The sequence below is a fragment of the Streptomyces sp. NPDC055815 genome (genome assembly GCF_053616475.1).
Map to the genome: position 1 here is coordinate 1 of NZ_JBSHDU010000071.1, position 42,661 is coordinate 42,661.

The following is a 42,661-nucleotide window of genomic DNA, read 5'->3' on the forward strand; positions in this document are numbered from 1 at the left end:
GCCGGGTACCGACCCGCCCGGGCGCGGGCGCACGCGGGGCGGGCTGAGCCCCGGGCGGGGGGCGCCGTCCGGCGCGGGCGCGGCGTCACACGGCGGCGGGGCGCCGCACGGCGCGGGCGCGGCGTCGCACGGGCGCCGGGCCCGCCGGTCAGGCTTCCGTGGACGTCACCGCGTCCGTCTGCCACGGCGCCCCCGGTACCACCAGCGGTGACCCCGTCACCGGGTCCGGGACCACCACCGACGACAGCCCGAAGACGTCCCGTACGAGATCGGACGTGACGATCTCCGACGGCGCGCCGGCCGCCACCACCCGCCCCGCCTTCATGGCGACGAGGTGGTCGGCGTACCGGGCGGCCTGGTTCAGGTCGTGGAGGACGAGGACGACGGTCCGGCCGCGGAGCCGGTTCAGGCGGCGGACCAGGTCGAGGACCTCCACCTGGTGGGAGATGTCCAGGTAGGTGGTGGGCTCGTCGAGGAGGAGCAGGTCCGTCTCCTGCGCGAGGGCCATCGCGATCCACACCCGCTGCCGCTGCCCGCCGGAGAGCGCGTCGACGGACCGGTCGGCGAGCGCGGCGACGTCCGTGCGGTCCATGGCGTCGGCGACGGCCCGCTCGTCCTCCTCGGACCACTGCTTCCACCAGGCCTGGTGCGGCTGGCGGCCGCGGGAGACGAGGTCGGCGACGGTGATGGCCTCGGGCGCGACGGGCGTCTGCGGCAGCAGCCCGATGGAGCGGGCGATCCGCTTCGTGGGGAGCTTGGCGAGCGACTCCCCGTCGAGGAGGACCGCGCCGCCCGCCGGCTTCAGCAGCCGCCCGAGCGCCCGCAGCGTCGTGGACTTGCCGCAGGCGTTGGGGCCGACGATCACGGTCACCTTGCCGTCGGGGATCGCGAGGTCGAGCTCTTCGACGACGGTGCGGTCCTCGTAGGCGAGGGTGAGCTCGCGGGCCTGCAGTCTGCTCACGACTTTCCTCCAACGGCTCGGCTCCGGACGATGAGCCAGATCAGGTACGGGGCGCCGACCGCCGCCGTGAGCACACCCACGGGCAGTTCGACGGGGGAGAAGAGCCGTCGGCCGAGCAGGTCGGCGACGACCACGATCACCGCGCCGGTGAGCGCGGAGCAGAGCAGCGGGATCTGCGCCGTCCGGGTCATGCGGCGGGCGATCTGCGGCGCGAGGAGGGCGACGAAGTCGACCGGCCCTGCGACGCCGGTCGCCACGGACGCGAGGACGACGCCGAGGGCGACGAGCCCGAGCCGGACCCCGCCGAGCCGGGCGCCGAGCGCGGTCGCCGTGTCGTCGTCGAGGGAGACGGTCCGCTGGGCGCGGGCCGCCCACAGCACGGCGGGCAGCAGCAGGAGCAGCGTCCAGCGGATCGGCGCGGACTCGTCCCAGCCGCGTCCGTTGAGGGAGCCGGTCATCCAGATCTGGGCCTGCTGGGCGACGAGGTAGTCGCCCTTCGTCATGAAGAGCGTGATGAGGGACCGCAGCGCGATCGCGATGCCGATGCCGATGAGGACGAAGCGGGTCGCGTGCAGTCCGCCGCGCCAGGCGAAGGCGTAGACGAGGGCGGCGGCGAGGATGCCGCCGGCGATGGAGACGTACGGCAGGACGGTGTACGAGGTGAGGCCGAAGGTCATCGCGGCGACGGTGACGGCCCCGGCGCCCTGGCTGATGCCGATGATGTCGGGGCTGGCGAGCGGGTTGCGGGCGACGGTCTGGATGAGGCCGCCCGCGATGCCGAAGGCGGCGCCGACGGCGAGGGCGGCGACGAGCCGGGGCTCGCGGAGCTCCGTGACGACGAACGTGGACGGCGACGACTGCCCGAGGAGGATCCGTACGACCTCACCTGGTGCCACGAACTTCTCGCCGACGCAGAGGTACGCGACGCAGGCCGCGGCCAGGAGCAGCAGGAGGCCCGCGGCGACGAGGGCCGAGCGCCGGTGGACGAGGAAGGACCCCCGCCGGGCGCGCACGAGCCCGTACCCGGCGGGCCGAACCTTCCCAGCGCCGCTCGAGGTCCGGACGCCGGTCAGCGGCGCCGTCATGCCGGCACCGCCTTCCGGCGTACCAGCGTGACCAGGAACGGCACGCCGATCAGCGCCGTCATCACCCCGGCCGGGATCTCGCCCGGTGGGAACACGATCCGTCCGGCGACATCGGCGACGAGCAGCATCACCGGTCCGATGACCGCGGCCATCGGCAGGACCCAGCGGTGGTCGGAGCCGACGACGGCGCGGGCGATGTGGGGGACGGCGAGGCCCACGAAGGCGACCGGACCGGCGGCGGCCACGGCCACGCCCGTCAGGACGGTCGCGCCGAGCCCGCCCACGATCCGTACGGTCGCGACCCGCTGCCCGAGGCCCTTGGCGACGTCCTCGCCGAGCGCGAGCGCGTCGAGGCCGCGTGCCACGGAGAGCACGAGGACCGCGCCGAGCAGCAGGAAGGGCCAGGTCTGGCCGACGATCTCGGTGTCGCGGCCGTCGAGGGAGCCGATCTGCCAGAACCGGAACTCGTCGAGCGCCGAGGCCCTGGTCGTGAGCACGCCGGTGGTGACGGACAGCAGCAGCGCGTTGATCGCGGCGCCGCCGAGCGCCAGCTTCACGGGCGTGGCGCCGCCGCGCCCGGCGGCGGCGATCGCGTAGACGGCGACCGAGGCGAGGGCGGCGCCGGCGAAGGCGAACCACACGTACCCGCTGAGCTCGTGCACGCCGAGGAAGGCGATGGCGAGGACGACGGCGACCGAGGAGCCCTGGCTGATGCCGAGGATGCCGGGGTCGGCGATCGGGTTGCGGGTGATGCCCTGGAGGGCGGTGCCGGCGAGCGCGAGGGCGGCGCCGACCATCAGCCCGATGAGGGTCCGGGGGACGCGGAGCTGCCGGACGACCTCGGCGTCGTCGCCGGTCGCGCCGTGCAGGAGGGCGTCGAGGACGGTGGAGGGCGCGATGGGGCGGGCGCCCACGGCGAGGCTGAGGAGGACGGCGAGGAGCAGGGCGACGAGGGCCGCCGAGGTCGCGAGGACCCGTCTGGTTCGGAAAGCGGCTGGCATCGGGACCCATCGGGAAGTACAGGTTTGGTTAGGCTCGCCTCAGTTTAAGCAGCGCCCCTGTGCGAACAGACGTGCCCCCGAGCCCCCGACAATGGGGTCCATGACGACCACACCGCCCCCGCACGCGCCCACCGTCGGCTTCGACCTCGACCTGACCCTGCTCGACACCCGCCCGGGCATCAGGGCGGCCTTCGTCGCCTTCTCCGCCGAGGTCGGCGTCCCGATCGACGCCGACCTCGTCGTCAGCCGCCTGGGGCCGCCCCTGGAGCAGGAGATGGCGCACTGGTTCCCGGCGGAGCACGTCACCGAGATGACCGCCCGCTACCGCGCGCTCTACCCCTCGTACGCGATCGAGCCCACCGTCCCGATGCCGGGCGCCCAGGACGCCATCGAGGCCGTCCGCGAGGCGGGCGGCCGCACGATCGTCGTCACCGCGAAGAACGGCCCGCACGCCGAGCTGCACCTGGCCCACCTGGGCATCGAGCCCGACGCGGTCGCCGGCGGCCTGTGGGCCGAGGGCAAGGCGGAGGCGCTGCGCGCGCACGCCGCCGGGGTGTACGTCGGGGACCACGTCGGCGACGTCAGGGGCGCCGCCACCGCGGGCGCCTACTCCGTGGCCGTCGCGACCGGCCCCTGCCCGGCCGAGGAGCTCCGGGCGGCCGGCGCGGACGTGGTCCTGCCGGACCTGACGGACTTCCGCGCCTGGTGGGAGGGGTACCTGGCCTGAGCCTCAGGCCGTCCGGCCGGAACGGGCCTGCCGCCGCTGGGCCGCGACCGAACGCAGCACCCCGGCGGCGGCCACCAGGAATCCGACCCCCATCAGCATCGACACGAGGTACGCCACGGTGGGGAACGGGTCCGTCCCCAGGAACAGCGGGGCCACCGTGACCAGCGTCGCGAGCGCGCCGACCGCGAACAGGATCACACCGGCCTTGACGAGTCCGTCACCCGGGGCACTGTCGTCCACCGGCACGGCGGGGGTTTCACTACGCATCCGGCCAGGGTAGTTCCCAGGCCGGAGGAACACATCGGCGGCGTCTTGTCACCGGCCTCCTGCCCATTAGCCTGGTGCCGGCGGGTCAGCCGACGACCCGCCGTTTGCCATCCCCATCGACGAGGACGAGGACGAGGACAGACGTGCCTACCGGCAAGGTCAAATGGTTCAACAGCGAGAAGGGCTTCGGCTTTCTCTCCCGTGACGACGGCGGCGACGTCTTCGTCCACTCGTCGGTGCTCCCTGCCGGAGTCGACGCACTGAAGCCTGGTCAGCGGGTGGAGTTCGGGGTCGTCGCCGGTCAGCGCGGCGACCAGGCGCTGTCCGTCACGATCCTCGACCCGACCCCGTCCGTCGCCGCGGCGCAGCGCCGTAAGCCCGACGAACTGGCGTCCATCGTCCAGGACCTGACGACGCTCCTGGAGAACATCACGCCGATGCTGGAGCGCGGCCGCTACCCGGAGAAGGCGGCCGGCAAGAAGATCGCGGGCCTGCTGCGCGCGGTCGCCGACCAGCTCGACGTGTAACCGCCGCTCAGGGAAAAGCCAGCGCGTCCGGGCCGAGGGGCGGTACGAGTCCCTCGGCCGCGGCGCGCGTGAGCAGCCCGCGGACCGCCGCGTAGCCGTGCTCGCCGAGGTCGGCCGTGAACTCGTTCACGTAGAGACCGATGTGCTGGTCGGCCACCTTCGGGTCCATCTCCTGGGCGTGCTCCAGGACGTACGGCCGGGAGGCCGCCGGATCGTCCCAGGCCATCCGCACCGACGCCCGCGCGGAGGCGGCGAGCAGCTCCAGCGTCTCGGCGCCCAGCGAGCGGCGGGCGACGATCGCGCCCAGCGGGATCGGGAGCCCGGTCGTGGACTCCCAGTGCTCGCCCATGTCGGCGAGGCAGTGCAGCCCGTAGTTCTTGTACGTGAAGCGGGCCTCGTGGATGACGAGCCCCGCGTCGACCTTCCCGTCCCGTACGGCGGGCATGATCTCGTGGAACGGCATCACGACGACCTCGCCGACGCCCCCGGGCACCTTCTCCGCCGCCCACAGCCGGAACAGCAGGTACGCGGTCGAGCGCTCGCTCGGCACCGCGACCGTCTTCCCCGCCAGGCCCTCGCCGCCGACCGGCTCGCGCGTCAGGACGAGCGGCCCGCAGCCGCGGCCCAGGGCGCCGCCGCAGGGCAGCAGGGCGTACTCGTCGAGGATCCACGGCAGCACCGCGTACGACACCTTCAGGACGTCGTGGGAGTCGGTGCCGCTCTCCGCCCAGCCGTTGGTGACGTCGATGTCCGCGAACGTCACGTCGAGCCGGGGCGCGCCCGGCACCCGGCCGTGCGCCCAGGCGTCGAAGACGAAGGTGTCGTTGGGGCAGGGCGAGTAGGCGATCTTGAGCTTGGTCACGACGGCTCCCACGACTCCACGAAGACGGTTCTGCTGAGCGGCTCGAAGGCCTGCCGGAGGGCGCCCAGGGCCTCGCCGATGCGCCAGGCGGCGCGGTCTCGGGGGCCGACGGCGTTCGACACGGCACGGATCTCGACGACGGGCACGCCGTACGCGGCGGCGGCCTCGGCGACGCCGAAGCCCTCCATCGCCTCGGCGGCGGCCGTCGGGTGCCGCTCCGCGAGCTCGGCGGCGCGGCGGGCGGTGCCGGTGACGGTGGAGACGGTGAGGACGGGCGCGAGGGTGCATGCCCCGGCGAGCGCGGCGCTGATCCGCCGGGTCAGCGCCTCGGGCACGGGGTGGACGGAGCGGCCGAAGCCCAGCTCGTCGACGGCGAGGTACCCGTCCGGGGTCTCGGCCCCGAGGTCGGCGGCGACGATCGCCGAGGACACGACGAGGGACCCGACCGGTGCGGCCGGCTGGAAGCCGCCGGCGATCCCGGCGGAGACGACGAGGTCGTAGCCGTCGCCGGTCAGCGCGCCGTGCGCGAGAGCCGTCCCGGTCGCGGCGGCGACGGCGGCGGGTCCGACCCCGCCCACGAGCACGTCGACCCGGCCGTCGTGACGGCTGTCGAGCCGGCCGTCGTGACCGCCGGCATGGCGGCGCAGGGTGAAGCCCCCCGGCAGCGGGAGGAGCTCGGGGCCGCCGAGGTCGAGGCCGAGGCCGGCGGAGACGGAATCCGCCTCCGCCGCCACGGCCGTCACGATCAGGATCCGGTGGACCACCGGCGGATCAGGAATCCTTCTTCAGCTGGAAGTGCCAGATGCCGGTCAGCTTCTTGCCGGTGTTCTCGACGATGGTCACCTGGGTCTTGTCGGTGACCTCGCCGGTCGGGGACTGGGAGAAGAAGGCGCTGGCCGGGATGGTCCGGTACGTCTTCTTGTACGGCTCGGGCTCGGCCTGCTGGCCGCCGAGGAAGATCGTCCAGCCGTGGTCCGCGATCTCCGGGTCCACGCCGAAGCGGATCTTGTCGTCCGTGGAGACCGTGATGGTCTTCTCGGCCTTCTTGTTGAGGCACTGCTGGATCTGCGACTCCTTGATGGCCTCGCCATCGTTGTAGCAGGCGGCCTCGGAGTGCACCGAGTCGGTCCCGACCGTCAGGGTCGCGAGCGGAGTCGGCTTGTCGCAGGCGGAGAGTACGAGGAGCCCGGCGGAGACGGCCCCGAGGGCGACGGCGGCCCGGCGGCGCGAGCCGGAGAAGAACGCAACGGTCATGAGCCGAAGGCTATCGGGCCGCCGCGCCCGCGCCACGCGGGGGTACGGCGTGCCGCCACGGCGTACCGCTTCGTACGGGTGTCTCCCCGCGTGCCTAGGCCACGGTCGCCTTGGGCCGGCCGCCCTTCGGGCCCGGGCGGCGGCGGGCCGCCGACAGCAGGCCGCGGACCGAGAGGAGCGCGCCCACGGCGAGGATCCCGGCGGCGACGGACATGCCGACGGTGCCGTTCAGGGGCAGCGAGATGCCGATCCCGCCGCCCACCACCCACGCCATCTGCAGCGCCGTCTCCGAGCGGGCGAACGCCGAGGTCCGCACCAGCTCCGGCACGTCCCGCTGGATCAGCGCGTCCAGGGACAGCTTCGACAGGGCCTGGGTGAGCCCCGCGACCGCGCCGAGGACGGCGACCATCAGGCCCCCGAAGAAGATGGCCGTGCAGATCGCCGTACCGCAGACCACGCTGATCATCGTGGCGATGATCACCTCCGGCCCGTGGCCGCGGTCCCGCAGCAGCGAGCCGACGGCCGTACCGCAGGCGTTCCCCGTGCCCGCCGCCACACCCACGATCCCCAGGGACACGGCGGCGCTCTGCCCGGACAGCGGATGCTCGCGCAGCAGGAACGCCAGGAAGAAGATCAGGAAACCCGACAGCATGCGCTGCGCCGCGTTCGCCTGGAGCCCGTGCAGCACCGACGGGCCCACTGTCCGCAGGCTCGGCTTCTTCTCGCCGTGCGTCAGCAGGTGCGCCCGCCGCTCGCCCTTCGCCGAGTCCACCTTGTGCGGCATCCGCAGCGCCCAGAACGTACCGAGCAGGAACAGCGCGCACGCCCCGTACAACGGGTAGCGCGGCCCGATCAGCTGGAGCCCCGCACCGATCGGCGCGGCGATGCCGGTGGCGAGCAGACCGGCCAGGGTGACCCGGGAGTTCGCCTTCACGAGCGAGAAGTTCGGCGGGAGGAGCCGGGGCACGACGGCACTGCGGACGACCCCGTACGCCTTCGAGGCCACGAGCACGCCGAGCGCGGCGGGATACAGCTCGAGACCGCCCGTCGCCACGGCCCCCGACATCATGATCGCGAGGACGGCCCGGGTCAGCATCGCACCCGCCATCGCCGCGCGCCGCCCGTGCGGGATGCGGTCCAGGAGCGGGCCGATCACGGGGGCGAGGAGGGTGAAGGGCGCCATCGTGACGGCGAGGTAGAGCGCGACGCGGCCGCGGGCCTCGTCGGTCGGCACGGAGAAGAACACGGTCGAGGCGAGGGCGACGGTGATCATGACGTCGCCGGCGCCGTTCACCGCGTGCAGCTCGATCAGCTTCCCGAGCCCCGACTCGCCCGCACCGTGCGCGTGCGTGGCCTTGCGGATGCCCTTCGCGGTCCCGGTGAACGGCAGGTGCAGGGCACGCCCGACCTTCCGGCCCGCTCGGCGGAGCGGCCCGGCGGGATCATGCGATCGTACGGGGGACCGTGCGGCTGCCACTCCGTCATAGTGCCCCACGCGGGGGCCGGACGAACCGGGGCGCGACGGGGGACCCCCGTGATCGCGCGGTCGTGGTGCAGGGCGCGGGCCCGCCCGGGGACGGGCTCCGGGGGGCTTCCGGGGATCCGCGATCCGGTCACTTGGGACGGGCAGGTGGGCGGAGGCCCGCGAACGGGGTAGCGTGCGTAGCGCGTCACCGGCGGAATCTCTCGGCCGCGCGCCTCTTCGGCATCCCGCAGAATGGATGGCGTTAGGTGTGCCCGAGACGCGCGAGACAAGTCGGGTGCGGACGTCGATGCGGCCCTCTGGTCCGCTCCGCCCGCCGCCCGTGGCTTCGCTCCCGCCCCTCGGCCGGCGCACCCGTGAGACGGCGTAGGAGAGAAGCGAGACCTGTGAGTGCTGCGACGACGCGAAGCGGTACCCCGCGTACCCCGCGAGCCACGCGTACCCCCGACCGCCTGTGCGCCGAGGCCGTAGACCTCGCGCGGGAGGCCGCCGAGGAGGCGGCCGCGCCCGGGATCGTCGGCGCGCACGTCGAGGTGGTCGCGGAGGGCGACCGCGTCGTCACGCACTACTTCGAGTCCAAGGAGCCCGGCTACCGGGGCTGGCGCTGGGCGGTGACCGTCACGCGCGCCTCCCGCGCCAAGAACGTCACGCTTGACGAAACCGTCCTGCTGCCGGGTACGGACGCGCTCATGGCCCCCGAGTGGGTGCCGTGGAGCGAGCGGCTGCGGCCGGGCGACATGGGGCCCGGGGACCTCCTCCCCACGGAACAGGACGACCTGCGCCTGGAGCCCGGCTACTCCGGTGAGGACACGCCGCCGCCGAACTCCGCCGTGTCGGAGGAGATGTCGGAGCACCTCGACGAGGAGGACGCGGAACTCACCTCGCGCACCCCGTCGCGCGGCGCGATCGCCGCGGTCGCCGAGGAACTCGGCATGCGCCGGGCCCGGGTCCTGTCCCGCTACGGCCTGCACGTCGCCGCGGACCGCTGGGACGAGGCGTTCGGCGCGAAGACCCCGATGGCACAGGCGGCGCCCGCGTCGTGCGAGTCCTGCGCGTTCCTGGTGCCGCTCGCGGGCTCGCTGAAGCAGGCCTTCGGCATCTGCGCGAACGAGTTCTCCCCGGCGGACGGCCGGGTCGTGTCCCTCGCGTACGGCTGCGGGGGGCACTCGGAGGCGGCCGTCATGCCGAAGCCGCCGCGGCCGGCGCCGCCGGTCCTGGACTCGATGGCCGCGGACGCGTTCCCGCTCCGCCCGGCAAAGGACTCCGGCTCCACAACGGAACCGGACGCCTCCTCGGAGGACCTGGGCCACTCGTAGGTCCTCCCGGCTTCCGTGGGGGAACCCGAGCCCGGCAGGGTGGCCACCTGTAGACGCCCAGGCCCGGCAAGGCGATGGCCGTCCGGGACGTCGAGCGCGGTACCTTCGGGCCCCGAGCCCTCACCGGTCCGGGTTTCGAGGAACACATCGGCATCGGCAGAGTGGAGTCAGACTTGTCGTCCTCCCCTCCTCGGAGGGAGGGGATTCCTGGCTCAGGCTGCCTCCGGGAGCGGCGCTCCCGGAGGTCTTGTGCCCTCGGCACCAGCCGGGTCGAGACCAGCCCGGACGAGCATCACGCGGGCGGAATTCTTGTCCCTCGGGGACACGGCTCCGCACGAGGTGCAGGCGTAGGTACGTTCCGAAAGAGGAAGTGCGTGCTTGGTTCTCGCTCCGCACGATGCGCAGTCCATGGTGGTGTGCGCGGGGTGTACGAGGCGGATGTCCCGCCCGTGCTTGCGGCCCATCTCGATCAGGGCTTTCTTGGTCGCACCGATCGCCGCGTCCGCCGCTTTGCGCGCCATGGTGGTCTTCGCGAGGAACTTCGGGCGGAAGTCCTCGACGGCGATGGCGTCGTGGTCGCGGACGACGCGCTTGGCCCATTTGCGGGCGGTGTCCTGCCGTTGCCGGGCGATCTTCTTGTGGAGTTTGGCGGCCTGCCGCTGAGCTGTGCGGTGGCCCTTCGACCGCGGCGTGCCCTTCGGGCGTGCACGGCGGGCCATCTGCCGCTGGTAGCGGGTCAGCTTGGCCTGGGCCTTCCTGCCGTACTGCGGATGAGGGAGGTCGTGAGCGTCGCTCGTGGTGGTGGCGGTTTCCTTGACGCCCCAGTCGACACCGAGGACGGCGCTGGTCGTGGGGAGTGGCTGGATCTCGGTCACGACGACGAACGAGGCGTACCAGTGGCCGATGTCGTCCTGGTACACGCGCACGCTCGACGGCGTGGCAGGCAGCTGGCGGGACCACACCACACTCAGCGTGATGCCGCCCGCGAGGTGGAGGCGTCCCTCTTTCAGGCGGAAGCCCCGGGTGGTGTAGTTCAGCGTCGGCAGAGCCTCGCGCTTCTTCTTGTGGCGCGGCATCCCGGCGCGTTGCCGCATGGGCAACCGCTTCTCGATGTCCTTCATTGCCTTGGAGCGGGACGTGGCGAAGTCCCGGATGATCTGTTGCTGCGGGACGCTCGCCCCTTTGCGCAGCCACGATGTGCGGGCGCGGGCATCGGTCAGCATCTTGTCGAGCTGCGCCGGGCCGCACGTCTGTCTGTCGCCGGAGTGTCCACGGTTATAGGCGTGTACGGCGAGGGACTTGGCCACGCACTCGTTCCACACCCACCGGCATCGGTCCCACTCGGCAAGAAGCTCCGTGCGGGCGGTCGACGACACGCGCAGCCGGTAGGTGTACCGGGCGTGCCCAGTATCCTGCCTCGACCGGGATGGTGTCGCCATGGTGTCAAGCTACCACTGATCAGCAGTCAAAGAACCACTAATCTAGGGTCATGGATGAAGAGAAGCGCATCACGCTCCGCCTGCCCGCCGAGCTGCACGAGTGGCTGGTCGATCAGGCCCGTTCCGCCCGCAGATCTCTCAACTCCGAGATTGTCCACCGCCTGGAGAGCGAGCGCCGCGCTGCCGCGGAGGACATTCCGTCACCCTGACGGTGGTTCAGTTTTCCCTGCCCAGTTCCGCAAGAGCCCGAATCCTTCCCGGCCTGAAGGCCGGGGCATCCTCGGAGGCACCTGGTGAGCGTCAGCGTCCGGACGACGACCGACGGAACCGATCCCTTCGGCACCGCACGTCTGCGGCGGGGCGTGCTCGACGCCTGGGGCGCGAGTCCGGCCCGCTTCCGGGAGGACGCCAACGCCGAGGAGGACCTGGCGCTCGGCGGCTACCGCGACCGCCTCGTCGTCGAGCTGGCGCAGAACGCCGCCGACGCCGCCCACCGCGCCGGCGTCACCGGCCGTCTCCGCCTGACCCTGCACCCGGCGGACCACGAGGGCCCCGCGGTCCTCGCCGCGGCGAACACCGGCGCGCCGCTGGACGCCGCCGGCGCCGAGTCGCTGTCGACGCTCCGCGCCTCCGCCAAGCGCGAGCAGACGCACGGCGCCGTGGGCCGGTTCGGCGTCGGGTTCGCCGCCGTCCTGGCGGTGAGCGACGAGCCCGCCGTGCTCGGCCGGCACGGCGGCGTCCGCTGGTCCCTCGCCGAGGCCCGCGAGCTGGCCGCCGAGGCCGCCCGGTACAGCCCGGGCCTCGGCGACGAACTGCGCCGCCGCGACGGCCACGTACCCCTCCTCCGGCTCCCGCTGCCCGCCGAGGGCACCGCGCCCGAGGGCTACGACACCGTCGTCGTCCTGCCGCTGCGGGACACGGCGGCCGAGGACCTGGCGGAGCGGCTGCTCACGTCCGTCGACGACGCGCTGCTCCTCACCCTCCCGGGTCTCGCGGAGATCGTCGTGGAGACGGCCGAGGGCGTGCGGACGATCCGCCGCTCCGAGGACGACGGCTACGTCCGCATCGACGACTCGGCCACGGGCACCCACCGCTGGCGGACCGTCAGTCACGGCGGCCCCCTCGACGCGGACCTCCTCAAGGACCGCCCGGTCGAGGAGCGGCTCCGCCCGCACTGGTCGGTCACCTGGGCCGTACCGGTGGACGCGGAGGGCGCCCCGCGCTACCCGCGTACGACCCCGGTCGTGCACGCGCCGACGCCCACCGACGAGCCCCTCGGCATCCCCGCCCTGCTCATCGCGTCGCTCCCGCTGGACACCGCCCGGCGGCACCCGGCGCCCGGGCCGCTGACCGACTTCCTGGTGCAGCGGGCGGCCGACGCGTACGCCGAACTCCTCGCCGACTGGCACCCGGTGACCACCTCGACCCTCGACCTGGTCCCCGGCCCGCTGGGCAAGGGCCACGTCGACGGGGCGCTGCGCGAGGCGATCCTGGACCGGCTGCCGAGGGTCGCGTTCCTGGCGCCGGCCGCGCCGTCCGAGGAGCTGCCGGCGCTCCGGCCGATCGAGGCGGAGGTCGTGGAGGGCGCGGGCGCGGAGACCGTCGACGTGCTCGCCGAGGTGTTCCCGACGCTGCTGCCCGCCGGCCTGGAGCGGCGCCCCGAGCTCCGTACCCTCGGCGTCGGCCGTGTCCCCCTCACCGAGGCGATCGACCGCCTGGCGGGGGTCGACAGGGCGCCGACGTGGTGGTGGCGGCTCTACGACTCCCTCGCGGGCGTCGACCCGGACCGTCTGACGGGCCTGCCGGTGCCGCTTGCGGAAACGGAGGAGGGTGCCAGGGTCCGTACGACGATCGGCCCTCGGCAGGTCCTCCTTCCGCAGGAACGGACTCCCGCGGAGTTGACGCGGCTCGGCCTGAAGGTGGCGCACCCGGAGGCGGCCCATCCGCTCCTGGAGAAGCTGGGCGCGCTGCCGGCCACGCCCCGCGCGGTCCTGACGACCCCGCAGGTGCGGGCGGCGGTCGCCGCGTCGCTCGACGCGGGGGAGATCTGGGACGAGGACGCGGACGCGCCGGACGCGGAGGAGCTGGCCGACACGGTCCTCGCGCTGGTCCGCGACGCGGAGCTCGGCCCCGGCGAGGAGCCGTGGCTCGGGGCGCTGGCCCTCCCCGACGAGGACGGCGAACTGTCCCCGGCGGGTGAACTGGTGCTTCCCGGCTCGGCGTTCGCGGCCGTGATGCGCGAGGACGAACTGGCCTTCGTGGACGCCGAGCTGGCGTCCCGCTGGGGCGAGCAGCCCCTCGCCGCGTGCGGGGTCCTGGCGAACTTCGCCCTGGTCCGCGCGACCGACCTGGTCCTCGACCCGGACGAGGTGGAGCCCCGCGAGGGCGACTACCCGGAGCCGGACGACGCCGGGCTGCTCGACGCGGTCGACGTGTGGTGCGAGGACGTCCTCGACCGCCTCCCGATGACCGCCGTACCCCCCGTGGCGACGGAGATCGTGGCCGTACGGGACCTGGACCTGGTCGACGACGACGCCTGGCCGCAGGCGCTCGCACTCCTCGCGCAGCCGCCGCTGCGGGACGCCCTGACCCAGCCCGTACGGATCCTCCTCCCGGACGGCACGACGGAGACCGTCCGCTCGTACACGGCCTGGTGGCTGCGTGACCACCCCGTCCTCGACGGCCGCCGCCCGGCGGGCCTCCGCGCCGAGGGCTCGGACCCGCTGCTCTCCGGCCTGTACGACTCCGCCGACGCGACCGGCTTCGAGGACGAGCAGGTCCTGCGCGCCCTGGGCGTCCGCACCTCGGTCGCGGCGCTCCTCGACGAACCGGGCGGCGCGGCCGAGCTGCTGGCCCGCCTGGCCGACCCGACGCGGGAGGTGACGGCGCCGCAGCTGCACGCCCTGTACACGGCGCTGGCGGACCTGGACCCCGAGCAGGTGACGCTCCCCGACGACCTGCGCGCGGTCGTGGACGGCAGCCTGGTCGTCGTCGAGGCCTCGGAGGCCCTGGTGGCGGACGCCCCCGACCTCCTCCCGCTGGCCGGCGACCTGCCGCTCCTCCCGGTCTCCCCGACCCGCGCGGACGACCTGGCGGACCTCTTCCAGGTCCGGCGCCTGAGCGAGGCGGTGGAGGCCGAGGTCACGACGGTCGGCGAGGAGCACGAGGTGCCCCCGTCGGTCCACGCCCTCCTCGGCCCGGCCACCCCCACCTCGTACATCGAGCACGAGGAACTCCACGCGGGCGGCGTCGAACTCGACTGGCGCCGCACTCCCGACGGCGTCGTCCACGCCGCCACCCTGGAGGGCGTCGCGGCGGGCCTCGCCTGGGCGGCCGGCCAGTGGCCCCGCCGCTTCGAGGTGGCGGCCCTCCTGGAGGACCCGTCGAGGACGGCAGAACTGGCGAGGGACCGCTGGTTCGACTGACCGGGGGCGGTGGCGCCTCTGCATCGACTGAGGGTCCCGGGGCGGCCGTGCCGGCGAACCGGGGGGGAGGGTGGTGAAGGCCCCCGAACGGCCGCGCCCTAGGATCTGCGCCTCAGACGCTTCTTTGGGGGGAGCATGTCCAGTTCTTCACGCGCGCGTCGGTACGGCCGGCGCGCCCGTCTCATCGCCGCCTGTACGGGCCTCGCGTCCCTGGCCGGCATGCTGCTGTCGCAGCCCGCGGCGGCCGACACCGTTCCGCCGAGCCCGGCCAGGGCCCTGCCCCGGCTGGACTTCGCGGGCGACGGCACGGGCGAGATCATGTACCGGCCGTTCTCCGGACCGCTGAGGCTGCACAGTCCGATGCCGGACGATCCGGGCGGGTACGAGTTCCACCTCGAGGAGGACCTTCCGGGGGACGTCACCTTCAAGGACTACATCCCGGTCGGCGATCAGGACGGCAACGGTGCTCCGGACTTCCTGGTGCTCTCCACCGACGGGACGCTCACCATGGTGCGCACCAACGGGGGCGGCACGTGGAACCAGGACTACGCCACGGAGCGGGACCGGGTCGGGCGCGGCTGGCAGATCTACAACAAGGTGCTGTCGCCGGGCGACCTGAACGGGGACAGGCGCCCCGATCTGCTGGGCCGCACACCGGCCGGTGACGTGTATTTCTACCCGTCCACGGGGGACACGACCGGGCCGTTCGGCGCGCGGGTCAGGATCGCCACGGGCTGGCAGACGTACGACCAGCTGGTCGGCGTCACCGATGACGATTCCGACGGTGTCGGCGACGTCGTCACCCGCACCCTTTCGGGCGAGCTGTTCTTCCACGCCGGCGTCGCGGGCGCGTCCCCGACGTTCAAGGCGCCCGTCCGCATCGGGTCCGGCTGGGGTGTCTACAACCAGCTCGCCGGCGGCGACGACATGGACGGCGACGGCCACGGTGACATCGTGGGCCGGACGGTCGAGGGGCAGCTCTACGTCTACAAGGGGCTCGGCCAGGGCGGGTTCGCGCAGCGGACCCTGGGCTGGTGGGGCTACTCGTGGCGGGAGGCCGACGTCATCGCCGGTGCGGGTGGGATCCCGGCCTACGGAAAGTCCCGGATCCAGGGCCTCGGCACGGACGGCAGGCTCTACTCGTACCAGACGCTCGGAAACGGCCTGCTGGCTCAGCGCCGCTCGGCGCCCTCCCCGTACCAGTGCGGCAACGGCTACCCCGCCGGTACGAGGCTGATCACCCTCGCCTCCGACGTCGCCCTCGACGACCGCGCCGACATGTTCGCGATCTGCAACGACGGGGGGCTGGCAGGGGGCTCCGAGGGCCAGTACGACGTCGGCAGCTACACGTGGGGCGCCTTCAACCTGCTGGCCGGCCCCGGTGACCTCACGGGTGACGGCAAGGGCGACCTGCTCGCCCGTGACACGTCCGGCAACCTCTACGTCTACCGAAGCGCCACCACGGATTACTACCCGCTCTTCGACACCCGGGTCAGGATCGGCAGCGGCTGGAACGCGTACGACCGGATCGTCGGCGCCGGTGACTACACCGGTGACGGGCGTGCCGACATCGTCGCCCGGACGCCGTCCGGTGACCTGTACCTGTACGCCGGGACCGGCACCATGACCGCCCCGTTCAAGGCCCGCGTCAAGGTGGGCAGCGGCTGGCAGGCCTACAGCAAGCTCGCCGCGATCGGGGACGTCGACGGCGACGGCCGGGGCGATCTGCTGGCGGCCGACCGCGCCGGCGACCTCTACCGCTACTCGTCCACGGGCGGCACGCCGGGGCCGGCCAGTTTCCGGGCCAGGGTCCGGATCGGCACGGGCTGGAACATGTACCGGGAGCTCCACTGACGGAGGCCACCCGGGCGGGATGACGACGGCGCCGTCGGCGCCGACCGAGGGCCTGCCGTCGCCGTCGCGGCGCGGCAGCGCGCGCGACACCGAAAGGTGCTGGTAGAGACCTGTAGGGCGGCGCTCGGGAACCGTCGCCTCACCCGCCCCGAGGAGGCCCGCATGCCCCAGGTACGCGCCAACGACGTGAATCTCGCCTACGAGACCGTGGGCGAGGGCGAACCGCTCGTCCTCGTCCACGGTTCGTGGAGCGACCGCACGAGCTGGCAGGCGGCGATCGACGCGGACATCCGCGCGTCGTTCACCGTGGTCGCGTACGACCGGCGCGGCCACGGCGACAGCGAGGCGGTGCCGGGGCAGGGCACGCGGAGGCAGGACGAGGACGACCTCGCCGCGCTGATCGAGGGGCTCGGCCACGCCCCCGCGCACGTCGCCGGAAGTTCCTTCGGCGCGTCGATCGTCCTCGGCCTGGCGGCGCGGCGGCCGGAGCTGTTCCGCACCCTCACGGTCCACGAGCCGCCGCTGGTGGGGGTCGTGGCCGACGACCCGGAGGCCATGAAGGAGCTGCAGCAGACGTTCGTCTCCTTCGACAACGTCCTCGACCACCTCCGCAAGGGCGAGGACGAGCAGGGCGCGCACGCCTTCGTGGAGGAGGTGGCCCTGGGCCCCGGCATGTGGGACAAGCTCCCGCCCGCGATGCGCGAGACGTTCGTGCGCCACGGCCAGACGTGGCTGGACGAGCAGAACGACCCGACCTGGCCCGAACTGGACCTCGAAGGCCTCTCCGCCTGCACGGTCCCGGTCCAGCTGAGCCGCGGCACCGAGAGCCCCGCCTGGTTCACGACGGTCCTCGACCGCCTGGCCGCGGTCCTGCCGCACTCCCGGCGCCACACCTTCGAGGGCGCGGGGCACATCCCGCACATCACCCATCCGCAGGAGTACGCGACGGCCGTCAGGGACTTCATCCGTGGGGCGGCGGCGGGGGGATGAGCGTCGCCTGAGCGATGCGTCGGAAACTTTTGACGCGTCGGAAAACTCCGACGTATCGTGGAGGCATGCCGACCGACGTGTTCGGCGTGCTGGCCAACCCGGTACGCCGCAAACTGCTCGAAACGCTCCGTGAAGGGCCTCGCTCCACCGGCGAACTGGCCGGGATGTTCGAGCTCGGCAGGCCCGCGGTCTCCGAGCACCTGGCAGTGCTCCGTACCGCCGGCCTCGTGCGCGAGGAGCCCCGCGGGCGGCACCGCTTCTACCACCTGGAACCGGCCCGGCTGGCCGAGGTGGGCGAGTGGCTGCACCCGTTCGAGCACTACTGGAAGCAGCGTCTGGACGCGCTGGCCCACCTCCTGGACGAGGAAGACGAGACATGACCGAGAACAACACGATCACCTGCGAGAAGTTCCTGCCCCACCCGCCCGCCGCGGTGTGGAAGGCCCTGACCGACCCCGAGCTGCACGCCCGCTGGTGGGCCGCCGGCGACGTCAAGCCCCTCGTCGGACACCGCTTCACCCTCGACATGGGCCAGTTCGGGCAGCAGCCCTGCGAGGTGACCGCCGTCGACGACGAGCGGCTGCTCGCCTACCGCTTCGCCGAGGGCACCCTCGACACCACCATCACCTGGACGCTCCACCCGGAGGCCGAGGGCACCCGCCTCGTCCTCACCCACGCGGGCTTCGACCTCGACTCACCCCTGGGCAAGCAGGCATACGAGGGCATGGGCCACGGCTGGCCCCACGTACTGGACAGCCTGGCGACCACGCTCGCCTGAGGGCGGAAGGGGTGCGGGTCGTGAGGCCCTCGGCGTGATCCGGCTTCGAGGCTGCGGCCGCCCGGCCCGGGATCTCACTCCACCTGGCGTTTCGCTGTGGGGGGTTGAGGGCTGAGCGGCCGTCACTGACTCGGAACGGCGATGCCGGCTGCGCGCAGGTTCGCCTCGACCAGCATGTTCAACCGGGCGATGGACGGTGACTGGTCCTCCCGGTGGCGGTTGACCATTCCGTACCGGGAGGCCGCGTCGGACTGGTTCCGAAACTCGGTCGGCATCGCCAGCAGCGCGCGGTTGGTCAGCAGCTTGTCGGCCAGCGTGGTCGCCAACTCCTCGATCCGCGGGTCGTCCGGATCCCAGGTCCTCGCATCCCAACCGCGCTTGGTCAGCTCGACGGATTCGGGATCGTCCAGCGCATGTTCAAGCCGGGTCAGGAAGATGTCGAAGATCTCAGGGACCAGCGCACGGGCCAGCACCAGAGCCTCCCGTTGACCAGCCACGTAGTCGGTACTGAAGCCGAGTTCGGCCAGTCGGTCCAGGACCGCGCAGGCGCGGTCGGGCAGCAGGGCCCGGTCGCCGTGGTCGAGACGGTGCAGCCTGTCGCGGCGCGCGATCAGGTCTTCGATCCGTTCGTCGAGCCGGCGATGGACGTCGTCCAGGGTGGCGGCGAACGTTTCGGGATCGGCGTCGAGCAGGTCGCCGATCTCGGCCAGCGGCACGCCGGCCGCGGCCAGGGTCCGGACCTGGACCAGCCGGAACAGCTCGCCCGATCGGTAGCGGCGGTAGCCGGAACCGTCGCGTTCCGGCTCGGCGACCAGGCCGAGCCGGTGGTAGTGCCGCACGGTCTTGATCGTGACACCGACGAACGCCGCCGCCTGACCGATCGTGAGTCCGTCCGCCATCGGCTCGGCGCACCTCCAGGTCGTGGGCGGCTGCGGTCTCGCGAACCGCGTAGGCGACGGCCGGGAAGTCCGGACGATCACAGGGGCGAGGATACCGGGACGCCTGCGATCGGTGCCGGTCACCCGTTGATCGCGATACGGGGTTGACCTTGACCTTGGGTCAAGGGCACAGGCTCTTCACATGGCCGCTCGAAAGGGCCAGGCAGCCACTGGGGCCGCCGTGAAATGAGCGTTGTGAACAGGAGATTGGCCATGGGAACGAGCAACAGCGGTTTCTCCGAGGCAGGGCTGCGCCGCGTGCGCGAGGTGCTGGCACGGCACGTCGAGTCCAAGAAGATTCCCGGCCTTGTCGCGCTGGTCAGCCGCGGCGGCCAGACGCACGTCGAAGCGATCGGGACGATGCGTCATGACGGTGGCGCGCCGATGCGCCGGGACACGATCTTCCGGATGGCGTCCACGTCCAAGCCGGTCACGATGGCGGCGGCGATGATCCTGCTCGACGAGTGTCGGCTGCGGCTGGACGACCCGGTGGATCAGTGGCTCCCCGAACTCGCCGACCGGCAGGTGTTGAAGCGGCCCGACGGACCGCTGGACGAGACCGTGCCGGCGCAGCGACCGATCACCGTACGGGACCTGCTGACCTCCACGTTCGGACTCGGAGTGGACTTCGAGTCCATGGCTTCCCCGATCAGGGCCGCGACCTTCGAGCGTCTCGACTACAGCGTGGCATCCGGGCCGGCGCCCGAGCCGGACGAATGGATGCGCCGCCTCGGCGAGCTGCCGCTGCAGTACCAGCCCGGCGTTCGGTGGCAGTACGACCTCAGCAACGAGGTGGTCGGCGTGCTTGTCTCCAGGGTCACGGGGCAGTCGTTGGAGGCGTTCCTGCGCGAACGCATCCTCGATCCGCTGGGGATGAAGGACACCGCCTTCCACGTGCCCGCCGACAAGATCGACCGACTGCCGCCCCTGTACGGGCCCGACCCGCAGACCGGCGAGTTCGTGGTGTGGGACGAGGCGGCAGGGGGAAGGTCCAGCACGCCTCCCGCGTTCCAGGGCGCCGGCGGCGGGCTGGTCTCCACCGTCGACGACTACCACGCCTACTTCCAGATGCTGCTGAACGACGGTATGCACGGAAGGGAACGAATCCTGTCCCGGGCCGCCGTCGAGCTGATGACCACCAACCGTCTCTCGCCCGCGCAACGTGCGGCCCGGGAAGCCATGTTCAGCAGCGTCGCGCACTTTTCGTCCGGCCAGGGCTCGCACGGCGGCTGGGGATTCGGGATGGCGGTGCGCACGCATCGCGGCGACTACGCGCCCGTCGGCCAGTTCGGCTGGTTCGGTGGTAGCGGCACCACCGCCTACGCGGACAGGGCCAACCAGCTCACCGGAGTCCTGCTCACCCAGGTCGGACTGTCCACCCCGGATTCGCCGCGTGCCATGAACGACTTCTGGACCACGCTCTACCAGGCCATCGACTGACAACGGGCTCGTCCGTCACTGACGGGTCACCTCCGGGCGGCTTCCAGTCCTTCCCTGATGGTGGCGACCCTGGTGTGGACCTGGGCGGCAGGGAGGTGGGTGCGGGGGCGGGGGACGGGTTCGCCGCGGCAGGGGCCGCAGTCGCCGCCTTCGAGGGTGTCGGCGTATCCCGGGGCGCCGCAGGTGCCGCATTCGAGGATGCGGGGCGGGGCGGGGGTGCGCCGGACGGGGAGGGGCGGGAGTTTGTCGGTGAGGCGGCGGCGGACGAGGCCGGCGGGGTGGTGGACGGGCTGCGGGAGGCCGGAGGTGAGGGCCCGGAGGATGTGGTCCTCGGCGGCGTCCCGGTCGAACCACTCCTCGACCAGCGGGGCGAGGGCGTGGCACTCGGCATGCGACAGGGACAGCGCGGAGTTGGCGCGGCCCAGGGCGGCGAGGAGGACGTAGGCGCGTGAGCGGGTGTTCCGCTTCGACTCGCGGGGGACGTCGCCCTGCTGGAACGCCGCCCACCACGCGCTGTCACGTGGCGTTCGTGTGAACCACGTTCGAGTGATCCATTTTCCGTTCGGGCACTCGCGTCCGCGCCGCAGGTGTCCGGCCCGCTGGATGCGGTTGAGCGAGGTGCTCAGGGCGGTCTGTCCGTACGGCAGCTGCTTGGCCAGCGTCTTCACCGAGATGTCGCTGCCCTCGGGCAGTCGGTCGATGTACGCGGCGACGGCGGCCTCGCGGGCCGGGAGGTGGGCGAAGTCCTGCGGGCCCCGGGGAAGCTGGTGCGGCGCGGAACGCTTCCCGTATCCCGGGTTGGCCAGGGGGTGGGGGGCAGCACTAAAGTCGGTGTTAACCATGGTGATCGGTCCGATCTCTCGATCTCGGTGGTGAGACCCCCTCCAGGTGTTCCCGCACCTTGTGGGGGTCGCTTGTTTCCCAAGCTCGCCGGTCACGCTAGAGGCATATGACACTGCGTGGCAAGTCGGCCACCCTCCGTCAACTCGCGGGGTGGGTGGGTGGGTTGAATCCCAGGCCCGATCCCATTCCCTCAAACACCGCTCGAAGCTCGGCGCTTGAGCTTCGGGGCCGGCCGCGCCCCACGTCGGGCCTCGGCTACGCCGGGAACCTCCGGTCCACCCACCGCCACGCGAGTTCCAGCAGTGCCGCGCCCGCCGCTGCGATCGCCACCGCCGTCCACGGCATCGTCACGCCCACCAGTTTCAGGGCGAAGAACTCCTGGAGCCACGGGACAGCGAGGACCAGGAGGAAGGCGGCTCCCATCGAGGCGACCAGGGTGATGCGCCACCAGGTGTAGGGGCGGGCGATGATCGCGAGGACCCACATCGAGACCAGGAAGAGGGTGAGGGTGGCCGCGCTGGTCTCCGCGCCCAGGGCGTCCTCGCCCGTGTAGTAGTGGCGCGCCAGGAGGTACGTCGTGAAGGTGGCCGCCGCCGCGACGACGCCGCCGGGGATCGCGTACCGCATCACCCGCCGTACGAAGTTCGGCTTCGCGCGTTCCTTGTTGGGCGCGAGGGCGAGGAAGAACGCCGGGACGCCGATCGTGAGGGTGGACAGCAGGGTCAGGTGGCGGGGGAGGAAGGGGTACTCCACCTGGGAGCAGACCACCAGGACCGCCAGGAGGACCGAGTAGACCGTCTTCGTGAGGAAGAGGGTGGCCACCCGGGTGATGTTGCCGATGACCCGGCGGCCTTCCGCCACCACCGACGGGAGCGTCGCGAAGCTGTTGTTCAGCAGGACGATCTGCGCCACCGCCCGGGTCGCCTCCGAGCCCGAGCCCATCGAGACGCCGATGTCCGCGTCCTTGAGGGCCAGGACGTCGTTGACGCCGTCGCCGGTCATGGCGACCGTGTGGCCGTGGGACTGGAGCGCCGCCACCATGTCCCGCTTCTGCTGCGGGGTGACCCGGCCGAAGACGGCGTTCTCGTCGAGGACCTTCGCCATGTCCTCCCGCTCGGTGGGCAGGTGGCGGGCGTCCACCGTGTTCTCCGCGCCCGGCATGTTCAGCTTTCCGGCGACCGCTCCCACCGAGACCGCGTTGTCGCCCGAGATGACCTTCGTGGAGACCTTCTGGTCGGCGAAGTACGCGAGCGTGTCGGAGGCGTCCGGGCGCAGGCGCTGTTCCAGGACGACCAGGGCGGTGGGGTGGGTGTCCGCCGCCACCTCGGGGGAGTCGAGTTCCTGGCTCGTACGGGCGAGGAGGAGGACCCGCAGGCCCTGTTGGTTGAGGTGGTCGATCTCCGGGAGCGTCGGGTCCTTCGGTTTCAGGAGGACGTCCGGGGCTCCCAGGAGCCAGGTCGAGTTCTCCCCGTCCCCCTCGCTGAACGACGCCCCGCTGTACTTGCGGGCCGAGGAGAACGGGAGCGATTCGGTGCAGCGCCACTCCACCGTGTCCGGGTAGGCGTCGATGATGGCCTGGAGGGAGGCGTTCGGGCGCGGGTCCGATTCGCCCAGCGCGCCCAGGACTTTCCGTACGTACGTCTCGTCCGATCCGTTCAGCGCGCGCAGCTCCGTGACGTCCATGCCTCCCTCGGTGAGCGTGCCCGTCTTGTCCAGGCACACCACGTCCACCCGGGCCAGGCCCTCGATCGCCGGCAGCTCCTGTACGAGGCACTGCTTGCGGCCGAGGCGGATCACGCCGATCGCGAAGGCGACGGAGGTGAGGAGGACGAGGCCCTCGGGGATCATCGGGACGATGCCGCCGACCGTGCGGGCGACGGCGTCCTTGAAGTTGTTGTCCTTCACGACGAGCTGGCTGATGACGAGCCCGATCGCGGTCGGGACCATCATCCACGTCACGTACTTGAGGATCGTGGAGATGCCGGTACGCAGCTCGGAGTGGACCAGGGTGAAGCGGGAGGCCTCCTCGGCGAGCTGGGCGGCGTACGCCTCGCGGCCGACCTTGGTGGCGGTGAACGCGCCGCCGCCGGCGACCACGAACGAGCCGGACATCATGGGGTCGCCCGGTTTCTTCACCACCGGGTCCGCCTCGCCGGTGAGGAGCGACTCGTCGATCTCCAGGCTTTCGGCCTCCGCGACCTCGCCGTCCACGACGACCTTGTCGCCCGGGCCCAGCTCGATCAGGTCGCCCAGGACGATCTCCGAGGTGGACAGCCCGGCCGCCACTCCGTCGCGCCGGACGGTGGGTTTCGCCTCGCCGATGACCGCCAGACCGTCGAGGGTCTTCTTGGCGCGGAGCTCCTGGATGATGCCGATGCCGGTGTTGGCGATGATCACGAAGCCGAAGAGGCTGTCCTGGATCGGCGCGACGAAGAGCATGATCACCCACAGCACGCCGATGATCGCGTTGAAGCGGGTGAAGACGTTCGCGCGGACGATCTCCGTGGTCGAGCGGGAGCTCCGTACGGGTACGTCGTTGACCTCGCCGCGCGCGACGCGTTCGGCGACCTCGGCCGAGGTCAGTCCTCCGGGGCGGTGCACGACGGGCGGCCCGGTCGTCGCCGTCCCGGCTTCGGACCGGCTGCCGTCCGTGTCGATCTTCGCCCGCTGAGTCATGTTTTCGACGGTACGACCGGATTCGGTCGTTCACCTGCCGAGGAGGGCGAAGATCAGACCGGGGGAGGAGGGGAATCGTTCCCCGGTGTTACGCGGTCGTACCGGGGTGGGACTCGGGGGACTCGGGGGTCTGCCCCGTCGCCTGACCTGCCTGACCCGCCTGTGCCGCCGCGTGGCGCTTGATCGCCGCGTCCCGCTTCCGTACGTACCAGATGCCGATCAGGCCGAGCCCGGCCCCGGCCAGGCAGGTCCACACCCACCAGGTGAGGTCCCGGTCGTCGAACCAGCCGTAGAACGGGACCTGGACGAGGAAGAGGACGAACCAGAGGATCGTTCCGCCGGTGATCGTGGCGACGACCGGCCCTTCGAGGGGCTCGGGTGCCTCGTGCTTCGGTGTCCACTTCGCCATGGGGCTCAGTTTAGGCCGGTCATTTCTGTGTCTACGCGCGGAGATGGACTGGCGCTCGTTCATGTGTTCATACTGAAACGGTTTGCCTCTGGCGGGTTCCCTTCGTATGAACCGCCAAAAAAGGACTTCTGAACCTCCGAAGAGGAACCCCCATGAGCTCGACGGCCACCGCCAAGGCCACGTCCCCGTCGCCGGAAGACCAGATACCCGCGGGTCCCGTCTCCGGCCTCGACCGCTACTTCAAGATCTCCGAGCGCGGCTCGACCGTCGCCCGCGAGATCCGCGGCGGCTTCGCCACCTTCTTCGCGATGGCGTACATCATCGTGCTGAACCCGATCATCCTCGGCAGCGCCAAGGACATGTACGGGCACCAGCTCGACGGCGGTCAGCTCGTCACCGCCACCGTCCTCACGGCGGCGTTCTCGACGCTCCTCATGGGCGTCATCGGCAACGTCCCGATCGCCCTCGCCGCCGGCCTCGGCGTCAACACGGTCGTCGCCCTCCAGCTCGCGCCGAAGATGTCCTGGCCGGACGCCATGGGCATGGTCGTCCTCGCCGGCATCGTCGTCATGCTGCTCGTCGCCACCGGTCTCCGCGAGCGCGTCATGAACGCCGTCCCGGTCGGCCTCCGCAAGGGCATCGCGATCGGCATCGGCCTCTTCATCATGCTGATCGGCCTCGTCGACTCGGGCTTCGTCTCCCGCATCCCCGACGCCGCGCACACCACCGTCCCGCTCCAGCTCGGCGGCGACGGTCACCTCACCGGCTGGCCGGTCCTCGTCTTCATCCTGGGCACGCTGCTCACCCTCGCGCTGATCATCCGCAAGGTCTCCGGCGCGATCCTCATCTCGATCGTCGTCATGACGATCGTCGCCATGGTGATCAACGCGGTCGCGACCGTCCCCTCGTGGGGCCTCACCACCCCCGAGTGGCCCGGCAACCCCGTCGCCTCGCCCGACTTCGGCCTGGTCGGCCAGGTCAGCCTCTTCGGCGGCTTCGAGAAGGTCGGCTTCCTCACCGGCGTCCTCTTCGTCTTCACTGTGCTGCTGTCCTGCTTCTTCGACGCCATGGGCACGATCCTCGGCGTCGGCGACGAGGCCAAGCTGATCGACCGGGACGGCAACTTCCCCGGCATCAACAAGGTGCTCCTCGTCGACGGCCTCGCCGTCGCCTCCGGCGGCGCGACCTCCTCGTCGGCCACCACCTGCTTCGTGGAGTCCACGGCCGGCGTCGGCGAGGGTGCCCGCACCGGTCTCGCCTCGGTCGTGACCGGCGGTCTGTTCTCCGTGGCGCTGTTCCTCACGCCGCTCGCGACCATGGTGCCGTCGCAGGCCGCGACCCCCGCGCTGCTCGCGGTGGGCTTCCTGATCCTGGCCGGGTCGGTCAAGGACATCGACTGGAGCGACTTCACCATCGCGGTGCCGGCGTTCCTGGCCATGGTGATGATGCCGTTCACCTACTCGATCACGAACGGCATCGGCATCGGCTTCATCGCCTTCACCGTGCTGCGTCTCGCGGCCGGCCGGGGCCGTGAGGTCCCGGTGGCGATGTACATCGTGTCGGCGGTCTTCGTCTTCTACTACGCGATGCCGGCGCTGGGCCTGACCTGATCACCGGGCGCGTCGGACGCCCCGTAGAACTTCTCCGTCTCGTCGACCGCGGTCTTGAACCGCTCGTCGAAATCCTCGCGAATGAGCGTCCGGGCCACATAGTCCTGGACGCTCATTCCTCTTTTCGCGGCGTGACTCCTGAGCCGGTCGAGCAGCTCACCGTCGATGCGCAGGCTGAGCACTGTCGATCCCATGCCGTTCAGGGTCGGGGCAGCCGGGGCCTCTTTGCGTCACTTTCCGGATCCGACTCACTCATTTGGGTGATACATGGATGCCGAAGCGTGATCTGCCGTGTGCCGTGCTGCCACTTCGGGCCGGAGGTGTGGGTGTGATGCGTGTGACGTCCGACCGTTCCCGTTGGTAATTAGACAGAGTAATGAGTTAGGCTAACGAACATGCCAGATCTGTCCCACGGCACCGCCGACGACGCCGCGGCCGTGAACGCGCTCCGCTCCTCCGTCATGCGACTGGGCCGACGCCTCAAGCACCAGCGCGTCGACGAGTCGCTGAGCCCCACCGAGATGTCGGTGCTCGGCACCCTGTCGCTCTGCGGCTCCGCCACCCCCGGTGAGCTGGCGCGCAAGGAGCACGTCCAGCCGCCGTCGATGACCCGCATCGTCGCGCTGCTCGAAGCCAAGGGACTGGTCCGGCTTGAGCCGCACCCCGACGACCGCCGGCAGAAGGTGGTCAGCCAGACCGAGCAGGCCGAAGCCATGCTCGAAGAGTCCCGCCGCAAGCGGAACGCCTGGCTGGCCTCCCTCGCCGAAGGCCTGGACGAGGACGAATGGGCGAAGCTGCGCGCGGCCGCCCCGGTCCTGGAGAAGCTCGCCCACCTGTAACCGAGGCGCCAAGGAGGCGACGCACTTTGAGTACGGGACCCGGAGCAGACTCCGCACCCGTCCATCAACCCACCCTCGACACCCGCGGGCGGGGAGGAACCCTCTTCGGGGACACCTTCTCCTCGCTCCGCATCCGCAACTACCGGCTGTTCTTCACCGGAGCCATCGTCTCCAACACCGGTACCTGGATGGCGCGGATCACCCAGGACTGGCTGGTCCTGAGCCTCACCGGCTCGGCCGCCGCCGTCGGCATCACGACGGCCCTGCAGTTCCTGCCGATGCTGCTCTTCGGGCTGTACGGCGGTGTCATCGCCGACCGCTACCCGAAGCGGCGCCTGCTGCTCGTCAGCCAGGCGGCCCTCGGCCTGTGCGGGCTCGCGCTCGCCGCCCTCACCCTGTCCGGATCCATCCAGGTCTGGCACGTGTACCTGATCGCCTTCCTCCTCGGGATGGTGACCGTCGTCGACAACCCGGCCCGGCAGACCTTCGTCTCCGAGATGGTCGGCCGCAAGCAGCTCCGCAACGCCGTCTCCCTGAACTCCGCGAACTTCCAGTCCGCGCGGCTCATCGGACCCGCCGTCGCCGGTGTCCTCATCGCCGGGGTCGGCAGCGGCTGGGCCTTCCTCCTCAACGGGCTGTTCTTCCTCGGGCCCATCGCCGGCCTGCTCCTCATGCGGCCCGCCGAGTTCCACCCGGTGGAGCGCGTCCCGCGCGGCAAGGGGCAGCTGCGGGAAGGACTGCGGTACGTGGCGGGGCGGCCGGACCTGATCTGGCCGATCGTGCTGGTCGGCTTCGTCGGGACCTTCGGGTTCAACTTCCCGATCTGGCTCACCGCTTTCTCCGGCGACGTCTTCCACGTCGGCGCCGGTTCGTACGGCCTCCTCAACACCCTCATGGCCGCCGGCTCCCTCGTGGGCGCCCTCGCCGCCGCCCGCCGCGGTTCCACGCGGCTGCGGATGCTGGTGATCGCGGCGGCCGTCTTCGGCGTCCTGGAGATCGCCGCGGCCCTGTCGCCGGCCTTCTGGGTGTTCGCGCTGCTGCTCGTGCCGATCGGCATGATCGGCCTCACGGTGAACATCACCGCGAACTCGGCCGTCCAGATGGCCACCGACCCCGCCATGCGGGGCCGGGTCATGAGCCTCTACATGATGGTCTTCGCCGGCGGTACGCCGATCGGGGCCCCGCTGCTCGGCTGGGTCACCGACACGTACGGCGCGCGCGTCGGCTTCGCCACGGGCGGCGTCATCTCGCTCGCGGCGGCGGTCGTGGTGGGCCTGGTGCTCGCCCGGGTCGGCGGCCTCAAGGTCGCGATGGGCTGGCACCACGGGCACCCGCAGGTCCGGTTCGTCGCCCGGGAGCGGCTGGCGACGGCCGCCTGACGGTAGGTACGGGGTACGGGGCCGCGGTCGGCGCCCCGTACCCCGTCGTCCGTCAGAACCGCCGTTCCAGCACCTGGCCCGGCCAGTCGCCCACCTGGAACGGTTCCGTGCGGGTGAAGCCCTGGCCCTCGTAGTACGCGATCAGACGGCCCTCGCTGCCCGCGAAGCAGTCCACGCGCAGCAGCGACACGCCCTGGCGGCGGGTCTCCGCCTCCGCGTGGGCCAGGAGCGCCGCCCCCACCCCGTGGCCGTGGAAGCGGGCGTCCGTCGCCAGGAGGCGGACGTACACCTCGGGCTCGTCCGCCGGCGCGATGTACTGGCCGGGGTGCGGGGTCAGCGTCATCGTGCCCGCCGGCACGCCGTCGATCTCCACGATCCACGGATCACCCTCGGACATCGTCCGCTCGACCTGCTCCACCGCCTTCGCCCGCCCGGAGAACGACTCCGTGCCCCACTGGGCGGTGATCCCCTTGCCGTTGAGCCACACCACGGCGCTGTCGAGTATCGCGAGTATCGCGGGGAGGTCCTCCGCCCCGCCCTTCCTGATCTTCATGCCGGAGACGTTAGTCGGTGCCAGACTTCTGTCATGAGGCTCTTCGCCGCCGTCGTGCCCCCGCCGGAGCGGCTCGACGAGCTCGGACACGTGGTCGGCCGGCTCCGCCGGCTGCCCGGGGCGGACCGGCTCCGCTGGACCTCGCGGCCCGGCTGGCACCTCACCCTCGCCTTCATGGGAGAGGTCGAGGAGGAGCTGCTGCCCGAGCTGCGGGTGCGGCTCGAACGGGCCGCGCACCGGACGCCGCCGTTCTCGCTGCGGCTGCACGGCGGCGGGCACTTCGGACGGCGGGCGCTGTGGGTCGGGGTCGCCGGGGATCTGGACCTGCTGCGGCTCCTCGCCGAGCGGTCCGACGCCGCCGCGCGCCGGGCCGGGGTCGCGATGGACGAGCACCGCCGCTACCAGGCGCACCTGACCGTCGGCCGGGCGCGGGGGGACGGGGTGGCGCTGGGTCCGTTCGTGGACGAGCTCGGCGGGTTCGAGGGCGCGCGGTGGCAGGTCGGCGAGCTGGCGCTCGTACGGTCGAACCTGCCGGGTGGCGGGGTGCCGGGCGCGCAGCCCCGGTACGAGACGGTCGGGGCCTGGCCCCTTGAGGGGCGCGAGGGGCACTCGGGTTAACCTCGTCGGGTGGACCCGAAGACCCGTAACCGGATCATGGCCGGCGTGCTCGTACTGATGTTCGCGATCATCGCGGTGGCCTCGTTGGCCGGCCAGTAGTACCCGCAACCCATCTCGTGGGAAGTCCCTTGCTTCGAGTGCGCTCGAAGCAGTTGGCTTGACGCCCATGGAGTACACGCAGCTCGGACGCACCGGACTCAAGGTCAGCCGACTCGTCCTCGGGACGATGAACTTCGGACCGCAGACGGACGAGGCCACCAGTCACGCCATCATGGACACCGCCCTCGACGCGGGGCTCAACTTCTTCGACACCGCCAATGTGTACGGGTGGGCGGAGAACAAGGGGCGTACGGAGTCGATCATCGGCTCCTGGTTCGCCCAGGGCGACGGACGCCGCGACCGCACGGTCCTCGCCACCAAGGTGTACGGGAACATGGGCGCCGACGGCGAGGCCTGGCCCAACCACGACAAGCTCTCGGCGCTCAACATCCGCCGCGCCGTGGAGGCCAGCCTGAAGCGGCTCGGCACCGACTACATCGACGTCTACCAGTTCCACCACATCGACCGGTCGACGCCCTTCGAGGAGATCTGGCAGGCCGTCGACGTCCTCGTCCAGCAGGGCAAGGTGCTCTACGCGGGCTCCTCGAACTTCCCCGGCTACAAGATCGCCCAGGCCAACGAGACCGCCGCCCGGCGCGGCTCGGTCGGGCTCGTCAGCGAGCAGTGCCTCTACAACCTCTTCGAGCGGCGCGCCGAGATGGAGGTGATCCCGGCCGCCCAGGAGTACGGCCTCGGCGTCATCCCCTGGTCGCCGCTGCACGGCGGCCTGCTCGGCGGCGTCCTGAAGAAGGAGACCGAGGGCAAGCGGCGCACCGAGGGCCGCGCGGCGGCCACGCTCGCCGACCCGGCGGTGCGGGCGCAGCTCCAGGCGTACGAGGACCTGCTCGACAAGCACGGCCTCCAGCCGGGCGAGACGGCCCTCGCCTGGCTGCTCACCCGCCCCGGCGTCACGGGCCCGATCGTCGGCCCCCGCACCCCGGACCAGCTGGCGGGCGCGCTGCGTGCCCTTGAGCTGGAGCTGACCGAGGAGGTGCTGGCCGGCCTCGACGAGATCTTCCCGGGCCCGGGCCCTTCTCCGGAGGCCTTCGCCTGGTGACGTGACCTCTTCCTAAGGGGTTCCCAGCCAGCTCGTGGCGTCCAGGCGGAACGCCGTCTCCGCGGGGACGACGTTCCGCAGGGCCGCTTCCATGTCGCGGACGCGGTCCGCGCCGAGGGTGGCGGCCCATTCCGCCCGCAGGTCGTCGAAGATCGTGGCGGAGCGGGCGAGGGCGTCGTAGCCGCGCGGGGTGAGGCGGACGAGTTTGCGGCGCGCGTCGGCGGGGTCGTCGGCGCGCTCGGCGTAGCCGACGGCGAGCAGGCGGTCGACGGTCTTGCCGGCGGCCTGCTTGGAGACGCCGAGGCGGCGGCCGATGTCGCTGGCGGTGGCGCCGTGGACGCCGATGGCCTGCATGGCGAAGCCGTGGGCCGGGCGCATGTCGGGGTGGCCCTCCTCGGCGAGGCGGGCGTGGAGCCGGTCGATGAGGGTGCGGAAGCCGCCGAAGAGGAGCAGGGGCAGCTCGTATCCGGGGGTGTCCCGTACGGGTACCCCCTTGCCCTTATCGACAACCTGGTTTACGTTTTCTCCAGCGACATGGTCAACCATGTTGTCCATTCTAGTTCTGGGGGATCCGAGTTGTCTGTGACCATCGACATGTCCGCCCGTATCGCCGCCGCCGCCTCCCTCCTCAAGGAACTCTCCCCGGAGACCCTCGACGGCTTCCTCAAGCTCAGCGCGATCTTCGAGTCCACCACCCTCGACCCGCACTCCCGCGAGACCGTCGTCCTGACCGTCGCCGAACGCAACCAGTGCCACCTCTGCGTCGACATGCACGAGGCGAAGATGGCCGCCCTCGGCCCGGCCCCCGACGCCGAACGCCTCGCCGCCGTAAGGACGTTCACCCTCCGCGTCCTCGCCACCTCCGGCGCCGTCAGCGATGCGGACCTCGCCGACTTCGAGAAGGCCGGCTACACCCGCCGCAACGCCCTGGAGGTCTGCCTCGGCATCGGCACGTACACGGTGTCGACCTTCGCGAACCGCCTCACGCGGGCTTCCTGACCCCGTACCGCCCGCCCAGGCCCCACGCCTGGTGCATCGCGTCGGCGAACGCGGCGGCCAGCTTCCGCTCCCCGCTCGGGCCGGGGTGCGTGCCGTCGTACGTGTCCACCCGCAAGTCGTACGACTCCGGAACCGTTGCCAGGAGCAGCGGCGAGGCCGCCGTGTCCAGGTCGGCGACCGCCTTCGCGAGCAGCTCGTTGAAACGGGCGCACTCGGCCGCGAAAGCGGCGTCGTACCCGGCGCGGACGTTCGGAATGACCGGCAGGAGCACCGCCCGGACGCGCGGGTTCGCACCCCGGGCCGCCGCCACGAACGCCCGGACGTTCTCCTCCGTCTGATCGCTGTTCGTGTAGAAACCCAGGTCGATCAGACCCAGGGAGATCAACAGCACGTCCGCCCCCGTGGACGCGACCGTCTCACCGATCACCGGCGCCATGTGCAGCCAGCCCTCGCCCCACCCGGCCAGATGACGCCGGGCGGCGGCGGGGAACGCCGGATCCGGGTACGCCTCCGAGGCAGGGGCGTCGACGGCGGGGTCGTACAGACCGGAGCGCGGGCCGACGATCTCGTACCCACCGGGGAGCGTCGCCTCCAGGTGCTCCCACATGCGGTAACGCCAGGTCCAGTCGCCGGCGCGTCCGATGGTCATGCTGTCGCCGACGAACAGAAAACGCATGGCCACATCATCGCGGACCGTGTCCCGGAGCGGCGACGTGATCCGGGACACGGACCCCTCTCACGCCCCTCTCAGGCCCCTTTCACGCCCCCAGGAAGGCGTCGACCGCCGCCACGAGCCCCGCCGCGTCGTCGTCCCACGGGAAGTGCCCCGCCCCCGCCAGGACCGCGAGCTCCGCCTTCGGGAACAGCTCCGCGTACGCGGTGGCCGTCGGCACCGGGGTGTTCACGTCGTACTCCCCGGCGACGACCAGCACCGGACGGTCGAACTCCGCGAACACCGCGCGCGTGGCCGCCGGTTCGAAGACGCCCTCGCTCCCGTAGACCGCGGCGGCCTCATTGTTCCGCTGCCGACCGCTGTCGGCGTGCCGCCGCCGCGCCGCCTCGTCCCAGGTCCCGTGGAAGAACGGCGACACCGCCGTGACGTCCTCGGCCGAACCGCTGTTCGTCGCCAGCCTCTCCAGAGCCGCGAACGCCGGGCCGAACCACGGCTCCTCGCTCCGCAGCCGCGCCGCCGACTTCCGCACCTCCCCCGACGTCTCGAGCCCGACCGCCGCCGTGCCCGGCGTCAGCAGGACCAGCCGCGCCACCCGCTCCGGATACCGGGTCACGTACAGCGCGGCCAGGTTCGCGCCCGCCGAGTGCCCGAGCAGATCGACCGTGTCGAGCCCGAGGTGCACCCGCAGCGCCTCCACGTCCTCGACGAGCCGGTCGCAGCGGTACGAGTCCGGGTCCTCGGGCGCCTCCGACGCGCCCGTGCCCCGCAGGTCCAGACGGATCACCGTCCGGCGGGCGTCGAGCCCGCCCAGGTCCCCGAGATAGACGGAGTCCTGCAGGGGGCCGCCGGGCAGGCAGATGAGCGGATCGCCGGAACCGGACGCGTGGTACGCGAGGAGGGTGCCGTCGGAAGCGGGGAAAGTAGGCATGGGCGCGACCATGACAGCGGTTCCACCGCTGGGCAAGCGGGTTTCCGCGCCGTCGTGGCAGGCTCACCTGTGCCCTTGGGGATCTGCGGTGATGGGCTGATCGTCTGTCTGTTGCCGTGTGCCGTGGTGCAGGTATCGGTGTCGTTCGTGGATCCGTGAGCCGAACGCGTGACCTTCCCGCACCGGTGTCGTTGATCGGATGACAGCACCAGGGGTGAGGGGAGGGGTGGTGAGCCGGAAGCTGCCGCTGGGTGCGGGTGAGACGGTCCGTACCGCCTGTGCCCGCGCGCTGGCCCGGTCGGGCGTGGAGGAGAACACCGGTGCTGTCCTCACCGCCACCGTCTTGGTGGAACGGGTGGGCTGGTGTGCCGATCTGGTGGCGGGCATGACGGGCGCTCTGCTGGCCGGGCACTGGAACACCGCAGACGTGGACACGCTGACCTCCGGCATGGACGCGGGGGGTCGGAAGCTGCCGTCGAACGCGTGGATGGCGTTGCGTCGCCTGGGCTGGGCCGTCGCCCCGCCGGACGGCGTGAGGGTGAACGACCGGATCGTACGCATGGCCCAGGAACAGGCCGGGCGCACCTTGCGGTCGGTGAAGTGGCGCGCCGGTCTGGTGGCCGGTGTGCTGGCCGCGTGGCCGAAGGACCCGAGAAAGCGCACGGATGAGGAGTGGGAGCAGGTGCGGGCCGCGATACCGGGCGGTGAGCACGTGCCGTCCGGAGTGATCCGTTCCCGCACCCGCCAGATCGTTTCCTTCGCGTGTAAGTACGGGCGTCTTCCGGTGGATGTGTTCGCGCTGGAGCCCGAGCCGCGTACGGCGCGGATGCTGCTGCTCGCCGCGTGCGACGGGCAGCAGGCCACCATCGAACGATCCGACGACGGGCAGCGGGCATTGCTGCGCTTGCAGCTCCCCACCCGGCCCGACCCGCGCACCTACGCCGACTGGACCTGGGTCGCCTGCCCCATCGCGCTGCCGCCCACGGTCCCGGCGGACGCGTTACTCCACCTACCACCCTGCGCATCGCGGGCGGGAAGGTACGCGCCGACCTCGCTTACACCCACCCCGTCCCCAAGTCCCGGCGCGCCGGGCACGCCGTGGCGCTCGGGGTGGACTGGGGCCTGAACACCCTTCTCAGCGCGGGCACGGCCCGGTTGCACGACGACGGGCGGATCACCGCCCTCGGGGCGGGCGCCCAGTTCCGGGCTGCCGGTGTGCTGGCCAAGCAATACCGGCTGCGCCGAATCAGCGAGCACCTGCACGCCAAGAGCGACCACTACACCCGGCTCGCCGACCCGACCCTGGACGGCAGGGCGGCGACCCTGGCGGAGGAGATCCGGCGCGTCTCCGAGCGCCGTTCGAACCTCAACGACGCGCTGGCGTGGTCTGCCGCCCGCTGGGCCGTCGATCAGGCCGTGGCGGCCGGGGCCACCGTGATCTACCTGGAAGACCTGCGGTCGCTGGAAGCCGGTGGTATGGGCCGTACCCACAACACCCGCCTCTCCCAGACCGTGCGCGGGCAGATCGCCGATCGCATGCGCCACCTCGCCGCCGAGGCCGGCATCGCCGTCGTGACCGTGCCGCCGCGTCACACTTCCAAGCGCTGTCCCTGCTGCCTCACCCCGCTCCGCCACCGCAAGGCCCCCGACCGGCCCACCGTGCCGGGGTGGAAGTGGGCCATCTGCCCCAACCACGAGTGCGGGTGGCAGGGCGACCGGGATCAGGGCGCCTGGCGGCGTATCGCGGCACGTGGCCTCGCCCACCAGACCAAGACCGTCGTGAACCGCGCCGGCGGCACCATGCTGATCCACACCGTGATGGACACGCTGGAGGCCAAGGCCGTCATCACGACCAGCCCGAAGACCAGCCGGTCGGACCGGTCCAAGACCGGCCCCACCCGGCCACGCACCAACCGCTTCACGCCCAGGCGACGTGAGGTTCCCTCCCCGGCACGGCCCTCAGGGCGTGCTGGCCGGCGTCCGGAGGGACACGCACCGACGGACCGGCCCCGGCTGCCCCGCGCAGCCCACCGGCACCAGAGCGTGACCACGATCAGCACACCCACCAACCGGCACAAGCCGCGAGGGGCAGCACGGGGCGCGGGATTCCACCTCCATGCCCACGCCTCCCCGCCCAGGTGGGCAGAACCCACACCGGACCCCACGGTCCGCACAGGTTCGCCTGGCTGATCAGAGACACTTGATCCATGCGATCTGCTCTCTGCGCCCTCGGCGCGGCCGCTGCCCTGGCGCTGCTCCCGGCCGGCCATGCCCGTGCCGAAGGGCAGGAACCCGACCGGGACTTCACCATCGAGGACTCCCGGATCACCGAGTCCAGCGGCCTCGCCGCGAGCCGGGCCCACCCCGGGATCTACTGGACGCACAACGACCAGGACGCGCCCCTGATCTACGGCATCGACTCCCGTACGGGAAAGACCGTCGCCACCCTGACCATGGCCGGCGTCGGCACCCCCCGCGACATGGAGGCGATCGCCGTCGGCCCGGACGGCGACATCTACGTCGGCGACATCGGCGACAACCTCGACGGCTCCTGGGACCACGTCTGGATCTACCGCTTCCCCGAACCGAAGCAGCTGAAGGACCAGACCGTCCGGGCGAAGCAGTACGTCGTGAAGTACGCCGACGGGGCCCGCAACGCCGAGGCCCTGATGGTCCATCCGAAGACCGGCCGGGTGTACATCGCCAGCAAGAACGAGGACGGCGGCGGCCTGTACGCCGGCCCCGAGCACCTCTCCGCCTCCGGCACGAACGTCTTCCGGCGCGTCGGGGACGTCCCCTGGGTGACGGACGGCGCCTTCTCCCCGGACGGCGACCGGCTCGTCCTGCGCGGCTACTTCAGCGCCAAGGAGTACGCCTGGAAGGACGGCCGCCTCACCGACGACGGCACGGCGGTCGGCGCCCCCTTCCAGGGCCAGGCGGAATCGGTGACGTACACGACCGACGGCTCGGCCTTCATGTTCGGCTCGGAGGGGAAGAACAGCCGGGTGGTGCGGGTCGACCGCGCCTCCGGGAGCCCTTCACAGAAGCCGACGGAGACGCCGGGCAGGGCGCCGAAGTCCCCGGCGACACCCGCCGCCGAAGACGAGAAGGGCAACGTCACCACCGGCTTCCTCGTTCTCGCCGGAGCCACCGTCCTCGTCGTCGGCATCAAGCGGCTGCTCCGCAAGGGATAGCCGAAGGCCTGGCCTCTCCGGAAGGGACAGCCGGAGGGCCCGGCATCGGACATGTCCGACGCCGGGCCCTCCGTACGACCGCAGAGGTCAGAGCTTCTCGATGACGTAGTCGATGCAGGCCGTCAGGGCCCGCACGTCCGCCGGGTCGATCGCCGGGAACATCGCGATGCGCAGCTGGTTGCGGCCCAGCTTGCGGTACGGCTCGGTGTCCACGATCCCGTTGGCGCGCAGCACCTTCGCGACCGCCGCCGCGTCGACCTCGTCCGCGAAGTCGATCGTGCCGATGACCTGCGAGCGCTTCGCCGGGTCGGTGACGAACGGGGTCGCGTACTTCGACTCCTCGGCCCAGCCGTACAGCGCCTGCGAGGACTCCTTCGTCCGGGCCACGGCCCAGTCCAGACCGCCCTGGCCGTTGATCCACTTCAGCTGCTCGTTGAGCAGGAAGAGGGTCGACAGCGCCGGGGTGTTGTACGTCTGGTTCTTGAGGGAGTTGTCGATCGCCGTCGGCAGGGAGAAGAACTCCGGGATGTGACGGCCGGACGCGTGGATCTTCTGCGCCCGCTCCAGCGCGGCCGGGGAGAAGGCCGCGAGCCACAGACCGCCCTCGGCGGCGAAGGACTTCTGCGGGGCGAAGTAGTAGACGTCCGTCTCGGTGATGTCGACCGGCAGACCGCCCGCACCGGAGGTCGCGTCGACCAGGACGAGCGCACCCTCGTCGGCGCCCGCGACCCGCTTCAGCGGGGCGGCGACACCGGTGGAGGTCTCGTTGTGCGTGTACGCGTAGACGTCGACGCCCGCCTCGGCCACCGGCTCCGGGTGCGTGCCCGGGTCGGAGGAGATCACGGTCGGCTCGGCAAGCCAGGGAGCCAGCTTGGCGGCCTTCGCGAACTTGGAGGAGAACTCGCCGAAGGTGAGGTGCTGCGACTTGTTCTCGATCAGACCGTGGGTCGCGACGTCCCAGAAGGCGGTGGAGCCGCCGTTGCCCAGGATCACCTCGTAGCCCTCGGGCAGCGAGAAGAGGTCGGAGATGCCGGCACGTACCTCGCCGACCAGGTTCTTGACCGGAGCCTGGCGGTGGGACGTGCCGAGGAGGGAGGTGCCGGTGGCGGCCAGGGCGTCCAGCGCCTCCGTACGCACCTTGGAGGGGCCCGCGCCGAAACGGCCGTCGGCGGGCTTGATGTCAGCGGGAATCTGGATCTCAGCCACGAGGCGGAGAGTATCGGGTCGGGGCGGGGCCGGTCGCCGGATGTCCGCCCGATGAGACGAGGACTGAGACATCCTGGGCTTGTGGAAACACACGAGGAACACCCGTCCGCCCTGGCCTCCGACCTGCGCGCCGCAGTGCGCGGAGACGTCGACTTCTCCGTCACCGCGAGGGCCCTGACGACGATGGACGCCTCCAACTACCGCCGCGTTCCGGCCGGTACGGTCGCACCGCGCGACGCCGCCGACGTCGCCGCCGTCCTGGAGGTGTGCCGGGCGCACGACACCACCCCGGTCGTCGCCCGGGGCGCCGGGACCTCGATCGGAGGCCAGGCGACGGGCACCGGCGTCGTGCTCGACCTCACACGGCACATGGGCGGCATCGTCTCGATCGACCCTTCCGAACGCACGGCCGTCGTCCAGCCCGGGCTCGTCCTCGACCGGCTGCGGGCCGCGGCCCGCCCGTACGGCCTGACCTTCGGCCCCGACCCCTCCACGCACAGCCGCTGCACCCTCGGCGGCATGATCGGCAACAACGCGTGCGGGGCGCACTCGGTCGCCTGGGGGACCACGGCGGACAACGTGCGCTCGCTGGAAGTGGTGACGTACCGGGGCGAGAGATTGACGCCGGGGCGAGGCGGCCAGGGCGCGCCCACGGGTCTGCTCGATCTCGTCGACCGCAACCTCGCCCTCCTCCGCACCGGCTACCCGCCCGGCCTGCCGCGCCGCATCTCCGGCTACGCCCTCGACGCGCTGCTCCCCGAGCGGGGCGTGGACGTGGCCCGCTCCTTCTGCGGCAGCGAGGGCACGCTCGGCGTGGTGACGGAGGCGACGGTGTCGCTCGTCCCGCTGCCCGCCGAGCCGGTCCTCGTGGTCCTGGGGTACGCGGACGAGACCGCGGCGGCGGACGCGGCGGCGGGGATTCTCCCGTACGGGCCGCGGACGGTGGAGGGCATGGCGGCCGATCTCGTACGGGGGGCCTCGGGGCTGCCGAAGGGCGGGGCGTGGCTGTTCTGCGAGGTGGACGGGGAGGAGGCGGCCCGGACGCTGGTCCGGGCGGCGGACGCGCTGGACGCGGTCGTGGTGCGGGAGGCGGCCGGGCAGCGGGCACTGTGGCGGATCCGTGAGGACGCGGCCGGGACGGCGACCCGGATGCCGGGGGGCGGGGACGCCTGGCCCGGATGGGAGGACTGCGCGGTGCCGCCGGCGAGGCTGGGCGCGTACCTGCGGGAATTCCGGTCCCTGCTGGCGGAATTCGGCCTCAGGGGAGTCCCGTACGGGCACTTCGGGGACGGCTGCGTGCACGTCCGCATCGACTTCGACCTGTGGACGGGCAAGGGCGTACGGGACTTCCGCCGCTTCTCGGAGGCGGTCGCCGACCTCGTGGTCGCCCACGGCGGCTCGCTCTCCGGGGAGCACGGCGACGGCCAGGCGCGGGCCGAGCTGCTGCCGAGGATGTACGGGGAGGAGCTGGTCGGCCTCTTCGGAGCGGTCAAGGACGTGTGGGACCCGGACGGGGGCCTGAACCCGGGGATGCTGGTGCGGCCGCGGCGACTGGACGAGGGACTGCGCTTCGAGGGCCTGCCGGTGGTGGGGGTCGGGAGGGCCGCCGCGAGGTGCGTGGGCGTGGCGAAGTGCCGGGTGGACGGGCCGAGCACGGGCCCGGGCGTGATGTGCCCCTCGTACCGGGCGACCGGGGAGGAGAAGCACTCCACGCGGGGCCGGGCGCGGCTGCTGCACGAGATGGCGCTGGGCGAGGTCATCACGGACGGCTGGCGCTCGGAGGAGGTGAAGGACGCCCTCGACCTGTGCCTGTCGTGCAAGGGCTGCCGCAGCGACTGCCCGGTGGGCGTCGACATGGCGGCGTACAAGGCGGAGTTCCTGGACCGGCACTACGCGCGACGGCCGTTCGCGCGCCCGCGCTCGCACTGGACGATGGGCCGGCTCCCGGGCTGGCTGGCCCACTTCGGGCGGGGCCTGAACGCGGCACTGCGGCTGCCGTTCGCGGCACGGCTCGCGGGGGTGACACCGGAGCGGACGATGCCGAGGGTGGCGGAGCGGTCCTTCGTGTACTGGTTCGGCGAACGCGCCTCGAACCGCGCGCCGTCGCTCACCCTGTGGCCGGACACCTTCACGAACCACCTGGCCCCAGAGGTGGGCGAGGCGGCCGTCCGGGTCCTGGAGGACGCGGGCCTCGGGGTGGAACTGCCACCGGGACGGGTCTGCTGCGGGCTCACGTACGTGTCGACGGGGCAGCTGGGGGCGGCGCGGAGGGTGATGCGGAGGGCGTTGGACGTGATGGGGGAGGGGGGTGGCGGGGGTGGTAGGCCTGGTGGGGCTGATGGCGTTGGTGGGGCCGGTGGGGCCAGTGGGGCCGGTGGGCCTGTCCGCCCGGTGGTTGTCCTGGAGCCCTCCTGCGCGGCCACCCTCCGCACCGACCTGCCCGAACTGCTGCCGGACGACCCGCGCGCCGCGCGCCTCGCGGCCTCCGTCCGCACCTTCGCGGAGGCCCTGGAGGAACTCGCCCCCGACTGGACCCCGCCCCGCCTCGACCGCCCGGTCACCGGCCAGACCCACTGCCACCAGCACGCGGTCCTGGGCGACGCGGCGGACCGCCGGCTGAGGGAGAGGGCGGGCCTCACGGGCGACCTGGCGGGCGGCTGCTGCGGCCTGGCGGGCAACTTCGGCTTCGAACCCGGCCATTACGAGGTCTCGGTGACCTGCGCGGAGGACCAGCTCCTGCCGGCCCTGCGGGAGGCGGGGGACGCGACGGTCCTGGCGGACGGCTTCTCGTGCAGGACGCAGATCGCGGACCTGACGAACGCGCGGGCCCGGCACCTGGCGGAGCTTCTGGCGGAGGGCCTGGAGGAGGAGCTGGGGCTGTAGGAGGGATGGGGGCTGCGGGACGGCGAGGACCTTCTCCTCGGACTCCCGCGGCCACGGCCGCGGCCCGTGACATCCCGGTGTCTTGACGCTGACCTGCTGAAACGTTGAAGATGCACGCACTGTTGGGCGCGCCCCCGCCGAGTGCGGGCCAGAGCGGAGCCGACTCCACTTCTGTTCCGGGGGGAACGACTCTTGAGCAAGCGCATGCGCCGCGCGGCGGCGATGACCGGGGTGGCGGGCGTGCTCGCCGTGACGGCCCTTGCGAACGCCGGAACGGCCACGGCCGAGGACGACGTGCTGCGGCTGTCCGCGCACGACCAGATCGCCGCCCCCGGGACCGGGCCCCGCCTCGCGCCGACGGTGGAGTCCGGTAGCGCCGACGGCAAGACCGTGATCGCCTTCTCCACCAAGCCGCTGACCGGACCTGCCGGAGAAGGGGCGGGCGTCCCGCAGGGATTCACCGCGTACGCCAACGACTGCACCGAGGTCGCCGGCCTCGTCGCCGTCTACGTCTGCGGCCCCTCCGGCCTGCGCCCCGGCTTCACCGTCCCCGCGGACGCCGCCGACATGACCACCGTCTACTGGGGCTTCGCCTACGTGCCCAAGGGCGGCGACCTGGCCGCCGGCATCGAGACCGCACGCATGGCGGCCGCCACACCGGCCGACGCCACCCACGGCAGCGCGAAGGTCGTCGTCAACACCGCCGCACACGCCGCCCTGAACACCGTCGCCTTCGACCTGCCCGACATCCCCTCCGGAGGAACGGTCCGGCAGCAGCTCCGGGTTCACGCCAACGAGGCCGGAGAGCTGAGCCTCAGGTTCCGGCCGGCCGACGGATACCTCTGGCGGCAGTCGGGCGACATCAGCATCGGCGGGCTCACCACCGGTCCCGGAGCGACCTGCACCCAGCCCTCCACCACGCTCATGACCACCCCGGTGAACCTCGACTGCCACCTGGAGCCCGGCGACCACGCCATCGGCTACGAGCTCACCACGTCCCCGAGCTCGTCCGCCGTGAAGCTCGTGGCCCTCACCGGATTCGACATCTACGACTTCGGCACCCAGTACACCGACGTCCGCCAGATGAGCACCCCGTTCACGGCTCTGGGCAAGCCCGTCCTTCCCCGTTACGACCTCCTCGCTCGCGACACCACCGGCAAGCTGTGGAAGTACGACGGCACCGGCACGGCCGCCACACCGCTGGGCACTCGCTCTGAGGTCAGCACCGGCTGGCAGGCGTACAACACCCTCACGTCGCTCTCCCCGTACAAGGAGGGCCCCTACTACTGGGCCGGCGTGAAGCCGTCCGCCGTCACGCGTGGCCTCGGCGATCTCGTCGCCCGGGACGGGGCCGGCACCCTCTGGTACTACGATCGCCAGCTCGGCTCCGAAGGGCCGTACGCGCCCCGCGTCAACGCCGGCACCGGCTGGAACGTCTACGACCGGATCGACGGCGCCGGGGATCTCGACCGGGACGGGTACATGGACCTGCTGGCCCGGGACAAGGCCGGGGTGCTGTGGCTCTACAAGGGCACCGGCAGTTTCACCGGGGCGCGGTTCAAGGCGCGGGTGAACGTCGGCGCCGGCTGGGGTGCGTACGACCGGCTCGCCGGTGGCGCCGACGTCACCGGTGACGGGCGGGCCGACCTGCTGGCCAGGGACAAGGCCGGCGTCCTGTGGCTGTACCGGGGCACGGGCAGCGGTACGACTCCGTACGCCACGCGCACGAGGGTCGGCAGCGGCTGGGGCGCGTACGACCAGCTCGTCGTCGCGGGAGACCTCACCGACGACGGCAAGGCGGACACCGTGGCCCGGGACCGGGCCGGGGTCCTGTGGCTCTACCGGGGCACCGGCGGCGCGGGCGCGCCGTTCGCCGGCCGGACCAGGATCGGCAGCGGCTGGAACGCGTACGACCGGGTCTTCTGACCGGACCCGATCACCCGGCTTCGAGGGCTTCTGGTGCGGCCGCCCTCTTTCCGAGTGTGGCGGCCTCCACCACCGCGTCAAGGGCAAGTCGGCTTCGCCGATGGGCTGCGCCCACCCTTGACCCGGCGGCGGAGGCCGCCTTTTCACACTCGGAGGGCGGCCGGGGGTGCGGGTCCGCGCGGAGGCCCGGGCAGTGTCCGGGGCCGGAGGGCGACCAGCGGCCCGGGGGGTGGGGGCTGGGTTCGTGGCGGGGGTGGGTGGGGCCGTTGCGGTCGGCTCGGGGTGCGCGGCAGTTGTATGGGGTGGCCCGGGTCGGCTTAGCGAGTCGCGACCGTCTTGTGGTGGGGATTCAGGCCCCGCTGGTCACTCCCGGTGGGTTGGGGGGAGTGGTTTCTGCGGGTAACTCGGCGCTGCGGACCCCA

The 42,661-nt window shown here is 72.0% G+C and carries 40 protein-coding genes; 21 read left to right on the top strand and 19 right to left on the bottom strand.

Annotated features, from left to right (window positions below; genetic code table 11):
- Window positions 1-148: 148 nt before the first annotated feature.
- From ACWGN5_RS32570 to ACWGN5_RS32580, 3 genes are read right to left on the bottom strand one after another with little or no spacing between them, the layout of a single operon-like run.
- Window positions 149-961 (bottom strand): ABC transporter ATP-binding protein, encoded by an 813-nt coding sequence (locus tag ACWGN5_RS32570; RefSeq protein ID WP_453521975.1) that lies wholly within the window; start codon window positions 959-961, stop codon window positions 149-151.
- Window positions 958-2,046 (bottom strand): FecCD family ABC transporter permease, encoded by a 1,089-nt coding sequence (locus ACWGN5_RS32575; RefSeq protein WP_453521976.1) that lies wholly within the window; start codon window positions 2,044-2,046, stop codon window positions 958-960. The genes ACWGN5_RS32570 and ACWGN5_RS32575 overlap by 4 nt, the downstream gene beginning before the upstream one ends.
- The gene (locus tag ACWGN5_RS32580) at window positions 2,043-3,047 is read right to left on the bottom strand and encodes a FecCD family ABC transporter permease (RefSeq protein WP_453521978.1); all 1,005 of its coding nucleotides are present in this window, start codon (window positions 3,045-3,047) and stop codon (window positions 2,043-2,045) included. The genes ACWGN5_RS32575 and ACWGN5_RS32580 overlap by 4 nt, the downstream gene beginning before the upstream one ends.
- A gap of 91 nt (window positions 3,048-3,138) precedes the next feature.
- On the opposite strand from ACWGN5_RS32580, the gene ACWGN5_RS32585 reads away from it, so the two are divergent.
- Window positions 3,139-3,774 (top strand): HAD family hydrolase, encoded by a 636-nt coding sequence (locus ACWGN5_RS32585; RefSeq protein WP_453521980.1) that lies wholly within the window; start codon window positions 3,139-3,141, stop codon window positions 3,772-3,774.
- Window positions 3,775-3,777: 3 nt separating this feature from the next.
- Here ACWGN5_RS32585 and ACWGN5_RS32590 read toward each other — a convergent pair whose 3' ends face one another.
- A complete protein-coding gene (locus ACWGN5_RS32590) occupies window positions 3,778-4,041 on the bottom strand; it encodes a hypothetical protein (RefSeq protein ID WP_453521981.1) in 264 nt (87 codons plus the stop codon).
- A 143-nt stretch (window positions 4,042-4,184) separates the two neighbouring features.
- On the opposite strand from ACWGN5_RS32590, the gene ACWGN5_RS32595 reads away from it, so the two are divergent.
- Entirely contained in the window at window positions 4,185-4,568 is a 384-nt protein-coding gene (locus ACWGN5_RS32595; RefSeq protein WP_030694234.1) for a cold-shock protein, read from the top strand.
- A gap of 7 nt (window positions 4,569-4,575) precedes the next feature.
- On the opposite strand, the gene ACWGN5_RS32600 is transcribed toward ACWGN5_RS32595, so the two are convergent.
- The 4 genes from ACWGN5_RS32600 to ACWGN5_RS32615 all read right to left on the bottom strand — a co-directional run bounded on the left by ACWGN5_RS32600 (window position 4,576) and on the right by ACWGN5_RS32615 (window position 8,161).
- Window positions 4,576-5,430: a 1,4-dihydroxy-6-naphthoate synthase gene (locus ACWGN5_RS32600; protein WP_453521984.1), complete on the bottom strand. Its 855-nt coding sequence runs from the start codon at window positions 5,428-5,430 to the stop codon at window positions 4,576-4,578.
- The gene (locus ACWGN5_RS32605; RefSeq protein ID WP_453521986.1) at window positions 5,427-6,194 is read right to left on the bottom strand and encodes a futalosine hydrolase; all 768 of its coding nucleotides are present in this window, start codon (window positions 6,192-6,194) and stop codon (window positions 5,427-5,429) included. The genes ACWGN5_RS32600 and ACWGN5_RS32605 overlap by 4 nt, the downstream gene beginning before the upstream one ends.
- A gap of 7 nt (window positions 6,195-6,201) precedes the next feature.
- Window positions 6,202-6,684: a DUF2771 domain-containing protein gene (locus ACWGN5_RS32610; protein ID WP_453521988.1), complete on the bottom strand. Its 483-nt coding sequence runs from the start codon at window positions 6,682-6,684 to the stop codon at window positions 6,202-6,204.
- A gap of 94 nt (window positions 6,685-6,778) precedes the next feature.
- Entirely contained in the window at window positions 6,779-8,161 is a 1,383-nt protein-coding gene (locus tag ACWGN5_RS32615; RefSeq protein ID WP_453521989.1) for an MFS transporter, read from the bottom strand.
- Window positions 8,162-8,553: 392 nt separating this feature from the next.
- On the opposite strand from ACWGN5_RS32615, the gene ACWGN5_RS32620 reads away from it, so the two are divergent.
- Window positions 8,554-9,483 (top strand): DUF3027 domain-containing protein, encoded by a 930-nt coding sequence (locus ACWGN5_RS32620; protein ID WP_453521991.1) that lies wholly within the window; start codon window positions 8,554-8,556, stop codon window positions 9,481-9,483.
- A gap of 212 nt (window positions 9,484-9,695) precedes the next feature.
- Here the strand turns inward: ACWGN5_RS32620 and ACWGN5_RS32625 are convergent, their stop codons facing one another.
- A complete protein-coding gene (locus ACWGN5_RS32625; protein ID WP_453521993.1) occupies window positions 9,696-10,922 on the bottom strand; it encodes an RNA-guided endonuclease InsQ/TnpB family protein in 1,227 nt (408 codons plus the stop codon).
- Window positions 10,923-10,972: 50 nt separating this feature from the next.
- Between ACWGN5_RS32625 and ACWGN5_RS32630 the strand changes: the two genes are divergently transcribed.
- The 6 genes from ACWGN5_RS32630 to ACWGN5_RS32655 all read left to right on the top strand — a co-directional run bounded on the left by ACWGN5_RS32630 (window position 10,973) and on the right by ACWGN5_RS32655 (window position 17,969).
- Window positions 10,973-11,131 carry an Arc family DNA-binding protein gene (locus tag ACWGN5_RS32630; RefSeq protein ID WP_453521994.1) on the top strand — a complete coding sequence of 53 codons (159 nt, stop codon included), beginning with the start codon at window positions 10,973-10,975 and terminating at the stop codon, window positions 11,129-11,131.
- A gap of 84 nt (window positions 11,132-11,215) precedes the next feature.
- Complete coding sequence (locus ACWGN5_RS32635) at window positions 11,216-14,347, top strand: sacsin N-terminal ATP-binding-like domain-containing protein (protein ID WP_453521996.1); 3,132 nt, start codon at window positions 11,216-11,218, stop codon at window positions 14,345-14,347.
- 135 nt (window positions 14,348-14,482) lie between these two features.
- Window positions 14,483-16,201, top strand: coding sequence for an FG-GAP repeat domain-containing protein (locus ACWGN5_RS32640; protein WP_453521998.1), 1,719 nt, complete (start codon window positions 14,483-14,485; stop codon window positions 16,199-16,201).
- A gap of 162 nt (window positions 16,202-16,363) precedes the next feature.
- A complete protein-coding gene (locus tag ACWGN5_RS32645) occupies window positions 16,364-17,191 on the top strand; it encodes an alpha/beta fold hydrolase (RefSeq protein WP_453522000.1) in 828 nt (275 codons plus the stop codon).
- A gap of 65 nt (window positions 17,192-17,256) precedes the next feature.
- The gene (locus ACWGN5_RS32650) at window positions 17,257-17,571 is read left to right on the top strand and encodes an ArsR/SmtB family transcription factor (protein ID WP_453522002.1); all 315 of its coding nucleotides are present in this window, start codon (window positions 17,257-17,259) and stop codon (window positions 17,569-17,571) included.
- A complete protein-coding gene (locus ACWGN5_RS32655; protein WP_453522004.1) occupies window positions 17,568-17,969 on the top strand; it encodes an SRPBCC family protein in 402 nt (133 codons plus the stop codon). Before ACWGN5_RS32650 ends, ACWGN5_RS32655 begins: the two co-directional genes overlap by 4 nt.
- Before the next feature lie 122 nt (window positions 17,970-18,091).
- Here the strand turns inward: ACWGN5_RS32655 and ACWGN5_RS32660 are convergent, their stop codons facing one another.
- Window positions 18,092-18,868 (bottom strand): MerR family transcriptional regulator, encoded by a 777-nt coding sequence (locus ACWGN5_RS32660; RefSeq protein WP_453522006.1) that lies wholly within the window; start codon window positions 18,866-18,868, stop codon window positions 18,092-18,094.
- A gap of 252 nt (window positions 18,869-19,120) precedes the next feature.
- Between ACWGN5_RS32660 and ACWGN5_RS32665 the strand changes: the two genes are divergently transcribed.
- Window positions 19,121-20,347 carry a serine hydrolase domain-containing protein gene (locus ACWGN5_RS32665; RefSeq protein WP_453522007.1) on the top strand — a complete coding sequence of 409 codons (1,227 nt, stop codon included), beginning with the start codon at window positions 19,121-19,123 and terminating at the stop codon, window positions 20,345-20,347.
- A gap of 26 nt (window positions 20,348-20,373) precedes the next feature.
- Here ACWGN5_RS32665 and ACWGN5_RS32670 read toward each other — a convergent pair whose 3' ends face one another.
- The 3 genes from ACWGN5_RS32670 to ACWGN5_RS32680 form a co-directional block, all read right to left on the bottom strand.
- Entirely contained in the window at window positions 20,374-21,189 is an 816-nt protein-coding gene (locus ACWGN5_RS32670; RefSeq protein ID WP_453522008.1) for a hypothetical protein, read from the bottom strand.
- A 256-nt stretch (window positions 21,190-21,445) separates the two neighbouring features.
- Window positions 21,446-23,866, bottom strand: a complete 2,421-nt coding sequence (locus ACWGN5_RS32675; RefSeq protein WP_453522010.1) for an HAD-IC family P-type ATPase — start codon at window positions 23,864-23,866, stop codon at window positions 21,446-21,448.
- Window positions 23,867-23,954: 88 nt separating this feature from the next.
- Complete coding sequence (locus ACWGN5_RS32680; protein WP_453522011.1) at window positions 23,955-24,275, bottom strand: DUF2530 domain-containing protein; 321 nt, start codon at window positions 24,273-24,275, stop codon at window positions 23,955-23,957.
- A gap of 152 nt (window positions 24,276-24,427) precedes the next feature.
- Between ACWGN5_RS32680 and ACWGN5_RS32685 the strand changes: the two genes are divergently transcribed.
- Complete coding sequence (locus tag ACWGN5_RS32685) at window positions 24,428-25,885, top strand: NCS2 family permease (protein ID WP_453522013.1); 1,458 nt, start codon at window positions 24,428-24,430, stop codon at window positions 25,883-25,885.
- Here the strand turns inward: ACWGN5_RS32685 and ACWGN5_RS32690 are convergent.
- Entirely contained in the window at window positions 25,855-26,079 is a 225-nt protein-coding gene (locus ACWGN5_RS32690; protein WP_369145751.1) for a hypothetical protein, read from the bottom strand. The two genes, ACWGN5_RS32685 and ACWGN5_RS32690, sit on opposite strands and share 31 nt — an antisense overlap.
- A 201-nt stretch (window positions 26,080-26,280) precedes the next feature.
- On the opposite strand from ACWGN5_RS32690, the gene ACWGN5_RS32695 reads away from it, so the two are divergent.
- Both ACWGN5_RS32695 and ACWGN5_RS32700 read left to right on the top strand, forming a co-directional pair.
- Complete coding sequence (locus tag ACWGN5_RS32695; protein WP_030693586.1) at window positions 26,281-26,724, top strand: MarR family winged helix-turn-helix transcriptional regulator; 444 nt, start codon at window positions 26,281-26,283, stop codon at window positions 26,722-26,724.
- Window positions 26,725-26,750: 26 nt separating this feature from the next.
- Complete coding sequence (locus ACWGN5_RS32700) at window positions 26,751-28,103, top strand: MFS transporter (protein ID WP_453522016.1); 1,353 nt, start codon at window positions 26,751-26,753, stop codon at window positions 28,101-28,103.
- 52 nt (window positions 28,104-28,155) lie between these two features.
- Here ACWGN5_RS32700 and ACWGN5_RS32705 read toward each other — a convergent pair whose 3' ends face one another.
- A complete protein-coding gene (locus ACWGN5_RS32705; RefSeq protein WP_453522018.1) occupies window positions 28,156-28,656 on the bottom strand; it encodes a GNAT family N-acetyltransferase in 501 nt (166 codons plus the stop codon).
- A 33-nt stretch (window positions 28,657-28,689) separates the two neighbouring features.
- Between ACWGN5_RS32705 and thpR the strand changes: the two genes are divergently transcribed.
- Together thpR and ACWGN5_RS32715 are read left to right on the top strand one after the other, a co-directional pair.
- On the top strand, window positions 28,690-29,274 hold the full coding sequence (thpR, locus tag ACWGN5_RS32710) for an RNA 2',3'-cyclic phosphodiesterase (RefSeq protein ID WP_453522019.1): 585 nt from the start codon (window positions 28,690-28,692) through the stop codon (window positions 29,272-29,274).
- Between the two features lie 166 nt (window positions 29,275-29,440).
- Window positions 29,441-30,430, top strand: coding sequence for an aldo/keto reductase (locus ACWGN5_RS32715; RefSeq protein ID WP_453522021.1), 990 nt, complete (start codon window positions 29,441-29,443; stop codon window positions 30,428-30,430).
- 12 nt (window positions 30,431-30,442) lie between these two features.
- On the opposite strand, the gene ACWGN5_RS32720 is transcribed toward ACWGN5_RS32715, so the two are convergent.
- Complete coding sequence (locus tag ACWGN5_RS32720) at window positions 30,443-30,976, bottom strand: MarR family winged helix-turn-helix transcriptional regulator (RefSeq protein ID WP_453522023.1); 534 nt, start codon at window positions 30,974-30,976, stop codon at window positions 30,443-30,445.
- Between the two features lie 36 nt (window positions 30,977-31,012).
- On the opposite strand from ACWGN5_RS32720, the gene ACWGN5_RS32725 reads away from it, so the two are divergent.
- Window positions 31,013-31,429 (top strand): carboxymuconolactone decarboxylase family protein, encoded by a 417-nt coding sequence (locus ACWGN5_RS32725; protein ID WP_453522038.1) that lies wholly within the window; start codon window positions 31,013-31,015, stop codon window positions 31,427-31,429.
- Here the strand turns inward: ACWGN5_RS32725 and ACWGN5_RS32730 are convergent.
- Both ACWGN5_RS32730 and ACWGN5_RS32735 read right to left on the bottom strand, forming a co-directional pair.
- Window positions 31,413-32,105, bottom strand: a complete 693-nt coding sequence (locus ACWGN5_RS32730) for a GDSL-type esterase/lipase family protein (protein WP_453522025.1) — start codon at window positions 32,103-32,105, stop codon at window positions 31,413-31,415. The genes ACWGN5_RS32725 and ACWGN5_RS32730 overlap by 17 nt on opposite strands.
- A gap of 82 nt (window positions 32,106-32,187) precedes the next feature.
- Window positions 32,188-33,030 carry an alpha/beta fold hydrolase gene (locus ACWGN5_RS32735; RefSeq protein ID WP_453522027.1) on the bottom strand — a complete coding sequence of 281 codons (843 nt, stop codon included), beginning with the start codon at window positions 33,028-33,030 and terminating at the stop codon, window positions 32,188-32,190.
- A 229-nt stretch (window positions 33,031-33,259) separates the two neighbouring features.
- Between ACWGN5_RS32735 and ACWGN5_RS32740 the strand changes: the two genes are divergently transcribed.
- The 3 genes from ACWGN5_RS32740 to ACWGN5_RS32750 are packed head-to-tail and all read left to right on the top strand — an operon-like array spanning window position 33,260 to window position 36,224.
- Entirely contained in the window at window positions 33,260-34,156 is an 897-nt protein-coding gene (locus tag ACWGN5_RS32740; protein WP_453522029.1) for a hypothetical protein, read from the top strand.
- On the top strand, window positions 34,141-35,220 hold the full coding sequence (locus ACWGN5_RS32745) for a zinc ribbon domain-containing protein (protein WP_453522031.1): 1,080 nt from the start codon (window positions 34,141-34,143) through the stop codon (window positions 35,218-35,220). The genes ACWGN5_RS32740 and ACWGN5_RS32745 overlap by 16 nt, the downstream gene beginning before the upstream one ends.
- Window positions 35,221-35,237: 17 nt before the next feature.
- Window positions 35,238-36,224 (top strand): WD40 repeat domain-containing protein, encoded by a 987-nt coding sequence (locus ACWGN5_RS32750; protein WP_453522032.1) that lies wholly within the window; start codon window positions 35,238-35,240, stop codon window positions 36,222-36,224.
- Between the two features lie 87 nt (window positions 36,225-36,311).
- Here ACWGN5_RS32750 and serC read toward each other — a convergent pair whose 3' ends face one another.
- Window positions 36,312-37,430: a phosphoserine transaminase gene (gene serC, locus ACWGN5_RS32755; protein ID WP_453522034.1), complete on the bottom strand. Its 1,119-nt coding sequence runs from the start codon at window positions 37,428-37,430 to the stop codon at window positions 36,312-36,314.
- A gap of 51 nt (window positions 37,431-37,481) precedes the next feature.
- On the opposite strand from serC, the gene ACWGN5_RS32760 reads away from it, so the two are divergent.
- Together ACWGN5_RS32760 and ACWGN5_RS32765 are read left to right on the top strand one after the other, a co-directional pair.
- Window positions 37,482-40,313 (top strand): FAD-binding and (Fe-S)-binding domain-containing protein, encoded by a 2,832-nt coding sequence (locus ACWGN5_RS32760; RefSeq protein WP_453522036.1) that lies wholly within the window; start codon window positions 37,482-37,484, stop codon window positions 40,311-40,313.
- Window positions 40,314-40,505: 192 nt separating this feature from the next.
- Window positions 40,506-42,239, top strand: a complete 1,734-nt coding sequence (locus ACWGN5_RS32765; protein WP_453522037.1) for an FG-GAP repeat domain-containing protein — start codon at window positions 40,506-40,508, stop codon at window positions 42,237-42,239.
- The last annotated feature ends 422 nt before the right edge of the window (window positions 42,240-42,661 follow it).

Coding starts and splice junctions, on each gene's coding strand:
- ACWGN5_RS32650 (WP_453522002.1), top strand. CDS start 17,257: ATGCCGACCGACGTGTTCGGCGTGCTGGCCAACCCGGTACGCCGCAAA.
- ACWGN5_RS32685 (WP_453522013.1), top strand. CDS start 24,428: ATGAGCTCGACGGCCACCGCCAAGGCCACGTCCCCGTCGCCGGAAGAC.
- ACWGN5_RS32760 (WP_453522036.1), top strand. CDS start 37,482: ATGAGACGAGGACTGAGACATCCTGGGCTTGTGGAAACACACGAGGAA.
- ACWGN5_RS32750 (WP_453522032.1), top strand. CDS start 35,238: ATGCGATCTGCTCTCTGCGCCCTCGGCGCGGCCGCTGCCCTGGCGCTG.
- ACWGN5_RS32640 (WP_453521998.1), top strand. CDS start 14,483: ATGTCCAGTTCTTCACGCGCGCGTCGGTACGGCCGGCGCGCCCGTCTC.
- ACWGN5_RS32575 (WP_453521976.1), bottom strand. CDS start 2,046: ATGACGGCGCCGCTGACCGGCGTCCGGACCTCGAGCGGCGCTGGGAAG.
- ACWGN5_RS32585 (WP_453521980.1), top strand. CDS start 3,139: ATGGGGTCCATGACGACCACACCGCCCCCGCACGCGCCCACCGTCGGC.
- ACWGN5_RS32695 (WP_030693586.1), top strand. CDS start 26,281: ATGCCAGATCTGTCCCACGGCACCGCCGACGACGCCGCGGCCGTGAAC.
- thpR (WP_453522019.1), top strand. CDS start 28,690: ATGAGGCTCTTCGCCGCCGTCGTGCCCCCGCCGGAGCGGCTCGACGAG.
- ACWGN5_RS32590 (WP_453521981.1), bottom strand. CDS start 4,041: ATGCGTAGTGAAACCCCCGCCGTGCCGGTGGACGACAGTGCCCCGGGT.
- ACWGN5_RS32735 (WP_453522027.1), bottom strand. CDS start 33,030: ATGCCTACTTTCCCCGCTTCCGACGGCACCCTCCTCGCGTACCACGCG.
- ACWGN5_RS32645 (WP_453522000.1), top strand. CDS start 16,364: ATGCCCCAGGTACGCGCCAACGACGTGAATCTCGCCTACGAGACCGTG.
- ACWGN5_RS32665 (WP_453522007.1), top strand. CDS start 19,121: ATGGGAACGAGCAACAGCGGTTTCTCCGAGGCAGGGCTGCGCCGCGTG.
- ACWGN5_RS32675 (WP_453522010.1), bottom strand. CDS start 23,866: ATGACTCAGCGGGCGAAGATCGACACGGACGGCAGCCGGTCCGAAGCC.
- ACWGN5_RS32720 (WP_453522023.1), bottom strand. CDS start 30,976: ATGGTTGACCATGTCGCTGGAGAAAACGTAAACCAGGTTGTCGATAAG.
- ACWGN5_RS32690 (WP_369145751.1), bottom strand. CDS start 26,079: ATGGGATCGACAGTGCTCAGCCTGCGCATCGACGGTGAGCTGCTCGAC.
- ACWGN5_RS32680 (WP_453522011.1), bottom strand. CDS start 24,275: ATGGCGAAGTGGACACCGAAGCACGAGGCACCCGAGCCCCTCGAAGGG.
- ACWGN5_RS32670 (WP_453522008.1), bottom strand. CDS start 21,189: ATGGTTAACACCGACTTTAGTGCTGCCCCCCACCCCCTGGCCAACCCG.
- ACWGN5_RS32730 (WP_453522025.1), bottom strand. CDS start 32,105: ATGCGTTTTCTGTTCGTCGGCGACAGCATGACCATCGGACGCGCCGGC.
- ACWGN5_RS32705 (WP_453522018.1), bottom strand. CDS start 28,656: ATGAAGATCAGGAAGGGCGGGGCGGAGGACCTCCCCGCGATACTCGCG.
- ACWGN5_RS32630 (WP_453521994.1), top strand. CDS start 10,973: ATGGATGAAGAGAAGCGCATCACGCTCCGCCTGCCCGCCGAGCTGCAC.
- ACWGN5_RS32625 (WP_453521993.1), bottom strand. CDS start 10,922: ATGGCGACACCATCCCGGTCGAGGCAGGATACTGGGCACGCCCGGTAC.
- ACWGN5_RS32715 (WP_453522021.1), top strand. CDS start 29,441: ATGGAGTACACGCAGCTCGGACGCACCGGACTCAAGGTCAGCCGACTC.
- ACWGN5_RS32610 (WP_453521988.1), bottom strand. CDS start 6,684: ATGACCGTTGCGTTCTTCTCCGGCTCGCGCCGCCGGGCCGCCGTCGCC.
- ACWGN5_RS32580 (WP_453521978.1), bottom strand. CDS start 3,047: ATGCCAGCCGCTTTCCGAACCAGACGGGTCCTCGCGACCTCGGCGGCC.
- ACWGN5_RS32660 (WP_453522006.1), bottom strand. CDS start 18,868: ATGGCGGACGGACTCACGATCGGTCAGGCGGCGGCGTTCGTCGGTGTC.
- ACWGN5_RS32655 (WP_453522004.1), top strand. CDS start 17,568: ATGACCGAGAACAACACGATCACCTGCGAGAAGTTCCTGCCCCACCCG.